Genomic DNA, 57,279 nt, shown 5'->3' on the forward strand with positions numbered 1-57,279 from the left:
GGGGCGCCCCACCCGATGGGGTGGGGCGCCCTCGCGCTCGTGGTCCGGTGCGTCAGCGGTTTCCGCCGCGGCCGTTGCCGCGTCCGTCTCCGCCGCCGAGCAGGTCCGTCGGGAGCGTCACTCCGGGGAACGGTTCCGTCGGGTTGGTGTCGCCGGGCTTGGCGTCACCGCGCTTGCGGGGCTTGTTCGGGCCCGCGTCGCCTTCCTTCTCCGGGTCCCTGGGCCTCTCGGCCCGCGGCACGGAGACGGGGCTGAAGCTCGGCGTCTCGTCGGAGTCGAGCGCTCCGGTCATCGCGATCCGCCAGATCGGGCCGGGCAGGCAGCCGCCGCAGACCTTGTCGTAGTAGACGCCGCCGATGGTGAGGTTGTACATCCCCTTCCGCTCGCCGACGTCGTCGCCGACCCAGACGGCGGTGGACAGGTTCGGGGTGTAGCCGACGAACCAGGCGTCCAAGCGGTCGCTGGTGGTTCCGGTCTTGCCCGCGTTGTCGCGGTCGCTGAGGCCGGCCCGGGTGCCGGTGCCGTCCTCGACGACGCCCTTCAGCATCTGGTTGATGGTGTCGGCGGTGCGGTCGCTCATCGCGCGCGTGCACTTGCTTTTCGGCACGTTCAGCTTGTCGCCGTTGGCCGCCTTGACCGACTCGATGGCGACCGGGGTGCAGTACAGGCCGCGGTTGGCGAAGGTCGCGTAGACGGACGCCATGTCGAGCGGGGTGCTCTCGACGCTGCCGAGGGTGACGGAGGGGCTCTGCTCGATGGGCTTGCCCAGTTCGCGCTCGTACCCGACCTTCTTCGCCATCGTCAGCGTCTCGCAGAGGCCGGCCATCTGCTCCAGCTTGGCGAAGTAGGTGTTGATGGACTTGCCGAGGGCGCTCGTCATGTCGAACATGCCCTTTTCGGACTTCAGCTCGTTGTTGACCTCCCAGTTCGCGTACCCCGAGGGCTTTCCGTCACAGCGGGTGTAGTCGCTCTCGGAGACGTTGATCTGCGCCGGGGTGTCGAAGCTCTGGGCCGGGCTGATGCCCTTCTCCAAGGCCGCCGCCGCCGTGATCGGCTTGAAGGTCGAGCCGACCTGGAAGCCGTAGGTGGTGCCGCCCATCTTGCTGCCGACGGCGAGGTTGAGCGTGGTCTGGTGCTGCTTCTGGTCCAGGCCGTACGGGCGGGACTGGCTCATCGACAGGATGCGGCCGGTCTTGGGCTGGACCTGCACCACCGAGGCGGCGACGGGGTCGTCCTTGTCGACCTTCGCGATGGCGGCCTCGTTGGCGGCGGCCTGTGCGCGCGGGTCGAGGGTGGTCTTGACGGTGAGGCCGCCCAGGTTCCAGAGCTTCTGCCGGTCCTCGACCGTCTTGCCGAAGACCGGGTCGTTGAGGATCGTCTTGCGGACGTAGTCGCAGAAGAAGCCGGCGCCGTTGACGGCGGTGATGCAGCCGTTCTTCGGGGTCTTGACCTTCAGCTTGATCGGCTGCGCCTTCGCCTCGTCCGCCTCGGCCTGGCTGATGTCCTTGACGTCGGCCATCCGCTGGAGGACCACGTTGCGGCGCTTGGTGGCTTCCTGGATGTCGTTGATCGGGTCGTAGCGGCTCGGCGACTGGACCAGACCGGCCATCATCGCGGCCTCGCCCAGGGTGAGGTCGGCGGCCGGCTTGGAGAAGTAGCGCTGGGAGGCGGCCTCGATGCCGTAGGCCTGCTGCCCGAAGAAGGTGATGTTGAGGTAGTTCTCCAGGATCTTTTTCTTGCCCAGTTCCTCTTCGACCTGGATCGCGAACTTCAGTTCGCGCACCTTGCGGCCGATGGTCTGCTGGGTTGCCTGGGCGACCTTCTCGGGGTCGTCACCGGCCTCCTCGACGAACACGTTCTTCACGTACTGCTGGGTCAGCGTGGACGCGCCCTGCGCGACCCCGCCCGACTGCGCGTTGCGGTTGATGGCGCGCAGTACGCCCTTGAGGTCGATCGCCCCGTGCTCGTAGAAGCGTCCGTCCTCGATCGCGACGATCGCCTTCTGCATGTACGGGGAGATCTTGTCCAGCGGGACGACCTTCCGGTCCCGCGAGTACACCGTGGCGATCAGGCCGCCCTTGGCGTCCAGGATGGTGGTGCGCTGACTCAAGGGCGGGGTCTTCAGGTTCGAGGGGATCTCGTCGAACCCCTCGACCGTGCCCTTCGCGGCCAGCCCGAGCGCGCCGGCCGCGGGCAGGGCGATGCCCGCCAGCACGGCTCCGGAGAGCACGCTGACACCGAGGAACTTTGCGGCTTGCTGGGTCCCGGTCAGACCGCCGCCCGAGCGCTTCTTTGCCATGGGGGCAGCCTAATCCGTGGGGATGAGCGTTCCGTAGGAGCGGGGGCCTCCCGGAGCGTTCGCGTACCAGACCGTGACATCCGGATGCCGCAGGTGCGGGTGCACGCCGTCCGACGGGCCCGGTGCGCGGAGGCGCGAGCCGTCCCCGGAGCGGCACGGCATCGCGGGCGGCGACGTCCTCATTCTCCGGACACGCGTATAGGCATTGGCCTAAGCTGCTCCCAACTGTCACAGCAACGCGGTCTCGCATCAAGACCCGGACGTGACGTCGACATGAATTTCCATGACCCCGAAGCATGGAGAATTCCTGTCCGATTCCGGTGCATGTGTCACACAGTGTCCGGAATGGCTGCGGTGAAGAAGGGTGCGTCCTGGCGATGTGTCCTTTAGTTCCCGTATGTCCTTCGATCACTCCCCTGGGTGATCTGACGCGCACGCATAGTCCGTTCGGGCCATTCAAGATTGGGCCCGAAGGGGGTGTTGCGCTGTGCCCACCTTCCGTAACGTCCCAACTGGCAGCGGTGAATATGCCGCTGCCGCCGTGGGGGAGCCTCGATTCGGGAGAGGACGGCGCCGGTATGGGCTGGGTAGCTGACTGGAGTGCGCAGGCGGCCTGCCGCACTACCGATCCAGACGAACTTTTCGTGCAGGGAGCGGCGCAGAACAGGGCGAAGGCGGTGTGTACCGGATGCCCGGTGCGTACCGAGTGCCTCGCTGACGCGCTCGACAACCGCGTGGAGTTCGGCGTGTGGGGTGGCATGACGGAGCGCGAGCGCCGTGCATTGCTGCGCCGGAGGCCGACCGTCACCTCGTGGCGCCGGCTCCTGGAGACCGCGCGCACGGAGTACGAGCGCGGAGCGGGCCTGCTGCCCGTGGCGATCGACGACGATGCGACGTACGAGGAGTACGCCGCGGTCGGCTAGGACCCCGACCCGTACGAGATCCGCGTACGGCAAAGGGAACGCGTACGGCAAAGGGAACGCGTACGGCAAAGGGAACGCGTACGGATTCGGGTACGAGTGCGGATACGGGTACTCGTACGCGAAGCGGCCTCAGGGCGAGGGTGTGTGTCCCCCCGTGAGCCGGTCACCGATGGCCCGCAGCCCGGCGAGGTCGTGCACATCGCCGGGCAGGGCAGCCACTTCGGCCACTGCCACTTCGGGGTGGAGCGCGGTGAAGCGGTCACGCGTGTGCTGCTCACGCGAGAGCACCTGCATGCGCTCGGCATGCAGGCGCAGGAGTCCCGCGGTCACATGACGCACGTCCACGTCTGTTTCGTCTGTCGATTCGGCTGTGGGGGCAGCCTGGGATACGGGCAGTACGGCGGCGGTGGCGAGTTCGGACGGCTCGGGGTCGGTGGCCGGGGAGCCACGAAGACCATCTTTCCCGCCTCCCTGATCCACAATGCGTCCCTCCTCAAGATTTTCCGCGGCAGCCCGTGCCCGCTCCGCCGACAAGCGGTCGGCACCGCTGCCGTGGACCCGGTTGAGGACGAGCCCGGCCAACGGCATCTCCTCGGCGGCCAGTCGCTCCACGAAGTACGCGGCCTCGCGCAGTGCGTCCCGCTCCGGCGTGGCCACCACGAGGAAGGCCGTGCCCGGAGCCTGGAGCAGTCGGTACGTGGCGTCCGCGCGGGTCCGGAACCCGCCGAACATGGTGTCCATGGCCACCACGAACGTCTGCACGTCCTTGAGGAACTGACCTCCCAACAGCTTCCCCAGGGTTCCCGTCATCATCGACATGCCGACGTTGAGGAACTTCATCCCGGCCCGGCCCCCGACCTTCGCGGGGGTCATCAGCAGCTTGATGAACCTCCCGTCGAGGAAGGAACCGAGCCGCTTCGGCGCGTCCAGGAAGTCCAGCGCGGACCGGGAGGGCGGGGTGTCGACGACGATCAGGTCCCATGCGTCACGAGCTCGGAGCTGGCCCAGCTTCTCCATCGCCATGTACTCCTGCGTGCCGGCGAATCCGGCGGACAGGGACTGGTAGAAGGGGTTCTCCAGGATCGCCCGGGCCCGTTCGGGGTCCGCGTGCGCCTCGACGATCTCGTCGAAGGTGCGCTTCATGTCGAGCATCATGGCGTGCAGTTCACCGCCGTCGGAGCCCTTGATGCCGTCCACCTTGCGCGGCGTGTTGTCGAGGGAATCGATGCCCATCGACTGGGCGAGCCGGCGCGCCGGGTCGATGGTGAGGACGACGACGCGCCGGCCCCGCTCCGCCGCCCGCACGCCGAGGGCCGCCGCCGTGGTCGTCTTGCCGACCCCGCCCGCGCCGCAGCAGACGATGATGCGGGTCCCCCGGTCGTCGAGGATCGGATCGAGCGCGAGGACGGGGGCACGGTCCAGCCCGCTTCCGGCAGGGTCGGTGGCGGCGTCCGCCCCGGCCGGGGAAGCGGCGACCCTTGTGGCACCCGTCCCTGCCGCGCCGGCACCCGTCCCCGCCGTGTCGGTGCCGTCCTCCGCGGTCGGCCGGGGGTCGGTTTCGGCAGCGGTCTTGCGCGTTCCGGTGCCTGCTTTCCCCGTCACGCGCCCACCCCTTGCTTCCGCAGTTCCTTCGCCAGTCGGTAGAGCCCCGCGATGTCCGCTCCGTCCCCGAGGAAGGGGAGTTCGTACGAGGGCACCCCGATGCCCTCCAGGGCCGCACGCTGCGTCCGTTCCAGCTCCACCCGTCGGGCGTGCTCGGCGGCCTGCTCGAGGAGCGGATCGACCAGGTCCGTACCGCCCGGGACGCCGACGGAGGCCAGGGCCCGCGCGACGGCCTCCCGATGGTTGCCGGAGGCGGCCCGTACCGCCGCTGCGTCGAGGACGTGCGGCCGGACCATGTTCACCACGACCCGGCCCACCGGCAGCTCGGCGTCCCTCAGCTCCGCGATGCCGTCCGCCGTCTCCTGGACCGGCATCTCCTCCAGGAGCGTCACCAGGTGGACCGCGGTCTCGGGGGACTTGAGGACCCGCATGACGGCCTGTGCCTGGTTGTGTATCGGACCTATCCTCGCCAGGCCCGCGACCTCGTCGTTCACGTTGAGGAAGCGGGTGATGCGGCCGGTCGGCGGTGCGTCCATCACCACGTGGTCGTAGGCGGGGCCGCCGTGCTTCTCGCGCCGCCGGACCGCTTCGCACGCCTTGCCGGTCAGCAGCACGTCCCGGACGCCCGGGGCGATCGTCGTCGCGAAGTCGATCGCGCCGAGCTTCTTCAGGGCTCGCCCGGCACCACCCAGTTTGTAGAACATCTGGAGGTAGTCGAGGAGCGCCCGCTCGGCGTCGATCGCCAGTGCGTACACCTCGCCGCCGCCCGGGGCGACGGCGATCTTGCGCTCCTCGTACGGAAGGGCTTCCGTCTCGAAGACCTGTGCGATGCCCTGCCTGCCTTCGACCTCGACGAGGAGGGTCCGCTTCCCCTCCGTCGCGAGGGCGAGCGCGAGGGCGGCGGCGACCGTCGTCTTACCGGTACCGCCCTTGCCGCTGACGACCTGGAGCCTGCTCACGCTGTCGAGCCTAACCACTGGCGGCTGCGCCCAATCAGCAGGCCGCCCCGGAGAAGTCACCTAGGGGGAGCCCCGGGGGCACGCCGGAGGGCGTCGCGGGCGTCCGTGACGGGCCACCTCGGGGGGCAGCCGGCCCGGCAACGGATACAGTCGGCCCCATGACCAAGTGGGAGTACGTCACGGTGCCGCTTCTGGTGCACGCGACCAAGCAGATTCTGGACACCTGGGGCGAGGACGGCTGGGAGCTCGTCCAGGTCGTGCCCGGGCCGAACAACCCCGAGCAGCTCGTGGCCTATCTGAAGCGGGCCAAGTCGTGAGCGGGGCCGTCGAGGCGCGGATCGCCGAGCTCGGCCTGAAGCTGCCCGAGGTCGTGCCGCCGCTCGCCGCCTACCAGCCGGCCGTGCAGTCCGGCGTGTACGTCTACACTTCGGGCCAGCTCCCGATGGTCGCGGGCAAGCTTACGATGGCGGGCAAGGTCGGCGCCGAGGTCACCCCCGAGGAGGCCAAGCAGCTCGCCGCCACCTGTGCGCTCAACGCCCTCGCGGCCGTGAAGTCGGTCGCCGGTGACCTGGACCGCATCAAGCGCGTCGTGAAGGTCGTCGGCTTCGTCGCCTCCGCCGCCGACTTCACCGGCCAGCCCGCCGTCATCAACGGCGCCAGCGAGCTGCTCGGCGAGATCCTCGGCGAGAAGGGCGTGCACGCGCGCAGTGCCGTCGGAGTGGCCGTGCTGCCGCTCGACGCGCCGGTCGAGGTCGAGGTCCAGGTCGAGCTGGTCGAAGCCTGATCACCGGTTCCCGAACGGAGGGCCGGTCGTCCCGTCAGGACGGCCGGCCCTCGTGCATTTCTGTGCTTCCGCATAGCATCCGGCCATGTCGAATGGTCAGTCGAATGGTCAGTGGTACCCGCCGGAATGGCCCGACCGCATCCGGGCCCTCGCCGCCGGAGAGATCACCCCGGTGACGCCGCGCCGCGCCGCCACCGTCCTGTTGCTGCGGGACGGGGACGCCGGCCCCGAGGTCCACATGCTGCGCCGGCGCACGTCGATGGCCTTCGCGGCCGGCGCGTACGCCTATCCCGGCGGCGGCGTCGACCCGAGGGACGAACAACCGGTGCGCTGGGCCGGCCCTTCGTTGGAGACGTGGGCGGACCGGCTCGGCCTCGACGATCCCGCGCAGGCACAGGCCGTGGTCTGCGCAGCCGTGCGCGAGACGTTCGAGGAGGCGGGCGTGCTGCTCGCCGGGGAGACCGCTGAGGGCGTCGTCGGCGACACCACCGGAGAGGACTGGGAGCGGGACCGGGTGGCCCTCGTCGCCCGGGAGCTGTCCTTCGCCGACTTCCTCGACCGGCGCGGGCTGGTGCTGCGCTCGGACCTGCTCGGTGCGTGGGCCCGCTGGATCACCCCGGAATTCGAGCAGCGCCGCTTCGACACCTGGTTCTTCGTGGCGGCGCTCCCGGCCGGCCAGCGCACCCGGGACGTCTCCGGCGAGGCCGACCGCACGGTGTGGATCCGCCCGGCCGATGCCGCTGCCGGTTACGACCGGGGCGAGCTGACGATGATGCCGCCGACGATCTCGACCCTGCGCACCCTGGAGCCGTACCGGACGGCCGCCGAGGTGCCCGCGGCAGCGGGGGAGCAGGACATGACCCCCGTCCTCGCCCAGGCCCGGCTGGAGAACGGCGGGTTGGTCCTGAGCTGGCCGGGGCACGAGGAGTTCACCAAGGTCATCCCCACCGGGGGCGCCTGATGAGCGACGCCGCCGCCCTGCCCGGCCAGCCGCGCGGACTCGTGGAGTCCGGACCCGCGACCGCCCGCGCGGTGAACGTCCTGGCGCCGAACCCGTCCGCGATGACCCTCGACGGAACCAACACCTGGCTGCTCTCCGAGCCCGACTCCGAACTCGCCGTCGTCGTCGACCCCGGCCCCCTCGACGAAGGTCACCTCCGGCACGTCGTCGACACCGCGGAGAAGCTCGGCAAGCGCATCGCGCTGACCCTGCTGACCCACGGCCACCCGGATCACGCGGAAGGCGCCGGCCGCTTCGCCGAGCTGACCGGTACGGCCGTGCGGGCCCTCGACCCGGCGCTGCGGCTCGGCGACGAAGGGCTCGGCACGGGCGACGTGGTGACGGTCGGCGGGCTGGAGCTGAGGATCGTTGCGACGCCCGGACACACCTCGGACTCGCTCTCCTTCCACCTGCCCGCCGATCAGGCGGTGCTGACGGGCGACACGATCCTGGGGCGCGGGACGACGATGGTCGCGCACCCGGACGGGCGGCTCGGCGACTATGTGGATTCGCTGCGGCGGTTGCGCTCGCTGACCGTCGACGACGGGGTGCACACGGTCCTGCCGGGACACGGGCCGGTCCTCAAGGACGCGCAGGGTGCCGTGGAGTTCTACCTCGCCCACCGCGCGAGTCGGCTCGCGCAGGTCGAGTCGGCGGTCCGGAGCGGCCACCGGACGGCGGCGGAAGTGGTGGCCCACGTCTATGCGGACGTGGACCGTTCCCTGTGGCCGGCGGCCGAGCTGTCCGTGCGGGCGCAGTTGGAGTACTTGGGGGAGCGCGGTTCGTCCTGAGGCCCTCGGTCGCCCCGACACCGGCACCGGGAGCCCCGTCTCCGGGAGCCCGTTTCCGGTCCGGGGAGTCTCCCGTCGGGTGCGAGCACCCCTGTGGTCGTGCCCCGGGAGTGTGCGGCGGCTTTCCCGTGTCTTAGGCTCCGCTGGCAATCGGTTCGTCGCTCCAGGGGGGAATGCTCGTGTTCGTCATAGCCGTGCTGCTGGTCATCGCCGCAGCGGTGTTGTTCTTCGTCGGTCGTGCCAGTGATTCGAGCGGGTTGAAGTTCGGGGCCCTCGGCGCGCTCCTGGTCGGTCTCTTCTCGTTCCTCGTGAGCATGACCTACGTGGTCAGCGCGTACGAGGTCGGCGTGCCGGTCGCATTCGGTCGGGTCGGCTCGCCCATGACCTCGGGACTGCACGTGAAGTCTCCGTTCACCGACGTCACGACCTTCTCCACCCGCCCGGTCGACCTCAACCTCTCGGACAAGGACGTGGTCGAGGTCCGTTCCTCGCAGGGCGGCGTCATGTACGTCGAGGTCACGGTGAAGTGGGCCGTGGTCCCGTCCAAGGCCGTCGAGCTCTACAAGCTGGCGGGCAGCGAGGACGCCATTCAGCAGCGGCTCGTCTACCCCGACAGCCGTGAGATCGTCCGCAACGTCTTCGCGCGCTACACCAGTGAGCAGGGCTACGCCTCCGGCCGCGAGAAGATCAACGCCGAGCTCGGCGTCCTGATCAAGGAGCGTCTGGCTCCGCGCGGCATCGACGTGACCACGGTCAACCTGCGCAACGTGAAGCCCTCGGACGCCCTCCAGGGCCAGATCGACCGCAAGATCCAGCAGGAGCAGGCGACCGAGCGGGCCACCGAGGCCGCCCGCACCGCCAAGGCCGAGGCCGACCGGCGCCGCATCGAGGCGGAGGGCATCGCCCGCGCCAACAAGATCCTCAACGACTCGCTGACGGACAAGGTCCTGATGAACCAGTGCATCGACGCGTACAAGGAGGCCGCGGCGAAGAACCCGGTCTACGCAGTGCCCTGTGGCAGCGGCGGCTCCGCCCCGGTGATCGTGGACGGCTCGAAGCGCTGAGCCCGGTTCCGTGGGCACGCGAAGGGCCGCCCCGGTCACATCGGATCGGGGCGGCCCTTCGGGTACTGCCTCGGAGTCAGCGGGAGCGCTTGGCGAGGCGCTCCACGTCGAGCAGGATCACGGCGCGCGCCTCCAGGCGCAGCCAGCCGCGCTGGGCGAAGTCGGCGAGCGCCTTGTTGACCGTCTCGCGGGAGGCGCCGACCAGCTGGGCCAGTTCCTCCTGGGTGAGGTCGTGGACGACGTGGATGCCTTCCTCGGACTGCACGCCGAAGCGGCGCGACAGGTCGAGAAGCGCACGGGCCACGCGGCCCGGGACGTCGGAGAAGACCAGGTCGGACATCTGGTCGTTGGTCTTGCGCAGTCGACGGGCGACGGCGCGCAGCAGCGCGGTGGCCACCTCGGGGCGGGCGTTCAGCCACGGCTGGAGGTCACCGTGGCCCAGGCCGAGCAGCTTGACCTCGGTCAGCGCGGTGGCGGTGGCGGTGCGCGGGCCCGGATCGAAGAGGGACAGCTCGCCGATGAGCTCGCCGGGGCCGAGGACCGCCAGCATGTTCTCGCGGCCGTCGGGGGAGGTGCGGTGCAGCTTCACCTTGCCCTCGGTGACCACGTACAGGCGGTCACCGGGGTCGCCCTCGTGGAAGAGCGCGTCGCCACGGGCGAGCGTCGCCTCACTCATCGAGGCGCGCAGCTCGGCAGCCTGCTCGTCATCGAGCGCCGCGAAGAGCGGGGCGCGCCGCAGAACGTCGTCCACGAGTTCTCTCCTACTGTCGACCTGCTCAAAGGACCTGGGTCCCATGATGCCGGACGCACAAAACAGTGCGATCAATCACAACAAGTTTGACGCACCGAGCCGCCCACCTGTACGTCAGGGGCCCGATTGGGCTCCGATCGGCCGTGCCCGGGGCGGATGTCGGTGTCGGCGCTTAGGCTGGCCGGGTGTCCAACTCGCCGGTGAGAGCGCAGGCCAAGGGGGCTGGAAGAGTGTCGGCCGAAGGTAATTCCGCCGTGGGCGAACGCGGCGCGTCGAAACGGGCAAAAGGTCTAAAAGGTGAGGTCGCGGGGCCTGCTGGAACTGCCGAGCCCGCCAAGGCCGCCGCACCCGTGAAGCCCGCCGGGACGTCGGCCGGGGGTGCCGCGCCCGCGAAGTCCACGCGGCCGGCGAAGCCCGCCGGGTCCCCGAGGCCCGCCAAGCCGGAGACGCGGCTCGCCATGGTCCGCCGGGCCCGGAAGATCAACCGGGAGCTCGCCGAGGTCTACCCGTACGCCCACCCGGAGCTCGACTTCCGTAACCCCTTCGAGCTGCTCGTCGCCACGGTCCTCTCGGCCCAGACCACCGATCTCCGGGTCAACCAGACCACCCCCGCCCTCTTCGCGATGTACCCCACCCCCGAGGACCTCGCCGCCGCGGTGCCGGAAGAGGTGGAGGAGTTGATCCGACCGACCGGCTTCTTCCGCGCCAAGACCAAGTCGATCATGGGGCTGGCCGCCGCCCTCCGGGACGACTTCGGAGGAGAGGTGCCCGGACGCCTCCAGGACCTCGTGAAGCTGCCCGGCGTGGGCCGCAAGACCGCCTTCGTCGTGCTGGGCAACGCCTTCGGCGTCCCCGGCATCACCGTCGACACCCACTTCATGCGTCTCGCCCGGCGCTGGGGGTGGACCGCCTCGGACGATCCGGTGAAGATCGAGGCCGAGGTCGCCGAGATCTTCCCGAAGAGCGAGTGGACGATGCTCTCGCACCGGGTGATCTTCCACGGCCGTCGCATCTGTCACGCCCGCAAGCCCGCCTGTGGCGCCTGCCCGATCACCCACCTCTGCCCCTCGTACGGCGAGGGGGAGACCGATCCCGAGAAGGCGAGGAAGCTGCTCAAGTACGAGAAGGGCGGCCTCCCCGGCCAGCGGCTGAACCCGCCGCCCGGCTACCCCGGCCGTCCGGCGCCCCCGCTGGGCTCCCCCACCTGAATCCGGCCCGGGACGCCTCCCCGGTCCCCCTCCGGGAACCACCCCGGAGGCGGCGGGATGTGCTCCTCCAGGAGGCCCACCGGGAACCTCGGGACCCCCGTCCCGAGCCCCTCGGGACGGGGCGGGAACGAACCCGTCCACCGATCGCGTTGAGAATCCACGGGGGTGCCCATGACGCGCACTGACGAAGAGATCCACGGCCCCACCGGCTCGGGCGGCCTGCTCAGCCGCCACGGGCTGCCCGACTGGCTCGGGCCCGTCGACCGGGCCGCCCGCACGGTCCGGCCCGAGCAGCTGAGCCGCTTCCTGCCGCCCGCGAGCGGCGCAGGGCGCCAGTCCGCCGTCCTCGTCCTGTTCGGCGAGGGCGAGCAGGGGCCCGAGCTGCTGCTCATGGAGCGGGCCGGCAGCCTGCGCTCGCACGCCGGACAGCCCTCCTTCCCCGGAGGCGCCCTCGACCCCGAGGACGGCGACCCGGCAGACGGCGGGTTGCTGCGCGCCGCCCTGCGCGAGGCCCGGGAGGAGACCGGACTCGACCCGGCGGGCGTCCAGCTCTTCGGTGTGCTGCCCCGGCTCTACATCCCGGTCAGCGGCTTCGTCGTCACACCGGTCCTCGGCTGGTGGCGCGCCCCCAGCCCGGTCGGCGTCGTGGACCCCGGCGAGACCGCACGCGTCTTCACCGTGCCCGTGGTGGATCTCACGAACCCCGCCAACCGGGCCACCACCGTCCACCCGAGCGGCCACGAGGGCCCCGCTTTCCTCGTGGCATCTGCCCTGGTCTGGGGTTTTACCGCCGGAGTCATCGACCGGCTGCTTCACTACGCGGGCTGGGAGCGCCCCTGGGACCGGTCCAAGCAGGTCCCGCTCGACTGGCGCTCATGACAGGCTGACCTTCGGGACGGGCCGGTTACGGGCCGAACGACCCGGGCGACCGGAAACGAATCTGCGAGGCTATTGACGGTGAACGTGCTGGACATCTTGTTGCTGCTCGCCGCCGTGTGGTTCGCAGTCATCGGTTATCGCCAGGGATTCGTGGTCGGTGTCCTCTCGGTGATCGGGTTCCTCGGCGGAGGCCTCGTCGCCGTACTGCTGCTCCCGGTCCTCTGGGACCAGCTGACGGACAACAGCGAGGTCTCGACCACCGCCACCGTGGTCTTCGTGATGGTGGTCATCGTCTGCGCCTCCATCGGCCAGGCCTTCACCACCCACCTCGGCAACAAGCTGCGCCGGCACATCACCTGGTCGCCCGCCCGCGCCCTCGACGCCACCGGCGGTGCCCTCGTCAACGTCGTGGCGATGCTGCTGGTGGCCTGGCTGCTCGGCTCCGCCGTCGCCCGCACCTCGCTGCCCACCCTGGGCAAGGAGGTGCGGAACTCCAAGGTGCTGCTCGGTGTGGAGCGGGTGATGCCGGATCAGGCGTCCGGGTGGTTCGACGACTTCAGCTCCACCCTTGCCCGCAGCGGCTTCCCCCAGGTCTTCAACTCGTTCGCCAACGAGCCCATCACCCCGGTCACGCCGCCCGATCCGGCGCTCGCCGACAGCCCGGTCGCAGCCCTGGCACAGCGCTCCATCGTCAAGGTCGTCGGCACCGCACAGAGCTGCGGAAAGGTCCTCGAAGGCACCGGCTTCGTCTTTGCCGACCGCCGCATCATGACCAATGCGCACGTCGTCGGCGGCGTCGACGAACCGACCGTCCAGATAGGCGGCGAAGGCAAGCTCTACGACGCCAAGGTCGTCCTCTACGACTGGCAGCGCGACATCGCCGTCCTGGACGTGCCCGGCCTCAAGGCCACCCCGCTGGCCTTCACCGAGGAGGACGCGCACAGCGGCGACGACGCAATCGTCGCCGGATTCCCGGAGAACGGCTCGTACGACGTGCGCTCGGCCCGCGTGCGGGGCCGCATCAGCGCCAAGGGCCCCGACATCTACCACCGCGACGAGGTGCGCAGGGACGTGTACTCGCTGTACGCAACGGTTCGCCAGGGAAATTCCGGGGGGCCGCTCCTCACCGAGGACGGCAAGGTGTACGGCGTGATCTTCGCCCGCTCCCTCGACGACGCGAACACCGGCTACGCGCTGACGGTCGACGAGATCCGCGAGGACATCGAACGCGGCCGGACCGCCTCCCAGCAGGTCGACACCCAGGCCTGCGCCCTCTAGGGGCCAGGCCCGGCGGACCCGGCCCCGGCGGACCTAGGCGGTGTCCCTGGGATGCCGAAGTCGTGCCGAGACCCATCGGGCCCTGCGGCGCAGGATGCGTGAGATCCCCACCCCTTGCCCCGCGCGCCCCTGCTCCTGAGGGCCGCCCCTCTCCCGGGAGGCCGGCCCCGTGGCCGAGCGGCGGTCGCGTGCTGTCGTGTCACCGTAGTCGTGCGTCCAGCCCATACTCCGACGTCTGCCCGGGGGCCAAGGTCGGTAACCTCCCTCGGGCCCGCCAATTGGAGTATGCGCCGGGCACATGGCCGTTCGACGGATGCCTGTGCGCCAAACGGTACGGACGGACCGTCAGCAGTCCTGCCGGGCGCCTTCAGCGACGTGCCCCGGAGCCCTTCAGCGGTCCGGCTCGGGGTCCTTCAGCCAGTTCACGAGCTCCGAGCTGAAGGCCACGGGGTCCTCCTCGTGGGGGAAGTGCCCGAGGCCGTCGAAGAGCCGCCAGCGGTACGGCGCCTCCACGTACTGACCGGACCCCGCGGCGCTGCGGGTGCGCATCACCGGGTCCAGCGAGCCGTGCAGATGGAGCGTGGGCACGCGCACCGGCCGCTTCATGCGCCGGTTGAACTGGAGGCCGTCCGGGCGGGCCAGGGACCGCACCATCCAGCGGTACGGCTCGATCGAGCAGTGTGCCGTCGACGGCACGCACATCGCCCGTCGGTACACCTCGACGGCGACCTCGTCGACCGGCTTCGGGCCCGTCCAGTCCCGGATCAGCTCGCCCACGAGCGCCCCGTCGTCCGCGACGAGCTGACGCTCCGGCAGCCACGGCCGCTGGAAGCCCCACACGTGCGAACCGGCCCGTGACTGCGCGAAGTCGGAGAGCATCGCCGAGCGCCAGCGGCGCGGGTGCGGCATCGAGGACACCGCGAGACGGCGCACCAGCTTCGGCCGCATGACGGCCGCCGTCCAGGCGAGGTAGCCACCCAGGTCGTGCCCGACGAGCGCCGCGTCCGGCTCGCCCAGGGAGCGGACGACGCCGGTGATGTCGAGGGCCAGGTTCGCGGGGTCGTACCCCCGGGGCGTGCGGTCGCTGCCGCCCACCCCGCGCAGGTCCATCGCCACGGCCCTGAAGCCCGCCTCGGCGAGTGCGGGCAGCTGATGGCGCCAGGTCCACCAGAACTGCGGGAATCCGTGCAGGAGCAGCACCAGCGGTCCGTCGCCCATCTCGGCGATGTGGAAACGGGCGCCGTTGGCGGCCACGTCGCGATGGGTCCACGGCCCGTCGAGCCGTACGGGCCCGCCGCTGCCGTTGCTGCTCTCGGGGAGGGTCATACGGACGAGCGTCCCACAACGGACGCCTTGTCCAGCGCCTTGTCCAGCTCCGGGCGCGGGTGCGGCTTCACGTTCTGCACGATCGCGGCCGTCTGCTTGGCGGAGGCGATGGACTTCTCCGGCGGCTTGACCTTCTTGAACTTGGCGGCGGCGATCAACCCGAGCAGGACCGCGAGCAGCACGTTGAAGGTGAAGGACAGCAGGAAGCACCAGGCCAGGTTCCAGCCCCCGTTGCCGTTGTGGCCGCCGGTCCAGGCGTTGATGGCGTAGGCGAGCGCGAAGCTCAGCATCGGCAAGGAGAACAGCAGTACCACGAGGGCGCCGATCCCCGTGATGCTGCCGAACAGGCCGCGTCGGACGTCCTGCCTCAGTTCGGCCTTGGCCAGGGCGATCTCGTCGTGCACCAGCGCGGACATCTCGGCGGTCGCCGAGGCGACCAGCTGTCCAAGGCTGCGCTCGGTTCCGTCGAACGGGTCGCTCATCGCTGCTCCCTCTTCTCTTCTGCGGTCCGAGGTCCTCTTCAACGGTCCCTCTTCTACAGTCCGCCTCAGATCATGCCGGACGGTCGGCCCCATCGCGCGATGCCCCCGCCAGTTCGGCGCGCTTGCGGTGCTCGGCGGCCTTCTTCTCGTAGATCTCGGCCATGCGAAGGTGGTACGCCGGGTCGTCCTGCTCGTAGATGTCGGGGATCCCGTCCTGGTCCTCGTCGCGCTCCTCCTCGGCGCACAGCGCCTGGTACTTGCGGACCCGCAGCTTCAGCAGGACGGAGGCGAAGACGGCCGCGATGAGCGAGCCGATCAGGACTGCGGCCTTCACCTCGTCGGTGAGGACGGCGTCCCCGGCGAAGGCGAGTTCTCCGATCAGGAGCGAGACGGTGAAGCCGATGCCGGCGAGGGAGGCGACGGCGAACACGTCCGGCCAGGCCAGCTCGGGGTTGAGCTCCGCCCGGGTGAAGCGGGCGGCGAGCCAGGTGCCGCCGAAGATGCCGATCGCCTTGCCGACGACGAGCCCCAGGACGACGCCGAGGGTGATCGGCTGGGTGAAGACGTCTCCGATCGCGCGGCTCGAAATGCTCACGCCGGCGGAGAACAGGGCGAAGAGGGGAACCGCGAAACCGGCTGAGAGCGGCCTGACCAGGTGCTCGATGTGCTCCCCCGGGGAGTGCTGCTCGCCCTCCCGGGTGCTGCAGCGAAGCATCAGGCCCATGGCGACGCCGGCGATGGTGGCGTGGACGCCGCTGTTGTACATGAGGCCCCAGATGACCAGGGCCAGCGGCACGTACACGTACCAGCCCCGGACGCCCTTGCGTAGCAGGAACCAGAAGACGAGGAGCCCTGCGGCGGCGCCGCCGAGCGCGAAGAAGTTGAGGTCGTTGGTGAAGAAGACCGCGATGATCAGGATCGCGAACAGGTCGTCGACGACCGCGAGGGTGAGCAGGAAGGCGCGCAGCGCGGACGGCAGGGACGTGCCGATGACGGCGAGGACGGCGAGCGCGAAGGCGATGTCGGTCGCGGTGGGCACCGCCCAGCCGTCCGTCGAGCCGTTGCCGATGACGTTCACCAGGACGTAGACGAGGGCGGGCGCCGCCATGCCGCAGATCGCGGCGACGACGGGGAGCATGGCCGCCTTGGGGTCGCGCAACTCGCCCGCGACCAGTTCGCGCTTGAGCTCGATGCCGGCGACGAAGAAGAAGATCGCGAGGAGGCCGTCGGCGGCCCAGTGCTGGATCGACAGGTCGAGACCGAGCGAGGCGGGACCGATGTGGAAGTCGCGCACGGACTCGTAGCTGTCGCGTATCGGAGTGTTCGCCCAGACGAGGGCGGCTACTGCGGCGACGAGCAGCAGGACGCCGCCGACCGTCTCGGTGCGGAGGGCGTCGGCGAGGTAGCGCCGCTCCGGTAGGGAGAGACGGCCGAGGAACTTGCGTTCAGTGGACGCGGACACGTGGGAGACCTCCGGCGGACAGGCAGGGCAAAGCACATGCCGACCAGACTTCCCGGCTCACCTAGGCATTGCTGTTGCGTCCTCGACGCGATCCTTACTTTACCTAACTTTACCTAACGAGCCCGAGCTGTGTCCGGCGGGGCTTACTTTAGGGAGATTATCCCTTTTCGTCCCCTCGGGGCCCGGTCGGGGGCGGGGCCGGGCATGCGTACGCCCGCCCCCAGGAGCTCGGGGCGGGCGTACGCGTCATCCGTGTGACGGCGGCTCAGTCCTCGCTGGAGGCGGTCGGAAGCTGGGTCTGGATGAGTGACATCACGGATGAATCGGTCAGCGTGGTGACGTCGCCCAGCTCGCGGTTCTCCGCGACGTCGCGGAGCAGACGGCGCATGATCTTGCCCGAGCGGGTCTTCGGGAGTTCCGCCACCGGCAGGATCCGCTTCGGCTTCGCGATGGGGCCGAGGGTCGCGCCGACGTGGTTGCGCAGCTCGGCGACGAGGGACTCGTCCTGGCTCGCAGTGCCGCGCAGGATCACGAAGGCGACGATCGCCTGGCCGGTGGTCTCGTCGGCGGCGCCGACGACGGCCGCCTCGGCCACGGCCGGGTGGGAGACGAGGGCCGACTCGACCTCGGTGGTCGAAATGTTGTGGCCCGAGACGAGCATGACGTCGTCGACCCGGCCGAGCAGCCAGATGTCCCCGTCCTCGTCCTTCTTGGCGCCGTCTCCGGCGAAGTACTTGCCCTCGAAGCGGGACCAGTAGGTGTCGATGTAGCGCTGGTCATCGCCCCAGATGGTGCGGAGCATCGACGGCCACGGCTCGGTGAGGACCAGGTAGCCGCCACCGCCGTTCGGCACCTCGTTGGCCTCGTCGTCGACGACGGTGGCGGAGATGCCCGGCAGCGCACGCTGTGCCGAGCCCGGCTTGGTCTCGGTGACCCCCGGCAGCGGCGACAGCATCATCGCCCCGGTCTCGGTCTGCCACCAGGTGTCCACGATCGGGCACTTGTCGGCCCCGATGTGCTTCCGGTACCACATCCAGGCCTCGGGGTTGATCGGCTCGCCGACCGAGCCGAGCACCCGCAGGCTGGAGAGGTCGAACTTCGCGGGGATGTCGTCGCCCCACTTCATGAACGTGCGGATCAGCGTCGGCGCCGTGTAGAGGATCGTCACGCCGTACTTCTGCACGATCTCGAAGACCCGGCCCTGGTGCGGGGTGTCCGGGGTGCCCTCGTACATGACCTGCGTCGCGCCGTTGGCCAGCGGGCCGTAGACGATGTACGAATGGCCGGTGACCCAGCCGATGTCGGCCGTGCACCAGTAGACGTCGGTCTCCGGCTTCAGGTCGAAGACGGCGTGGTGGGTGTACGCGGCCTGGGTGAGGTAGCCGCCGGAGGTGTGCAGGATGCCCTTCGGCTTCCCGGTGGTTCCCGAGGTGTAGAGGATGAAGAGCGGGTGCTCCGCGGGGAACGCCTCCGGGGTGTGCTCGCTGGACTGGCGGGCGACGATGTCGTCCCACCACACGTCGCGGCCTTCGGTGAAGGCGGTGTCCTGGCCGGTGCGGCGGACCACGAGGACGTGCTCCACCTGCGGGCACTTGGCGACCGCCTCGTCGATGGCGGGCTTGAGGGCGGACGGCTTGCCCCGGCGGTAGCCGCCGTCGGCGGTGACGACCACCTTGGCGTCCGCGTCCTGGATGCGGGAGGCGACGGCGTCGGCCGAGAACCCGCCGAAGACGACCGAGTGGGCGGCGCCGACGCGGGCGCAGGCCAGCATCGTGACGGCCGCCTCGGGGATCATCGGCAGGTAGACGGCGACCCGGTCGCCCTTGCGGACACCCAGTTCGGTCAGGGCGTTGGCGGCCCTGGAGACCTCGTCCTTGAGTTCGGCGTAGGTGATGGCGCGGCTGTCGCCGGGCTCGCCCTCGAAGTGGATGGCGACCCGGTCGCCGAGGCCGGCCTCGACGTGCCGGTCGACGCAGTTGTACGCGACGTTCAGCTCGCCGTCAGCGAACCACTTGGCGAACGGCGGGTTCGACCAGTCGAGGGTCTCGGTCGGCTCGGTGGCCCAGCTGAGGCGCTTGGCCTGCTCGGCCCAGAAGCCCAGCCGGTCCGCCTTGGCCTGCTCGTACGCCTCCGCCGTCACGTTGGCGTCCGCGGCCAGCTCGGCGGGCGGCGTGAACCGCCGCTCTTCCTTGAGCAGGTTGGCCAAGGATTCGTTGCTCACGAACATCTCCCTTTCCCAGGGCGTCCTCTGTGCGTATGTGTCCCGCGTCATAGCTCACCAGTCGGAGGCCCGGGTGACAAGAGCCTCCAAGAAATTGGTTTAGACCTGTGAGTGGCTTGACGTGAGGTGGCCCCTCCCTCCCGAGAGGGGAAAGGGGCCACACGGTCTCACGGTCGCGCGGGGGCAATGGTTCAGGACGCGCGGGGATTCGGACGCCTCGCTCCTCGATCCGCAGCGCGTTCCTGCCCGCGGGCGGCCCGTTTTCCGGACACGGCGGTGGGCGGGCGGCACTGGCCCGGGAGGCGAGGCCGCCCGCGGGCCCGCCTCAGGACGCGCGGGCCGCTTCGCGGTGCTCCGCGGGCATCACCTGGGTGAAGACGTCGTCATAGCTGTGCACCTCGTCCGTCTCGGCGAGCAGGTACGCCTGTGCCTCGCCCACGTGGAAGTACACACCGTGCAGGGTGAGGGTGCCCTCGGCCAGCCTGCGTGCGACCGACTCGTACGACCGCAGGTGCTCCAGTTGTTGGACCACGTTCGTCAGGCAGAGCTGCTCGATCGCATCGGCCGGAAGCCGCCCGGAGATCCTGGCCCAGGCGTGCCTCCTGCTCGCCATCCGCTCCAGGCTGGGCAGCCCGTGGCGCAGCCAGCGGCGCAGCGGGGTCTGGGGGTCGTTCGGTCTTCCGTTGAGCAGGGCCTGCATTGCGCCGCAGCCCGAGTGGCCGCAGACGGTGATCGATTCGACCTGCAGCACCTCTACTGCGTACTCGATGGCGGCTGCCACCGAGTCGTCCCCGTTCTCCTCGCCGGGGAGCGGGACGAGGTTGCCGACGTTGCGCACGGTGAAGAGGTCACCAGGACCGCTGGAGGTGATCATGCTGGTGACGAGACGGGAGTCGGCACAGGTCAAGAAGAGCTGGGAGGGACTCTGTCCTTCCCGTGCGAGCCGTGCGAGTTCGTCCCGTACGAGCGGGGCGGTGTTCTGTTGGAACTTGCCGATGCCGTTCGCCAGGCGGATTCCTGCCGTTCGTTCGGGTGCGTCCTTCTCGTCCTGCTCGGCCGGGGGTTCCCCGCACTGGTGGTTGTGCCAGGGGGTCCAGGGGCGGCAGCAGGAGTGCGAGCCGGCGGGGGACGCCGTGGCGGCGGAGGGGTCGGCGATCCGGGCGCCGGAGGGACCGGTCGTCTTGACCGTGCCGCCGTGGGCGAGGTGCCCTGCCGTCCAGTCGCTCAGGGTTTCGTAGGCCGCGTGGTCCATGAAGGAGCCGTCCAGCTCGACCACCACGTCGGAGCCCTGCGGGAGCTGGTGCAGCGCCCGGCTGAGTCGAGGCACGGCGAGGAAGGTCAGCTGGCCCCGGACGCGCAGCAGGTGGCCGCCGTCCCGCTCCTCGTGGGTGATCCGGGTGCGGGTGAGCCGGTGCAGGGCCACTGCGACGGCCACGGCGATGCCGAGGGCGACGCCCTCCAGGATCCCGATGAGCACGACTCCGGTCAGCGTCACCACGTAGACGATGACCTCGCGGTGCCGGGTGACGGTGCGGATGCGGGTGATGTTCACCATCTGGATGCCGACCACCATGACGAGCGCGGCGAGCGCCGGCAGCGGGATGAGGTCGAGTGCCGGCACCAGCAGCAGTGCCGCCAGCACGACCCACAAGCCGTGCAGCATGGTCGAGTTGCGGCTGACCGCACCGGCCGAGACATTGGCGACGCTGCGGACTGCGACCCCGGCGACCGGAAGGCCGCCGAGCGCACCGGAGACCATGTTGGCAGCCCCCTGACCGGCGAGTTCGCGGTCGAGGTCGGAGCGAGGGACGCCTCGACCGTGGTCTGCACGGGCGGCGACCAGCTTGTCGACCGCGACGGCCGACAGCAGCGATTGCACACTGGTCACGAGGGTGATCGTGAGCACCCCGGCCGCGATGCCGAGGACCGGTCCCTCCGGCAGGCCGGGCAGGGCGTGGCTGCTCCAGGACGGCAGGTCCACGCGGGGGACGGCGAGTCCGGCGAAGGTGGCTGCCGCCGTCGCCCCGGCCACCGCGACGAGTGCGGCGGGCACCTTCTTGGCGATCTGGCCCGTGCGGCCCGGCAGGTGCGGCCAGCACAGCAGCACTGTCACGGTGAGGGCGCTGATGGCGAGCGCGGCCGGGTGGACGCGAGCCAACTGGGCGGGCAGGCCGAGCGCGTTGTCGACGGCTGAGCTCTGTGGGGTGCCACCCAGCACGATGTGGAGTTGGGCGAGGGCGATGGTGACGCCGATTCCGGCCAGCATGCCGTGCACGATCGCGGGCGAGACGGCGAGTGCCGATCGCGCTACGCGCAGGGCGGACAGGGCGAGTTGGGTGAGGCCGGCGAGGAAGGTAATGGCGCAGGTGGTGCGCCAGCCGTAGCGCTGGATGAGCTCGGCGGTCACCACGGTGAGTCCGGCCGCGGGGCCGCTCACCTGGAGCGGGGAACCGCCGAACCGGCCTGCGACGAGGCCGCCGACGGCGGCGGCCACCAGACCGGCCTGGAGCGGGGCTCCGGTGGCGAGTGCGATGCCGAGCGAGAGCGGCAACGCGATCAAGAAGACGGCGATGGACGCGGAGAAGTCCGCGCCGGCGATGTGGAAGCGGCGCGGCCCCTCCGGTGGGCTGTGGGGCCGCTGGGTTCGGGGCCGGTTGGTCGTGCGGGCAGGGGTGCAGAGGGTCATGTTCCCGTCTCCTCCGGGGCAGCGCGGTCGCGGCTCGTGCGGGGTGTACGGCGGGGACACCGATGCGGTGCGGCAGGGCACCGATCAACGCTCGGTAAATGAAGAGTAATGGAGAGTAAAGACTGCGGCATTATTTTCGGGGCAAATAGGGCAATGATTCACCGGTTTCGGTGACAGAACGTGTGCGTACCGCTTGTCGTTGGCGTTCCCCGGTCCCGGCAATGCGACGTTGACGCCGCTTGTAAGGAAATCCGAGGATCCGAGGAGAGTGCGCGGATGTCAGTCGCCCGGAGAAAGAACACCGCCCGGAAGCAGGCGCTGGCTGTCGGCGCCCTCACCCTTGCCCTGGCCACCGGCCTCGCCGGCTGCTCCGGCTCCGACGACGCCGCCACGAAGGCGGCGCCGGGTGGTCCCGGAGTCAAGAAGGCTCCTGCTGCGGCCGCCCCGCAGACCGCACCTCGACTGATCGGTGACGGATCGACCGCCTTCACCGGAGCCCAACCCCATCAGCCGACCTGGCAGCGCCTCAAGCCGGGGGAGGCCCCGCCGCAGTTCGTGGTCTTCTCCTGGGACGGCGCGGGGGAGGACAGCCAGAAGCTGTTCTCCCACTTCCGCTCGGTGGGCAAGAAGTACGACGCCACCATGACGTACTTCCTCAGCGGCGTGTATCTGCTGCCCGAGGAGAAGCGGGAGCTCTACGACCCGCCGCGGCACAGCCCCGGCCGTTCCGACATCGGATTCAACGACGTCGAGGGCATCCGCGACACCGTCCGCGAACTGCGTGCCGCGTGGCAGGAGGGCAACGAGATCGGCACCCACTTCAACGGCCACTTCTGCGGGAAGGACGGTGGTGTCGGCACCTGGACCGTCGAGGAGTGGAAGAGCGAGATCAACCAGGCCAAGTCCTTCGTCAAGAACTGGAAGACCAATGCAGGACTGCGCACCGAGCAGTCCCTGCCCTTCGACTACGACAAGGAACTCGTCGGCGCCCGCACCCCCTGCCTGGAAGGCCGGAAGAACTTCGTCCAGGCAGCGGCACAGATGGGCTTCCGCTACGACACCAGCGGCGTCAACGACCAGATCTGGCCCAAGAAGGACTCGGGCCTGTGGGACTTGTCGATGCAGCTCGTGCCCGTCCCCGGCCGCGCCTTCCAGACCCTCTCCATGGACTACAACTTCCTGGTCAACCAGTCCGGCACCACTCAGGGCGACCCCTCCCAGCACCGCTACTGGGGCGACCAGATGCGCGACGGGCTGGTGCAGGCCTTCGAGCGCTCCTACCGGGGCAACCGGGCGCCGCTGGTCATCGGCAACCACTTCGAGTCCTGGAACGGCGGCACGTACATGCGCGCCGTCGAAGAGACCATCGCCACGGTCTGCGTGCAGAAGGACGTCAAGTGCGTCTCCTTCCGCCAGCTCGCCGACTGGCTCGACGCGCAGGACCCCGAGGTCATCGCCAAGATGCGCACGCTGAAGGTCGGCGAGGCCCCGCAGGGCGGCTGGCAGGCCTTCCTGGCGGCCCGGCCGTCCGCCGCCCCGGCGGGCGCGCCCGCGGCTAAGCAGGCTGCACGGCACTGAGCGCTTCGGACAGCATGAACCCGGGGTCGACCTGCGCCGCCAGGTCGACCCCGGTCTTGGCGTTGCCCCAGCTCTCCGCGTTGCGCAGGTGGAAGTGGACCATCTGGCGCGTGTAGCGCTCCCAGTCGCGGTGGGCGTACGAGTCGTCCGCCGCGTCCTGGAGGTGCTGGAGGGCCATGCGGTTCTCCGCCTCCAGGAGTTCGAAGCGCGGAGGACGTCCCTTCTCCATGGCACGGACCCAGTCCGAATGCCCCACCGTCACGAGCAGGTCCTCGCCGACCTCCTCGCGCAGGAAGTCCAGGTCGTCCCGGCCCTGCACCTTGTTGCCGACGACCCTGAGCGCCACGCCGAAGTCCCGGGCGTACTCCTTGTACTGGCGGTACACCGACACGCCCTTGCGCGTCGGTTCTGCCACCAGGAACGTCATGTCGAAACGGGTGAAGAGGCCCGAAGCGAAGGAGTCCGATCCCGCCGTCATGTCGACGACCACGTACTCGTCGACCCCGTCGACCAGATGGTTGAGGCACAGCTCCACCGCGCCGACCTTCGAGTGGTAGCAGGAGACGCCGAGGTCCGACTCCGTGAAGGGGCCGGTCGCCATCAGCCGGATCTCGCCGTCGTCGAGCTGGACCGGGCGCGCGCACGCGTCGTACACCGGGTTGTCCTCGCGGACCCGCAGCAGCCGCGAGCCCTCCCCCGGCGGCGTCGTCTTGATCATCGCGTCGGTTGAGTGGATCCGCGGATTGGAGCCCCGCAAGTACTCCTTGATGAGCGGCAGGTGGGCGCCCATCGCGGGCAGCGCTGCGGCCTCCGACTCGGACAGGCCGAGTGCGGCGCCCAAGTGCTGGTTGATGTCGGCGTCGACGGCGATGACCGGGGCTTCGTTGGCGGCCAGGTGGCGGATGAAGAGGGAGGACAGCGTGGTCTTGCCACTGCCGCCCTTCCCTACGAAAGCGATCTTCATGTTCACCTAGCGTAGCGTCATGAATGCGTCGCGTGGTCGGAGTGCGTGAAGAAGACCACTCCTTCGTGGGGTGGAGCCCTGGGGCGCGTAGCCTCCCTACTTATGAGTACGCACGCCTCTGACCCCTTGGCCGCCCTCGGCTCCCTGCCGGGCGTCGCCGATGCGGTGGACTCCGTACGCAAGGCCGTCGACCGGGTGTACGGCCACCGCGTGATGCGTCGCCGCAGCAACGAGATCTCCTCCGAGGCCGCGCTGCGCGGGGCACGCGGCTCGGCCGCTCTCTCGGGCGCCGACTGGGCCCTGGAAGAGGTCCGGCGGCGCACTGACTTCAGTGCCGACGCCGAGGCCAGGACCGTCGGCGCCGCCCTGCGCCTCGGGGCCGAGGCCGGACAGTTGCTCTCCATCTGGCGTCAGTCTCCGCTGCGCGTGCTGGCCCGCCTGCACCTGGTCGCCGTAGGCGATGAGGGTGTTGCAGGCGGCCCGGGGGCGGGCGGCGGTGGCGCCCGCGACTCCGTGGGGCGTCCCCGACTGGACGGCGAGTCGGTCGACGAACCGCTGATCGATGCTCCGCTTCCGGCGCCGGCCGAGGTCGCGGGGCGGCTGGACGGCCTTGCCGAGCTGATCGTCGCGGGCAGTGAGGCCCCGGCGCTGGTGACGGCCGCAGTGGTGCACGGCGAGCTCCTTGCGCTGCGCCCCTTCACCTCGCGCAACGGCTTGGTCGCACGGGCGGCGGAGCGGATCGCACTGGTCGGAAGCGGTCTCGACCCCAAGGCGATCTGTCCGGCAGAGGTCGGCCACGCAGAGCAGGGCAGGGCCGCTTACCTCGCCGCGTTCGAGGGGTACCTGTCAGGGACTCCGGAAGGCGTGGGCGCCTGGATCACGCACTGTGGCCGCTCGGTCGAACTGGGGGTCCGAGAGTCGACGGCGGTCTGCGAGGCGCTCCAGCGAGGCGCTGCCTGAGAGGTGCTTCCCTCGCGGTGAGCAGGGGAAGGCCGGAGGTCGGCCGCGCGGCCGACCTCGCGCCCCGGGGCCGGCCACGGACTCCACGGTGGGATGTGCTGGAACCATCCAGGTTCACGTGTGCCCCACAGCAGCGGGGGAGCGGCGGGAAGTTCCTTGGTGAAGCCATCGGCTCCCGGGCTCTGGGCGAGCGGTCGGGGCGGGACATGGGTTGCGGCGGTACCAGTCTCGGTACCGCCGCTGGCACGTCCACCCAGTTACCAAGCGTCCTCGATATGTGCCCATCAAGCCGGGAACTTTGCCCGTGGCCTGGTGCGGCTGGCCCGTAATCGACGGGTCGACGTCGCGTGGGTGCTCGGTTTCGGTGCTAGGTCCGTGGGGCCTTCATGCTCAACAGGTGATCCTCTCGGATGTCCTCGGTCTCGCGGGCCTGATTCCTTTCTACTCCTGTCCGGGGGGAAGCGAAAGTGCTGGCTCCACTTCTCTGTCGATTGCTCAAATTCGGGCAAAGTCGCCAGTGAGCCGTTGGGCAACCGCGGCCTGCCGGCGTCGGGCCGCGTACCAGACGAGCCCGGCGCCGATGGCCGCCGCTCCCACTGCCGCAGCGGCGACGAGCGTGGGGCGGGGCGGCATCCGGAATGCGGGCAGTCGCTGCTTGAGCCGCACCGGTTTGTCGAAGGAGAGCACCGGCCATTCCCGGGCGACGGCCTCGCGGCGCAGTGTCCGGTCGGGATTGACCGCACAGGGGTGGCCGACCGCCTCCAGCATGGGGATGTCGGTCGCTGAATCGCTGTACGCGTAGCACCGTGAGAGGTCGTAGCCTTCCGACTCCGCGAGCTCCCGTACGGCCTCCGCCTTCGTGGGCCCGTAGGCGTAGTACTCCACCTCCCCGGTGAAGCATCCGTCCTCGCCGACCACCATCCGGGTGGCGACGACCCGGTCGGCACCGAGCATCTCGCCGATCGGCTCGACCACCTCGGCGCCCGAAGTGGAGACGATCACGACGTCGCGCCCGGCGGCGTGGTGTTCCTCGATGAGAGAGGCCGCCTCGTCGTAGATGATCGGGTCGATGAGATCGTGAAGGGTCTCGGCGACGAGCTCCTTCACTTGGGCGACGTTCCATCCTTTGCAGAGCGCGGAAAGGTATTCACGCATCCGCTCCATCTGGTCGTGATCGGCTCCGCCTGCCAGGAAGACGAACTGGATGTAGGCCGTCCGCAGGGCGGCGCGGCGGCTGATCAGCCCGCCCCGGTAGAAGGACTTGCTGAAGGTCAGCGTCGAGGACTTCGCAATGACCGTCTTGTCCAGGTCAAAGAAGGCGGCTGTGCGCGGCAAGGAGTGGTTTTCCACAAGCCCGAGCATAGGTGCCCGCCATTCGGCGTACGCTGGGGCGCGTGGGTTTGCCTGAGAAGGCTCTCGGGTACACCATGGAAGTCACGGATCGTTCGCGACCGTGCTAACCCGGTCCGGCTCCTCCCCCCCCCGAGTCGGCCGGAGAGACGACCCCCGCTCTCCCCCCCGGCGGGGGTCGTCGCATGTCCGGAGCCGTTTTTCCTCTGCGTGTCATTGGCTTCTCCCCTCGGTCGATGCACGGGGTGGGGGGGGCGATCACGGCCCCGCCCCCCTCGATTCATCACACACAGTAATCATTGGGCTGCGCTCCGGACAGCTTCCGGAGGGGTGGCGAAGTTATTCACAGCTCCCTGCTTATCCACAGTTTCTCGGCAGGGCCGGCACGATTTCCGGAGTGGTCCCACGGTGATTCCTGACGCGAAGTTCGCGGACGGCAGGAATCACGAGAGGGGTGTGTCGTGGAGGTATCCATGACTTCAGGGACCGGGGGACCGGAGCCTCGGACGCAGGAACCGTGGGGGCCCGGACGGCGAGGAACGAACCCGTGGGAAGCAGGTGGGCAGGGAGCTGAGCCGTCGGGGGCGGCCGGGGCACACCGGACGGGTCCGCTGATCCTCACCGAGGACCTCGGCCTGCTCGATGACCTCCTCCGATTGTGCGCCGCGGCAGGAGCCCAACCCGAGGTGCACCACAGGGTCCCGGAGCGACGGGCGAGTTGGACCGATCCACCGCTCGTTCTGGTCGGGGACGACGTCGCGGCCCGTTGCCGAGGAGTGGCTCGCCGTCCAGGAATCCTCCTCGTCGGCCGTGGGCAAGACGATCCGGAGGCGTGGCGGCGGGCGGTCGAGCTTGGCGCGGAGGGCGTACTGAGGCTCCCGGAGGCGGAGGGAACCCTCGTCGATCGCCTTGCGGACGCGGCCGAGGGGGTGGACCGGCCGGCGTTGACCGTTGGCGTCATCGGCGGCCGGGGCGGTGCAGGAGCCTCCACCCTGGCCTGCGGCCTCGCGCTGGCCGCCGCGCGGGCCGGGCACCGGACCCTGCTCGTCGATGGCGACCCGTTGGGCGGGGGCCTCGACGTACTGCTCGGCTGTGAGCGTACCGAGGGCAGGCGGTGGCCCGATTTCGCGGCCTCGAAGGGGCGGCTCGCCAGCAGCGCCCTGGAGGAGTCCCTGCCTTCGGTGCGCGGGGTCCGGATGCTCAGCTGGGGCAGGGACGACTCGACACCGGTGCCTCCCGAAGCCGTACGCTCCGTACTCGCCGCCGCGCGGCGCAGGGGAGGGGCCGTCGTCGTCGACCTGTCGCGGATGGTCGACCCCTCGGCCGCCGAGGCCATGAGCCAGCTCGACCTCGGACTGCTCGTCGTCTCGGGAGAGTTGAGGGCTGTTGCAGCTGCCCAACGAATGGCATCGGTGATCAGCCCGGTCGTCCGAGACCTGCGGGCCGTCGTCCGTGGGCCGTACGCGGCGGGACTCGACGAGCAGTGGGTCGCCGACGCCCTGCGACTGCCCCTTGTCGGTGAGCTCCCTCATGACCCTGGGGTCATGGCGGACCAGGACACAGGTCTGCCGCCGGGAGCCGAGCCCCAAGGACTCCTCGGTCGGTTCTGTTCCGCTTTCTGGGGCCGCGTTCTCACGTCCGGGAGTGCGGTGTGACCGGAGTCGGGGGCGCCTTCCTGAACGCGGGTGGCGCTGCGGGTCTTCTCGACGCCGTGCGGCAGCGGCTTGCGGAGAGTGGAGCCGAACCCACCCCGGCGCGCGTGGCGGCGGCGCTGCGGGCGCAGGGACGACTGCTCGGCGATGCGGAAGTCCTTGGCACGGTCGAGGAGCTGAGGCGTGAGCTGATCGGCGCCGGTCCGCTGGAACCGCTGCTCGCGGACCCGGCGGTCACCGACGTCCTGGTCTCCGCGCCCGACCAGGTGTGGGTGGACCGGGGGGCTGGCCTCGAACGGGCGCCGGTGTCCTTCACCGACGCCAACGCCGTCCGCCGGCTTGCACAGAGGCTCGCAGCGGTTGCCGGGCGCAGGCTCGATGACGCCCGGCCCTGGGTCGATGCGCGGCTTCCCGACGGCACCCGGATGCACGCGGTGCTGCCACCGGTCGCCGTCGGGTCCACCTGTCTGTCGCTGAGGGTGGTTCGCCCGCGTGCCTTCTCCTTGGAGGAACTGGTCGCGGTGGGCACCGTACCCCCGGGCGGCGGCCCGATCCTGCGAGCCTTGATCGAAGCCCGTGTCTCCTACCTCGTGAGCGGTGGTACCGGCACGGGTAAGACCACCCTCCTTGCCTCCCTCCTCGGGCTCGTGGGGGAGCGGGAGCGGATCGTGATCGCGGAGGACTCGGCTGAGCTGAGGCCCGACCATCCCCATGTGGTGCGCCTGGAGGCGCGACCCGCGAATCAAGAGGGAGCCGGACTCGTCACCTTGCGGGACCTGGTCCGGCAGGCCTTGCGGATGCGCCCCGATCGTTTGGTGGTCGGTGAAGTCAGGGGCGCCGAGGCGGTGGACCTGCTCGCTGCTCTCAATACGGGGCACGAAGGCGGCTGCGGGACCGTCCATGCCAATACGGCGACGGACGTGCCGGCGCGGCTCGAAGCCCTGGGCACCGCAGCAGGCATTGACCGGGCTGCCCTGCACAGCCAGTTGGGCGCCGGGTTGTCAGTCGTGCTCCACGTCGTGCGGGACCGGGAGGGGCGGAGGCGGATCGCTGAGGTCCACGTCCTGGAGCGGGACCGGAACGGATTGGTCCGGACGGTGCCGGCGCTGAGGTGGGCCGCTCCGGAGTTCGAGCGCGATCAGGGCTGGAAGCGACTGGAGGCGTTGATCGGAGGGGGTTCGCCGTGATGCTGGAACTGTTGACGGTGTGGGGCGCGGTGAATGCTCTCGCTGCGTTCTGCACCGTGCTCGCCCTGCGCCGTGCGGTCGAACAACGATGTGGTGCAGGCCGGGCACAGGCATTGCTCTTGGGCGGGGCCTTCACACGACGCGAGGACAGTGCATGGCCCGCGATCATCAAGCGGTGGCGGTCCGTGCTGATGCGGCGACGGGCGTGGCTGTGCCTGCCGGCTGCGGGAGCTCTCGCTCTTCTCGGCCGGTCGCCGCTGCCGCTCGTCCTGGGCGCGCTCGCGGTGCCCCTGGTGGAGCGATGGTCGAGGTCCGCCACGCTCAAGAAGGAGCGAGCAGCGCGGGCTGAGCGGGTAACGGACCTTTGCGCAGCGGTGGTGGGTGAGTTGAGGGCCGGAAGTCAGCCCACGCAGGCGCTGTTCTTCGCGGCTCGGGAGACGGGTGCGCTCGGTGAGGTCGAGGCATCTGTGCTTGCGGCAGCCCGGTTCGGCGGGGACGTGCCCGAGGCGCTCCGCCGGGCGGGTCGGCAGGACGGTGCCGATGGACTCGCAGGGGTGGCGGCCTGTTGGCAAGTGGCCGTGGACGGAGGCGCGGGTCTCGTCACCGGGCTCGACCGTCTGGAGGTCGGCCTACGGGACCGGTGCGAGCAGCGCGAGCGCTTGCGTGCCGAACTGGCCGGTGCCTGGGCCACGGTGGTGGTCCTCGCCCTGCTGCCAGTGGGCGGTCTCGCCCTCGGAGCGGCGCTGGGGGTTGATCCGCTGCGGGTGCTGTTGCACACCCCCGCCGGCCTGGCCTGCCTGGTTGTGGGCGGGATGCTGGAGGCCGTCGGGCTCTGGTGGGCAGCGCGGATCGTACGGGGCGGTGAGCGTGCGTGATGCCAAACGTCTTCCCGACTACGGGCCTCGCGGTCCTGGTCGTTGCGTTGTGCGTGTGGGGAGCGGCGGAGGTGCTGAGCATCCTGCGGGCGCGTCGGACGCGACGGCGTGCGGGGAGGCTCCTTGCAAGACAGGAGCCGTCAGCCCGAAAGGTTCGAGTCCTGCTGTCTCCACGGGTGGGGCTCTGGGCGCAGTCCCTTGCGGGAGCCGTCGTCGGCTGGCTGTTGTTCGGCGTGATCGGTGGCCTGTGCGCGGGGGTTCTGACCGTCGGAGTGAAGCGGTGGCTCGTCGGACGGGCGAAAAAGCAGCGCGAGGGCACGGAGGGGGAGCAGCATCTGCCGCTCGCAGCAGACCTGTTGGCTGCCTGTGTTGCTTCCGGAGCAGGGCCGGCTGCGGCGGCTGAGGCGGTCGGTCGGTCATTGGGCGGGCCACTCGGAGCACGCCTGGCCCGCACGGCTGCTGAGCTCAGACTCGGCGGTGAACCAGCTGAGGTGTGGGGGAGGTTCGCCGTGATACCGGGTGCTGGGGGATTGGCCCGGTGCATGGAACGCGCCGGTTGCTCGGGGGCTCCAGCGGCGGAGGCCATCGCCCGGCACGCGACTGCGCTGCGTGCCGCTCGCGCCCGCTCGGCGGTTGCGCGGGCACGCCGGGCGCAAGTGCTGATCAGCGCGCCCGTGGCGCTCTGCTTCTTGCCCGCCTTCCTGGCGGTTGGGGTGGCCCCGGTGGTGATCGGTCTCATGGCGGGGCTGCTCGATGGATGAGCACGACGAAAACGAATACGCGACAGGGCAGGACGGAGAGTTCGAGATGACGTTCAAGGCACGGCTGAGCGGTTGGTGGCGGGCGCGGCAGACGGCGGCGGGTAGTGACGCGGGGATGACCACGTCCGAGTACGCGGTGGGGACGATCGCTGCGGCGGCGTTCGCTGCGGTGCTCTACAAGATCGTGACGAGCGGAGCGGTCTCGGGAGCGCTGGAGTCAATGATCGGGAAAGCCCTTGATGCGCCGTTCTGACCGGGGTTTCGTGACGGTGGAGGCGGCGATGGTCCTTCCCCTCCTCGCTCTCTTCACGGTCACTCTGCTCTGGGCGTTGGCCGCAGCAACCGCGCAGATCCGGTGCGTGGACGCGGCGCGGGCGGGAGCGAGGGCTGCAGCCCGATCGGAGCCGGTGGCGTCTGCTGAGGAAGTGGCCCGGGCAGCCGCACCCGAGGGGGCGCGGGTCTCGGTGGCACGGGAAGGCGAGCTGTGGCGCGTGGTCGTGGAAGCTGCTGCTCCGGGTCCCTGGGGCATGGGCTTGACCCTGCGGGCGGGCGCGGCGGCCCTCGCGGAGGACCTGATCGCGGAAGGAGCGTCATGACGGCCGACGAGGAACGGGGTGCGCCCATCGGGGCAAGGTCCGGGGCGGGGAAGGGGAGCGGAACCGTACCCCGGGTCGGGAGAACGCCCGGGGCCAGGACCGGAGCCGGTTTGTGGACCCAGGGCAGAAGCCGGACGTGGTACCCGTACGGGGTTCGGGGTCGGGGGATCCTTCGGCGGGAGGGTGGGGGACGGGCCCGACGGATGGTCCGGCCGTCGCTCTGTCGGGTGGGCCGCCGTTTGTTCCTCCGGGAGCTCGGGCGAGCAGCGCGCCGTACAGATCGCGGGGCGGCGACCGCATGGGCCGTGTTCGCAGCCTGCACCTTGTGTGTGGTGTTCGGGACCGTGCTTGCGCTGGGGCAGGCGGTGGTGGCCAGGCACCGGGCGGGCGGGGCCGCCGACCTGGCGGCTCTCGCCGCCGCGGACCGGGCCCTGTGGGGAGAGGCCGAGGCGTGCGCCGCCGCATCCAGGGTGGCCTCCGCACAGGGCGCCGAGCTGGTGCGGTGCTCGGTACGGGACGAAGTCGCAGAGGTGATCGCGAGGGGAGTGCACGGCCCGTACCGGCCGGAGGTCAGGTCCCGGGCAGGCCCTCCGGGGCCGTTTCCACCGCCGGCGAGGGTTCCGATGGCGGGGACGCCTCCCCCGTGGCCTCCCGGAGCGGTTCCGGGGCGGCCCTGAGGAGTTCCGCCAGGAGGCGGACGGCGCCGCGCTTGTGGAGCGGGTCGTTGCCGTTGCCGCACTTCGGGGATTGGACGCAGGAGGGGCAGCCCGCCTCGCACTCGCAGGAGGCGATGGCCTCCCGGGTGGCCGCCAGCCAGGCACGGGCGGTGCGGAAGGCGCGCTCGGCGAAGCCCGCGCCTCCTGGGTGGCCGTCGTACACGAAGACGGTGGGCAGCAGGGTGTCGGGGTGGAGCGGCACGGAGACGCCGCCGATGTCCCAGCGGTCGCAGGTGGCGAAGAGCGGCAGCATGCCGATGGAGGCGTGTTCGGCGGCGTGCAGGGCGCCGCCGAGGATCTCCGGGGTGATCCGGGCGGCGTCGAGCTGGTCCTCGGTGACCGTCCACCACACGGCCCGGGTGCGCAGGGTACGGGGTGGCAGGTCGAGCTTGGTCTCACCGAGCACCTCGCCGGTGATCAATCGGCGGCGCAGGAAGGAGACGACCTGGTGGGTGACCTCGACGGAGCCGTAGCAGAGGCGCCCGGCTCCCCAGGGAACCTGGGTGTCGGTGTCGAGGACGGTGATGGAGGTGGTGTCGCGGGCGGTGGTGGAGTACGGGGGGACGGCCTCTTCCACGAGGGCCACGGAGTCCTTGAGGTCGAGTTCTCGGACCAGGTAGGTGCGGCCCTGGTGGAGGTGGACGGCGCCCTCGTGGACGGTGGTGTGGGAGGCGGCCTCGTCGACGGTGCCGAGGAGACGGCCGGTGCCTGCCTCCACGATGCGGACCGGGCTGCCGCCGCCGCCCCTGATGTCGGTGAGGTCGGCGGCCCGCTCGCGCCGGGTCCAGTACCAGCCGGTGGCGCGGCGGCGCAGCAGGCCGGCGCCTTCGAGCTGCGGCAGCAGGTCCGGCACGGCCGGGCCGAAGAGGGCCAGGTCCGGCTCGGTCAGCGGGATCTCCGCAGCGGCTGCGCACAGGTGGGGGGCGAGGACGTACGGGTTGTCGGGGTCCAGGACGGTCGTCTCGACCGGCTGCTCGAAGATCGCTTCTGGATGGTGCACCAGGAAGGTGTCCAGCGGGTCGTCCCGGGCGACCAGGATCGCGAGGGCGCCCTCGCCCGAGCGGCCGGCGCGGCCCGCCTGCTGCCACAGGGAGGCGCGGGTGCCGGGGTAGCCCGCGATCACGACGGCGTCCAGGCCGGAGACGTCCACGCCCAGCTCCAGGGCGGTCGTGGCAGCCAGGCTGAGGAGTTCGCCCGAGTGGAGGGCCCGCTCCAGGGCGCGCCGCTCCTCGGGGAGGTAACCACCCCGGTAGGCGGCGACGCGCCGGGCCAGGGCACGGTCGGTCTCGGCCAGTCGCTCCTGGGCGATCACCGAGATCAGTTCGGCACCGCGCCGGGACCGGACGAAGGCGACCGAGCGTACGCCCTGGCGGGTCAGGTCGGTGAGGAGGTCGGCGGTCTCGGCGGTGGCGGTGCGGCGCACAGGCGCACCGCGCTCACCGTGCAGCTCGGTCAGTGGCGGCTCCCACAGGGCGAAGACCAGTTCGCCGCGCGGGGAGGCGTCGTCGGACACCTCGGTGACCGGGAGGCCGGTGAGGCGGCCGGCGGCCCGGGCGGGCTCGGCCGCGGTGGCAGAGGCGAGGAGGAAGACCGGGTCGGAACCGTACCGGGCGCAGATCCGTCGCAGGCGGCGCAGCACCTGGGCGACGTGGGAGCCGAAGACCCCCCGGTAGGTGTGGCACTCGTCGATCACGACGTAGCGCAGGGAGCGCAGGAAGGAGGACCACCTGGGGTGGGAGGGGAGCACGCCTCGGTGCAGCATGTCGGGATTGGTCAGGACGTAGTTCGCGTACTGGCGGACCCACTCGCGCTCTTCGACCGGCGTGTCCCCGTCGTAGACGGCGGGGCGGATTCGGTTGCCGAGTGGGGCGGCCAGTGCACGCACGGCGCGTCGCTGGTCGGCTGCGAGGGCTTTGGTGGGTGCGAGGTAGAGGGCGGTGGCACCGCGGCCGTTCGCGGCCTCGGAGCCGTCCAGGAGGGCGCTGAGGACCGGGGCGAGGTAGGCGAGCGACTTGCCCGAGGCGGTGCCGGTGGCGATCACCACGGACTCGCCGTCCAGGGCGTGCTCGGCGGCCTCGGCCTGGTGGGCCCAGGGGTGCTCGATGCCGGCCTCCTGGATCGCCGCGATCACTTCCGGTCGGATGCGGTGCGGCCAGACGGCATGACGGCCTTCTCGGGCGGGCATGTGCTCCGTATGAGTGATGCGCGCGGACCGGCTCTCGCCCGAGGAGAGCCGGTCGAGGACCGTGCCGGGAGAAGGGCGACTGCCCGTTTCCCCGGCCGGACGACGGGGCTGGTGATTCTTGGCCATCGGCATCGAGTGTGTCACTGCCATGACGGACAATGCTTCTAAGGCGTCGTGCATGGTTGCTGGTAAATGATTGAATGCCATCGCGGCTGGCGTTCCGTTCCTCGGCTTCGCCCCGGAGTCCCGAGAGAACGATCGCTCGATAGCAAGGTGCTGGAGGATCCGTGGACCTGTCCCTGTCGACTCGCAATGTGTCCGGTGCTGGTGGTGACCGTACGGTCGTCGAGGTCGGTGGCGAGATTGATGTGTATACCGCGCCCAAGCTGCGCGAGCAGTTGGTCGAGTTGGTGAACGACGGCAGCTATCACCTGGTCGTCGACATGGAGGGCGTGGACTTCCTCGACTCCACCGGCCTCGGCGTGCTCGTCGGCGGCCTGAAGCGCGTGCGCGCCCATGAGGGCTCGTTGCGCCTGGTCTGCAACCAGGAGCGCATTCTGAAGATTTTCCGGATCACGGGTCTCACCAAGGTGTTCCCGATCCACACCTCGGTCGACGAGGCCGTCAACGCCGTCGACTGAGCCCAGGGGGTTCGTATGGCCACCGTTGAACTCCGCTTCACCGCCCAGCCCGAGCACGTCCGCACGGCCCGCTTGGTGGCAGCTGCGGTCGCGCGCCGGGCGGGCGTGGACGAGGCGGTCCTCGACGAGGTGCGTCTCGCTGTGGGTGAGGCCTGTTCCCGTGCGGTCGGGCTGCATCGCAGCAATGACGTCATGACCCCCATTCGGGTCGTCCTGACCGAGGAGGAGAAGACGTTCTCCATCGAGGTCGGTGACGAAGTGCCGGGTGCGGGGGTCGCGGCGGCCGATGCCGCTGGTGTCCCCGGTGCCCGGGCCGCGGCCCCGGCCGAGGACTTCGACGACGCTGACGGCGAGGACGAGATGGGGCTCGCGGTGATCCGCGGGCTGGTCGACGACGTCGAAGTCAGCGCTGGCGAGGACGGCGGCACGATCCGGATGAGTTGGCCGGTGAGTTCGGCGGACGTCCTGTCCTGACCCGTTCGCGTGCACGTACGTGGAGCAACAGAAGGGGTCCCGCAGCCGCGGGGCCCCTTCTGCGTGGCCGGCTTCCGGGCTCGACCGCGTCGGCGTCGAGCCCGTTCGTCCTGCCGGCCCTGACCGTGCGCCTTCCGAGTCTCCGCACGTCCGGGCGAGGTCGACGTGCCGGTGCAGGTCGATTGGTGCATCCGCGTGGCAGCCGTCCGGCATCCCCGTTTGTTACGGTTCGCCTCCCTATGATCCGTCTCCATGGACCCCATTTCCCTCGCCGCGGCGGTGCTCACGAGCGGGAACCGGACGATCGTGGTCGTCGTCGCGGCCGTCGCCCTGGCCGCGCTGGTCGTCGCACGGCTCCTCGTCCGCCAGGTCCTCGCGGCCGGTGAGGGCACCGAGCGGATGAAGGAGATCGCCGCCGCCGTGCAGGAGGGGGCCAACGCCTACCTCGCGCGGCAGCTGCGGACCCTGGCCGTCTTCGCTGCGGCCGTGTTCTTCCTGTTGATGCTGCTCCCGGCGGACAACTGGTCGCAGCGTGCCGGGCGTTCCCTGTTCTTCCTGGTCGGCGCGCTCTTCTCGGCGGTCACCGGATACATCGGCATGCGGCTCGCCGTACGGACCAACGTGCGGGTCGCCGCCGCGGCCAGGGAGGCCACTCCGGCACCCGGCGAACCCGAGAAGGATCCCAGCGAGGTCGCGCACCGGGCCACGCGGATCGCGTTCCGCACGGGCGGGGTCGTCGGCATGTGCACCGTCGGCCTCGGACTGCTCGGGGTCGCCTGCGTGGTCCTCGTCTACGCGGCCGATGCGCCCAAGGTGCTGGAGGGCTTCGGATTGGGTGCCGCGCTCATCGCCATGTTCATGCGCGTGGGCGGCGGCATCTTCACCAAGGCCGCCGACGTCGGCGCCGACCTGGTCGGCAAGGTCGAGCAGGGCATCCCCGAGGACGACCCGCGCAACGCCGCCACCATTGCCGACAACGTCGGCGACAACGTCGGCGACTGCGCAGGCATGGCGGCCGACCTCTTCGAGTCGTATGCCGTGACCCTGGTCGCCGCGCTCATCCTCGGCAAGGCGGCGTTCGGGGACCACGGCCTCGCGTTCCCCCTGATCGTTCCGGCGATCGGCGTGGTCACCGCCGTGATCGGCATCCTGACGGTTGCCCCGCGGCGTGCCGACCGGGGCGGAATGAGCGCGATCAACCGCGGCTTCCTCGTTTCGGCGGTCATCTCGCTGGTGCTCGTCGCGATTGCCGCCTTCGTCTACTTGCCGTCCTCGTACGCCGACCTGGAGGGCGTCACCGAGCCGGGCATCCGCGACCACGGTGGTGATCCTCGGGTCCTGGCCCTGGTCGCGGTCGCGCTCGGCATCGTCCTGGCAGCGCTCATCCAGCAGCTCACCGGCTACTTCACCGAGACGAACCGGCGACCGGTCCGGGACATCGGGAAGTCCTCGCTGACCGGCCCCGCGACGGTCGTCCTCGCGGGGGTGGCGCTCGGGCTGGAATCCGCCGTCTACACGGCCCTGTTGATCGGCCTGACCGTCTACGGGGCGTTCCTACTGGGTGGCGCCTCGATCATGCTGGCGCTGTTCGCGGTGGCCCTCGCCGGGACGGGACTGCTCACCACGGTCGGAGTGATCGTCGCCATGGACACGTTCGGCCCGGTCGCCGACAACGCCCAGGGCATCGCGGAGATGTCCGGGGACGTCACGGGTGCCGGCGCCCAGGTCCTCACCGATCTCGACGCCGTCGGCAACACCACGAAGGCCATCACCAAGGGCATCGCCATCGCCACCGCCGTCCTGGCGGCTTCGGCGCTCTTCGGCTCGTACCGGGACGCGATCGCGACCTCGGTCGCCGATGTCGGCGAGTTCGGCGGCTTCGACGGCTTCGGGGAACTTGGAGTGAAGACCGGTGAACTGACGCTCTCCATGGACATCTCGCAGCCCAACAACCTGTTCGGCCTGATCCTCGGTGCGGCGGTGGTGTTCCTCTTCTCCGGACTTGCGATCAACGCGGTGTCCCGCTCGGCCGGATCCGTCGTCTACGAGGTGCGACGACAGTTCCGTGAGCATCCCGGGATCATGGGCTTCACCGAGAAGCCGGAGTACGGGCGGGTCGTTGACATCTGCACCAAGGACGCACTGCGCGAGCTCGCCACTCCGGGGCTGCTCGCCGTGATGGCTCCGATCGCCGTCGGCTTCTCGCTCGGCGTCGGGGCCCTCGGGGCGTACCTCGCCGGGGCGATCGGCACGGGGGCGCTGATGGCGGTCTTCCTCGCCAACTCGGGTGGTGCTTGGGACAACGCGAAGAAATTGGTCGAGGACGGAAACCACGGAGGCAAGGGCAGCGAGGCCCACGAGGCGACCGTGATCGGGGACACGGTCGGCGATCCCTTCAAGGACACGGCAGGTCCGGCGATCAACCCGCTGCTGAAGGTGATGAACCTGGTGGCGCTGCTGATCGCGCCGGCGATCGTGCGGTTCAGCTACGGCGGTGACGCGAGCGCCGGAGTGCGGGCGGTGGTCGCGGTGATTGCGCTCCTCGTCGTCATCAGTGCCGTTCGGGTCTCCAAGAGGCGTTCGGTGGAAGTGTCCTGAGGTGGCGTCGGCCATGAAGCCCGTCCGACGGAGGTCGCTGCGGGGCGGAGGTCGGTGCGGGGCGCCCGTGTCGCCGTCCGTACGTGGCGTCCGTCTCATTCCCGTGTGTTCCCGGCGTGTTCGAGAGGCACGTCCCTTGGTTCAAAAGGCTTCAATCTGGGAGGAATCCGTCGCACGAAAGGTGGAAGTAGCCCGTTCGGCGTGTATGTTCCGGGGCCGAGAGCCTTCGAAGGGACCGATCCGTTGAACAAGAAGCTTGCGGCCGCACTGTCCGGCGGCGCGGTACTGGTGCTCGCGCTGTCCGGTTGCAGCGACGACGAGGGTGACAAGGTGGGTGACTGGGCGAAGACCTTCTGCGACCAGGCGAAGCCTCAGATCCAGAAGCGGGCCGACGCCCACCAGATCATCATTTCGACGGCGGCCGACAGCAAGCCCGCCGAGATCCAGGCCGCCGATTCGAAGGCGTTCCAGGACATCGCCAATGCCGACCGGGCCCTCGCCAAGGCCGTTGAGGCGGCTGGGGCCCCGCCCGTCGAGAACGGCGAGAAGGTCCAGCAGGACGCGATCAAGGAGCTCAATGCCACCGCCCTCGCCTACGAGGGGCTGAAGAAGCAGGTCGACGCACTGGACCCGACGAACCAGCAGAAGTTCGCGGACGGCCTCCAAGGCGTTGCCGACGGTCTGAGCAAGATCGAGAAGATGGACCAGAACGCCCTGTCCAAGCTGGAGGAGGGCGAGCTCGGCCAGGCGATGGCCAAGCAGCCCGGCTGCCAGAAGCCCACGGCCTCGGTTCCGCCGAAGACGTCCGCCTCCCCGAAGGCCGGCTCGACCGCCGATGCGGACCCCGGTGCCGCGGAGCCGACGCAGAAGGCGACGACCCAGCCGTCGACCGCGAAGCCCTCGGCGAGCAAGGACGCAGAGGAGTAGGACCCGGGCCGACCGGCCGGGCGGCGCCCCGACACGGGCCCTCGGTCGGTCGCCGTGGTCCGGCCCACCGTCTTCGTCCCCCGTTCGGCCGGCAGTCCGACCGGCCCGGGAAGGACGTCCGACCGGCCCGGGAAGGACGTCCGACCGGCCCGGGAAGGACGTCGGGCCGGTTCGGCGGGGGGCGATCGGACGGCCGTCGCCGGGTCGGCCGCCCCGATGTCGGTGGCGGCCGTCACAATGGAGCGGTGAGTACGACCAGCCTGCCCCCCCGCCTCCCGGTGCCCACGCACGCCGTCCGTCTGCGCGAGGCCCTGCTCGCCGCCGACTTCACCGCCGACGGACTGCTCGACCTGCTCGGCGCCCCGGCCTACGCGGCGCTTGCCCGCAGCGAGACCGTGCCCGCCCTGCGCGCCACCCGTGGTGACTCCCCGCTGGCGACGCTCGTCCGGCTCTTCCTGCTCCAGGAGCCGGTGGCGGACGACCGGGCCGCCGCTGCGCTTCCCCTGGACGAGGCCCTCGCCGACGGCTGGGTGGTCCGTGCGGACGGCACGGTGTCCGCCACCGTTGACGTCCGGCCGTACGGCGGGCCGGACGGTGAGGACTGGTTCATCGTCTCCGACCTGGGCTGTGCCGTCGGTGGTGCCGGCGGCATCGGCACCAAGGACGAGGGCGTCGTCCTCGGCGTCGGTGGAGCCTCCACCACGCTCGCCGGCATCACGGTCCGTACGCCGGTCTCCTCCGCGCTCGACCTCGGAACCGGTTCCGGCATCCAGGCGCTGCACGCCGCCCAGCACGCCACCCTGGTCACCGCCACCGACCTCAACCCCCGCGCCCTGGAGTTCACCCGGCTCACCCTGGCCCTCTCCGGGGCCCGGGAGGCCGAGCTGTTGACGGGCTCGCTCTTCGAGCCCGTCCGGGGCGCCACCTATGACCTGATCGTTTCCAATCCGCCGTTCGTGATCTCACCCGGCGCCGGGCTGACCTACCGGGACGGCGGGATGAGCGGCGACGACCTGTGCCGCACGCTCGTGCAGCAGGCCGGGGAGCGGCTGAACGACGGCGGTTACGCCCAGTTCCTCGCCAACTGGCAGCACGTCGAGGGAGAAGAGTGGCAGGACCGGCTGCGCTCCTGGGTGCCGCGCGGCTGCGACGCCTGGATCGTGCAGCGCGAAGTCCAGGACGTCACCCAGTACGCGGAGCTCTGGCTGCGGGACAGCGGTGAGCACCGGGGGGACCCGGAGGCCTATCGGGCGGCGTACGACCGCTGGCTCGACTCCTTCGAGGCGAGCAGGACCCGCGCCATCGGCTTCGGCTGGATCACGATCCGGCGGAGCGAGGCGGTGGCCTCCGGTGCCGTCGAGCCCTCGATCCTCATCGAGGAGTGGCCGCACCCGGTCGAGCAGCCCCTCGGCCCCGCCGTCCGCGCCCACTTCGAGCGCCAGGACTACCTGCGCGACCGCGATGACGCCGCGCTGCTCGCCGACCGGTTCGTGCTCGCTCCCGAGGTGGTGCAGGAGCAGGTGGGGCTGCCGGGTGCCGAGGACCCCGAGCACGTGGTGCTCCGGCAGAACCGGGGCATGCGCCGCGCCACCAAGGTCGACCACGTGGGCGCCGGGTTCGCCGGGGTGTGCGACGGCACGCTCAGCGCGGGTCGCATCCTGGACGCGATCGGCCAGTTGACGGGCGAGGACCCGGTCATGTTGCGGGACCGCACGCCCCGGGCGATCCGACTGCTCGTCGAGGAGGGCTTCCTGGTTCCCGTCAGCGGGGAGGAGCACGCCGCTTGATACGGATCGAGCTGAACGAGGCTTCGCTCGGGGCGACCCGGATCGCGATCAGCCCGCTGCGCGACGCGTTCTGCGCGATGCACCTCGCGCTGCCGAACCGCCACCCGTCCTGGCCCTACCAGGGGTGGCTGGGACGGGCGCGTGAGGTGTGGCGCGAGGACGATCGGCTCCGCCCGCTGTGGGACCTGTTCACCCAAGGCCCGACGGACGTCTCCGATTTCCTGCTGCCCCGGCCGTTCGGCACGGTCCACGTCCGGGAGGAGCTCGCCGCGCTGCGGGACACCGACCCGGAGTTCGTCCGCGCCCAAGTGGCTTTCTGCTACCCCGGTATGGCCGATGCTCCTTTCGTGCGGCCGTACCTGAAGGACCCGGAGGCGGCCTGCGCGGCGCTCGCCGACGCGTACGAGGCCTACTGGGAGGGGGCGGTCGAGCCGTACTGGCCGACGATGCGGCGACTGGTCGAGGACGAAGTGCTGGTCCGGGCGAGGACGTTCGCGACCGAGGGCGTCGACGCGTTGTTCGCAGGCCTGGAGACGAGGGGCCGCTGGAATCCTCCGGTCCTCGAACTGACCAAGCACATCGACGTGGAGTACGCGCCCGGGGAGCGCCGACTCGTCCTGGTGCCGCTGGTCTTCGCGGAGGGCTGCCGGCTGTACTCGATGGACGACCCCGAGGTGTTCGCGCTCAGTTTCCAGGCTCGGGGCGCCGCCGCGCTGCGCGAACCGCCCGAGCCCGTCGCCGAGGACCGGCTCGGGCTGATGCTCGGCCGGGGCAGGGCCGCGGTGCTGCGGGAACTGGGCGGGCCCCTGACCACGGCCGGACTCGCCGATCGCCTCGGGCTCGCGCCCAGCACGGTCTCCGAGCACTTGTCGGTGCTTGCGGAGGCCGGGGTGGTCACCCGTCACCGCGTCGGGCGTTCCGTCTACTACCAGTTGACGGATACCGGCCGTTCGCTGCTCGCGCTCCTCGCGGGGGAGGGCGTTCTCACGGCCGTCGCCTGAGGCCGGGCCGCGGGGTCGGTGGCGGGGGCGGGACCGGCCCCGCGGCCGACGATTCGGGCGCGCCCGAATCGATGGTCCGGTCCTCCCGTCCGCTCCTACCGTCCGGCGCATGCTCGCAATCGAGGCGGACGCGCTGCGCCGCACCTTCACCAGCAGGACCGGATGGCCGCGGCCCCGTCGCACCGAGACCGAAGCCGTGCGAGGGGTCACCTTCGAGGTGGCGCCGGGGGAACTGTTCGGCCTGCTCGGCCCCAATGGCGCCGGGAAGACCACCACCATCAAGATGCTCAACACCCTGCTCCTGCCGACTTCCGGCACGGCCCGGGTGTTCGGCCACGACGTGGCCCGCGACCCCGTCGCGGTGCGCCGCAGGATCGGCTACGTCTTCGGCGGCGACCGGGGGCTCTACGACCGGCTTTCCGCGCTCGACAACCTCCGCTACTTCGCCGAGCTCTACGGTGTCCCCGCCCGCGGCCAGAAGCGGCGCATCGACGAACTCCTCGACCTGGTCGGCCTCGCGGGCCGGGAGCGGGAACGAGTCGAGGGGTACTCGCGCGGCATGCGACAGCGCCTCCACATCGCCCGCGGCCTGCTCCACCGCCCCGACGTCCTCTTCCTCGACGAGCCGTCCATCGGGGTCGACCCGGTCGCCGCCCGCGATCTGCGCCGTACGGTCGCCGACCTGGCCGACACCGGCACCACCGTCCTGCTCACCACGCACCACATGGCCGAGGCCGACGAGCTCTGCGACCGGATCGCCGTGATCGCGGGTGGTCGGATCCGTGCCCTCGACGCTCCCGACGCCCTCAAGGGGCGGGTACGGGGGCGGGACGTGCTGGAGGTCGAGGCGTACGGCGTCGATGACGCGCGGCTCGACCTGCTGCGGCGCGTCCCCGGGGTGCGGGGGGTGTCCGTGGAGGACCGCGGCGCCCTGCAGACCGTGGCCGTGCAGACCGGTCGTGGCGCCTCCGAGCTGCACGGACCCGTCCTGGCCGTGCTCGACGGGGTACGGATCGGCAGGGTCACCAGCCGCGAACCGTCCCTGGAGGACGCCTACATCGCGATCGTGGAGGAGGGGGTGCGGCAGGAGGCGACGACTGCGGGTGCGGAGGGTGCCGCAGGAGGGGGCCCGGGCGGAGAGGGGGCCTTCTGCGAGGGGGCCCTCCCCACGCCCGGGGGCGGGACCGCTGGCCTGCCCGGGGGCGTGACCGAGGAGGCGTCCGCATGAGGCGCCTGCCACGGCTGTTCCTTGTCGGGATGCGCATCCACGTCTCCTCCATGTCGCGCTCCCCGATCGAGATCACCTTCGCCGTCCTCGTGCCGCTCGTCTACGCCACCCTCGCCGTCTACCTGTTCCGCGCCGCCGGCGATCCCGACCGGCTGCTCACCGCCTCCGTCGGCGCCGGACTCATGGGCATCTGGGGCTCCGTGCTCTTCGGCTCGGGCGGCGCCGTGCAGAACCAGCGCTGGCTGGGCACCCTGGAGACCCTCGTCGTGGCGCCGACGCCGCTCGCCCTCGTGCTGCTCCCGATCACCCTCGCGACCGCCGTCATCGGCACGTACGCGATGGGCGCCACGATCCTCTGGGGCGTCCTGCTCTTCGACGTGCCGCTCGACTTCGCGCACCCGCTGCTCTTCCTGCTCGCCGTTCCGGTGTGCGTCCTGGTCCTCGGGATGACGGGGCTGCTGCTCGCCGCCACCTTCGTCCTGCTGCGCAACGCCAATGCCCTCGCCAACCCGCTCGACACCCCCGTCTGGCTGCTGTCCGGGCTGCTCGTGCCGATCACCGTGCTGCCCGCCTGGACCCGTCCGGTCTCCTGGGTGCTGCCCACGACCTGGGGAGCGCGGGCCGTGCACGCGGCGACCTCCGGCGGGGACGTGATCACGCCGCTGCTCACCGCCGCTGCGCTCGGGACCGGATGCGCACTCGTCGCCGTCCTCGTCCTCGGGCGCGTGGAGCGCCGGGCCCGTGCCGCCGCCACCCTCGCCCTCACCTGAAAGGCCAGCAGTGATCTTCCGTTTTCTTGCCACGGCCAGGCTCGTCATCGTCGGCGGGGCGATGTCCTACCGGGCGCTCTTCAACTGGACCACTCCTCCGATGTTCATTGGAACGCTGCTGGTCGGCCCGCTCCTCCAAGTGTTCTTCTTCGTCTTCCTGGGCAGGGAACTGGGTGTCGCCGACGATCGTTTCCACCTCGTCGGCAATGCCGTCCTCGCAGCTTCCGCCTCCTGCGTGTACGGCGGCACGATGGCCATCGCCAACGAGCGTCGGTACGGAACCCTCGGGGCCGTTCTGCTCTCGCCGCGGCGCCGGGTTCCGCTGTGGCTCGGACGTGCCGTCCCGTACGTCCTCAACGGGCTGTTCACCAGCGCCTTCGTGCTCACCGCAGCCGTGCTCCTGTTGGGCCTGCCCGTGCCTGCCGGGTCAGTGCCTGCGCTGGGGCTGGTGCTCCTCGTCGCTGCGGGTGGCTGTTCCGCCTTCGGGCTCGCGCTCGGGGCGCTCGGGTTGCGCTTCCGCGACGTGTTCCTGGTGTCGAACGTGGCCAGCTCGGGGCTGCTGCTCCTGACCGGTGCCGCCGTGCCCCAAGAGACGCTGCCGCAGTGGATGCGGATCGCCGGGGAGCTGCTGCCGCTCACCCACGCGGCGGACGCGGCACGCGGGCTGACCGGGGGCGATGCCCTGGAAGGGCGTCTTCTCGGTGCCGAGCTTGCGGTCGGCCTCGGATGGGGGCTGCTCGCCGTCGTGCTCCTCGCCGTCTTCGAGCGGGGCAGTCGGCGCCGGGCCACGCTCGACGTCATGTGACGCACGCCTCCCTCCGTCGGCGAGTGCTGCCGGGCACCGGGGTCGGTACGGAACGGAAGGATCCGCACAAAGATTTTCGCCCAAAAATGAACGAACTGTTGTGCAAGGTACTTTTCGCTCGATGCCCGCGGTGCGGTGGCGCCACCAGAGGGGGGCGGGGAGACAAGGGGTGGGGAAGGCCACTTGCCGGCGGATCACTACCGGCCATCTTCGTGAAACCGTAGGGGGCGGCCCGCGTCGTTCACCCGGAATTCGTGCCCCCGACGCCCAGAGCTGTCAGCCTCGGCTGCGGGAGACGAAGACCGCAGGCGAACGGAACGGGGTACGGGCATGGAGAGCGGGCCGGCGATCTTCGCGGGGGCGGCGTTCACGCTGTTCGGAGGCGCGCTGCTGCTGTGGACGACCGTGCGGTCACTGCACCGTGAGCCCGTCGTCCACGGGGTCGCTCCGGGCGCGGCGGTCGCGCTGACGAGCCTCGCCGGCTCCGTGTTCCTCCTCCTCGGCGTCTGGTGCTTCGGCCGGATCTGATCCCGCCCCGCGCCAGCCCCCGACCTCCTTCTGACCTCGCCGGCCCGTCCGCGCGCCCCGCCCGACCGGGAGTCCGGGCGGCAGGAATGCCAAGACTCGGGTTACCGTTCGAGTGGCCGTTGCGGGCTTTCGCCGTTTGACACGGGGGCGGGTTGTACCGTCACACTCCGCAGCGACGGGAGCGTCACCGTCCGTGCCGCTGCCGTGCGTGCCCACGTGCCGTGCGTGCCCGCACGGGCCAGAGAGTGTCGACCGGAGAGAAGAGCCAAGTTGTCCCCGACCAGCGAGACCGCACACGGCGGCCGCCGACTCGTCATCGTCGAGTCGCCCGCCAAGGCGAAGACGATCAAGGGCTACCTCGGCCCGGGTTACGTCGTCGAGGCGAGCGTCGGGCACATCCGTGACCTCCCCTCCGGCGCCGCCGAGGTGCCGGAGAAGTACACCGGCGAGGTGCGCCGCCTCGGGGTCGACGTCGAGCACGACTTCCAGCCCATCTATGTCGTCAACGCCGACAAGAAGGCGCAGGTCAGGAAGCTCAAGGAGCTGCTCGCCGAATCCGACGAGCTCTTCCTCGCCACCGATGAGGACCGCGAGGGCGAGGCCATCGCGTGGCACCTCCAGGAAGTGCTGAAGCCCAAGGTCCCGGTCCACCGGATGGTCTTCCACGAGATCACCAAGGACGCGATCCAGCAGGCGGTCCGCAATCCGCGCGAGCTGAACAAGCGGATGGTCGACGCCCAGGAGACCCGACGCATCCTCGACCGGCTGTACGGCTACGAGGTCTCGCCGGTCCTGTGGAAGAAGGTCATGCCCCGGCTGTCCGCCGGCCGCGTGCAGTCCGTCGCCACCCGTCTCGTCGTCGAGCGGGAGCGCGAGCGCATCGCCTTCCGCTCGGCCGAGTACTGGGACCTCACGGGCACCTTCGGCACCGGTCTCGCCGGTGACCCCTCGGGCCCCTCCTCGCTGGTCGCCCGCCTCGCGACGGTCGACGGCAAGCGCGTCGCACAGGGCCGTGACTTCGGCTCCGACGGCCAGCTGAAGACCGCGAACGTGCTCCACCTCGACGAGCAGGGGGCCCGTGCCCTCGCCGCCGCCCTCGCCGGTGCCCACTTCGCCGTCCGCTCGGTCGAGTCGAAGCCGTACCGCCGCTCCCCGTACGCCCCCTTCCGCACCACGACCCTCCAGCAGGAGGCGAGCCGCAAGCTGGGCTTCGGTGCGAAGGCGACCATGCAGGTGGCGCAGAAGCTGTACGAGAACGGCTTCATCACCTACATGCGTACGGACTCCACGATCCTGTCCGACACCGCGGTGACGGCGGCCCGTGCGCAGGTCACCCAGCTCTACGGTGCCGACTACCTTCCGGAGAAGCCGCGCGTCTACGCGGGCAAGGTCAAGAACGCCCAGGAGGCGCACGAGGCGATCCGACCTTCGGGTGATCGTTTCCGCACCCCGGCGGAGACCGGTCTGACCGGCGACCAGTTCAAGCTGTACGAGCTGATCTGGAAGCGGACCGTTGCCTCCCAGATGAAGGACGCGACCGGCAACTCGGTCACCGTGAAGATCGGCGGCCGGGCGGCGGACGGTCGTGACGCCGAGTTCAGCGCCTCGGGCAAGACGATCACCTTCCACGGCTTCATGAAGGCGTACGTGGAGGGGGCCGACGACCCGAACGCCGAGCTCGATGACCGCGAGCGGCGCCTGCCGCAGGTCGTCGAGGGCGATGCGCTGACCGCCGAGGAGATCACCGCGGACGGCCACGCGACCAAGCCGCCGGCCCGCTACACCGAGGCCTCGCTGGTCAAGGAGCTCGAAGAGCGGGAGATCGGCCGCCCGTCGACGTACGCCTCGATCATCGGCACCATCCTCGACCGCGGCTACGTCTTCAAGAAGGGCACGGCCCTCGTGCCGTCCTTCCTCTCCTTCGCCGTGGTCAACCTCCTGGAGAAGCACTTCGGGCGGCTGGTCGACTACGACTTCACCGCACGGATGGAGGACGACCTCGACCGCATCGCCCGTGGCGAGGCCCAGGCCGTGCCGTGGCTGAAGCGCTTCTACTTCGGTGAGGGCGGTGCCTCCGGCGAGGGCGGTGCGGCGGACGCCGGGAACGGCGACGGCGACCACCTCGGCGGTCTCAAGGAGCTCGTCACCGACCTCGGTGCGATCGACGCCCGGGAGATCTCCTCCTTCCCCGTCGGCAACGGCATCGTGCTGCGCGTCGGCAAGTTCGGCCCCTACGTCGAGCGCGGCGAGAAGGGACAGGACGGCCACCAGAGCGCCGACGTGCCGGGCGACATGGCACCGGACGAGCTGACCGTCGAGCTCGCCGAGGAACTGCTCGCCAAGCCGAGCGGCGACTTCGAGCTGGGAACCGACCCGGTCAGCGGCCGCCAGATCGTCGCCAAGGACGGCCGCTACGGCCCGTACGTGACCGAGGTCCTACCCGAGGGCACCCCGAAGACCGGCAAGAACGCGGTGAAGCCGCGCACGGCCTCCCTCTTCAAGTCGATGTCCCTCGACACCGTCACCCTGGAGGACGCGCTCCGGCTGATGTCGCTGCCGCGGACCGTCGGCGTGGACGCCGAGGGCGTCGAGATCACCGCGCAGAACGGCCGCTACGGCCCGTACCTGAAGAAGGGCACGGACTCGCGGTCGCTCACCGACGAGGAGCAGCTCTTCACCATCACCCTCGAAGAGGCGCTCGCGATCTACGCACAGCCGAAGCAGCGGGGGCGGGCCGCGGCCAAGCCGCCGCTGAAGGAGCTGGGCACCGATCCGGTCAGCGAGAAGCCCGTGGTCGTCAAGGACGGGCGCTTCGGCCCGTACGTGACGGACGGCGAGACCAACGCCACCCTGCGCACCGGCGACAGCGTGGAGACGATCACCCCGGAGCGCGGCTACGAGCTGCTCGCCGAGAAGCGGGCCAAGGCCCCGGCGAAGAAGGCTGCCAAGAAGGCCCCGGCGAAGAAGACCGCGGCCAAGAAGACGGCCAAGAAGACGGCGGCGAAGAAGACCACCACGGCCAAGAAGACCGCGGCGAAGAAGACCACGGCGGCCAAGAAGACCACGGCCAAGAAGACCGCCGCGAAGAAGACCGCGGCGGCCCAGCCGGAGTAGTCCGCCGAGCCGTGTCGTGCGGGGGAGAGCGGGGGTTTCCCGCTTTTCCCCGCACGTCCGGAACCACCCCCTGGAGTGCCCGTTTCCGTCCCTCTTCCCGTGGTCGGCCCTCTGCCCGGGAGGAGGCCGCTCGGGCAAGTCTGGCCGGATAGGGTGGACGAATGACGCGAGCAGAGCAGCCAGACCGCTTGGGCGCTTCCGACGCCGCACTTGTCGCGGACTCCCGTGAGCGTGCCGTACATGCCCTGTTGCGCCATCAACCGCTGCGCAGGTTGTGGAGCGCCCATGCGCTCGGCAGCACCGGTGACGCCCTCGCCCTCCTCGTCCTCGTCCTCCTCGGCCTCCAGGCGGCCGTCACGGAGGGCGCGCTCGGAGGCGGCGAGCGGGGTGCGGCCTTCGCCGTGGCCGCCGTCGTCGGCGCCCGACTGCTGGCCGCGGTCCTCTTCGGGGCCGTCCTCCTCGGTCCGCTGACCGTGCTCACCGGGCCGACCGGCCCGTTCGACCGCCGCTGGACCATGATCGGCGCCGATGTCCTGCGCATCGCGCTGCTCGTGATCGCCCCGCTCTGGATCGACTGGACCCCCGGCAGCGCCCTCTGGTACCTGCTCGGCACCGTCTTCGTCACCGGCGCGGCCGAGCGGCTCTGGACCGTCGCGCGCGAGGGCGCCGCGCCCGCACTGCTGCCCGCCCCGCCGGTGGAGGGCAGCGCCGTGCGGCCGCTGCCCGACCACCTCGGTGCGCTGCGCCGACTGTCCCAGCGCACCGCCTTCCTCGCCGTACCCGCGGCAGCGGCGGTGCTGCTGGTCGCCACGCTGGTCGGAAACCTGCTCGGCCTCGGGATCGACTGGTTCTCGCTGCACCAGGCGGCCCTCGGCTCCTACGTGGCGGCCGGACTGTTCGCCGCCACCGTCACCGTCCTCTACGCGGTGCTGCTGCCCACCGGTGCGACGCCCCGCCCCCGCTCGCCCCTGGAGGGCCTGCGACGGCCCTCGACGCCCAAGGGCAACTCCGAGGAGGACAAGGGACGGACGCCGGAGAAGGGCCGCACCGGAGCCCTGCCGCTGCTCGTCCTGACCTGTGCCGCGGTCGCCGGGGCGATCGCCGCAGCAGCGTCCCTCGCCGTGCTCCACGCGTACGACCTGGACGGCGGACCCGTCACCTATGCGCTCCTGGTGCTGGCGCTCAGCGGCGCCACCGCCGTCGGCATCCGCACGGCGGACTCCGTCCTGCCCGTTCTCTCGCGGCGCCGACTGCTCGCCCTCGCGACCGCCGTCACCGGTGTCGCCCTGATCGCGACGGGCCTGGTGCCGGACACGGCGACCGTGCTGTTGCTCGCCGCCCTCGCCGGCTACGCGGCCGGGGTCGCCGCGCACACCGGTCACACCCTCGTCGACCAGGAGGTCGAGGAGTCCCGCCGGGCCAGGACCACCGAACACCTCCAGGCCAATGCGCGCCTCGCCGTGGGCCTCGGCGCGGTCGCGGCCCCGCTCCTCGCCGCCGCGATCGGACCGCACCGACTGGCGTCAGGGGACTTCGTCTTCGCACACGGCGGCGCGGCCTTCACGCTCGCCCTCGTCGGCGCCCTGCTGCTCCCGGTCTCCGCGCTCGTCCTCGGAAAGACCGACGATCGGGCGGGAGTCCCGCTCCGCCGTGACCTGCGCGACGCGCTGCGCGGCTCCGACCCGGCCCAGGCGCCCTTCCCGACCGGCTTCTTCATCGCCCTGGAGGGTGGTGACGGTGCCGGCAAGTCGACCCAGGTCCGGGCGCTCGCCGAGTGGATCCGCGCCAAGGGACACGAGGTCGTCGTCACCCGCGAGCCCGGTGCCACCCCGATCGGAAAGCGGCTCCGTTCGATCCTGCTCGACGTGTCGTCAGCGGGGCTGTCGAACCGTGCCGAGGCCCTGTTGTACGCGGCCGACCGGGCGGAGCACGTCGATTCCCTCGTCCGGCCGGCCCTGGAGCGGGGCGCGGTCGTCATCTCCGACCGCTACATCGACTCCTCCGTGGCCTACCAGGGCGCGGGCCGTGACCTGTCCCCGACCGAGATCGCCCGCATCTCCCGCTGGGCCACCGACGGCCTCGTCCCCCACCTGACCGTGGTCCTCGACGTCTCCCCGGAGACCGCGAGGGAACGGTTCACCGAGGCGCCCGACCGGTTGGAGTCCGAGCCGCCGGAGTTCCACGCACGCGTACGGGCCGGATTCCTCGCCCTCGCAGCCGCCGACCCCAGCCGCTACCTCGTCGTCGACGCCGGCCAGGAGCCGGAGGCCGTCACCACCGTCGTGCGCCATCGACTCGACCGGGTGCTACCGCTCTCCGAGGCCGAGGTGAAGGCCGTGGCGGAGGCCCGTCGCAAGGTGGAGGAAGAGGCCCGGCGGCTGGCGGAAGAAGAAGCCGCCCGCAAGGCGGAGGAGGAGCGTCTGGAGCGCGAGCGCCAGGCGCAGCTCGCCAAGCTCCGTGCCGAGGAGGCGGAACGCAAGCGGCGCGAGGAGGAAGAGGCGCGCCGCCTGGAGGCCGAACGGCAGGCGGAGGAGGAACGCAGGAAGGCGGAGGAGGCCAGGCTGGCCGCCGAGGAGGAGCGCAAGCGACTCGCCGCCGAGGAGAAGGCCCGCCAGGAGGAGCAGGAGCGGCTCCGCAAGGAGGCGGAGGAGGAGGCCCGACTGCGGGCCGAGGCCGAGGCGCTCCGTCTGGAGAAGCAGCGCAAGGCCGAGGAGGCCCTGCTCCGTGCCGAGGAGGCCCGCCGGATGGCCGAGGCCGCCGCGGCGGCGAAGGCGGCGGAGGAAGCGGCGGCGAAGGCAGCCGCGGAGAAGCTCGCGGCCGAGGCCGCGGCGAAGGCTGCCGCCGAGCGCGCTGCCGCCGAGCGCGCTGCCGCCGAGCGGGCAGCCGCCCAGCGGGCGGCGGAGGCGGAGGCGGCCCGCGAGCGGGAGGCCCGGGAGCGGGAGGCCGCCGAGCGCGCCGCGGCCGAGCGGGCGGCTCGCTCCGTCGAGGAGTCGGCGAACGAGGTCACCGTGGTGACCCCGGTCGTGCGGCCGGAACCAGACGCGCCGACGGTGTCCCCGGACGAGGTCACCGTGGCCACTCCGATCGTGCGGCCGACGTCCTTCGAGAAGACGGAGCCCACACGGGCGGGTGACCCGCGGACGGCAGGGAAGTCCGAGCCCTCCGGGAAGCCCGAGGCCGAGACCGCCGTCCTGCCGCAGGTCCGGGACGCCGGGGACGGTCGGGGCGTCGACGAGACCGCCGTCCTGCCGACCGTACGGGACCCCCGGGTGCCCGCCCCGACCGACCGGGTGCCGCAGGGCTTCTTCCGCAAGGAGCCCGTCGAGCGGGAGGAGCCCCACGGGGCGAACGACCGGACGCGGGAACTGCCGCAGCTCGACGAGAACGGCCGGCCGCGCCGCCGCTCCGACTGGGCGGAGGAGACCCCGCTCGACGATCTGCCGACCCTCGCGGACGAGTTGTTCGGCTCGCACGAGGACGAGGACGAAGACCCGCGCCGACGCCGCTGAGGCGGAGAACCGCCCGTCGCGTCGGGCCGGCGGAGCAGCGCTGCGACATCGGCCGGGGCGCAGCAGCGCTCCGCCAACCCGGGAACGCGGCATTGCGGCATCGGCCGGGGGACGCGGCGGTGACCCGGGCCGGGGCGCGGCCTCCGGAGCACTCGGTCCCTCCGCTCCTCGGCGGGGGATGTCGGAGGGCTGCCCCACAATGGAGGACGTACCTGAGGAGGGGCAGACATGGCCGTATGGGACGACCTGGTCGGACAGACCCGGGTCGAGGAGCAGCTCGCCGCCGCCGCGCGCGACGCCGACGCCTTCGTGACCGCCCACGCCGCCGGAGAGCCGGGCCCCGAGGCCTCGAAGATGACCCATGCCTGGCTCTTCATCGGCCCGCCGGGGTCCGGCCGGGCGACGGCGGCCCGCGCCTTCGCCGCCGCACTGCAGTGCGTGAGTCCGGACCGGGCGCTCGGCGGGACCCCGGGCTGCGGCTTCTGCGACGGTTGCCACACGGCGCTCGTCGGTACGCACGCGGACGTGGAGGTGGTCCGCACGGACCTGCTGTCCATCGGCGTGAAGGAGACCCGCGACCTCGTCCGGCGCGCCCAGCTCTCCCCGGCGGGAGGCCGTTGGCAGGTCATCGTCCTGGAGGACGCCGACCGCCTCACAGAAGGCGCCGGAAACGTGCTCCTCAAGGCCGTCGAGGAGCCCGCACCGCGCACGGTCTGGCTGCTCTGTGCGCCCTCCCTGGAGGACGTGCTGCCCACGATCCGCTCCCGTTGCCGCCACCTGACGCTGCGCACCCCGCCGGTGGACGCGGTCGCCGACGTGTTGATCCGACGCGACGGCATCGAGCCGGAGGCGGCGCACGCCGCCGCCCGCGCCACCCAGGGGCACATCGACCGGGCCCGGCGGCTCGCCACCGACGAACGCGCCCGCTCCCGCCGCTCCGTCGTCCTGAAGCTGCCGCTGCGGGTCGAAGACATCGGCGGTTGCCTCAGGGCCGCGCAGGAGCTGGTCGACGCGGCGTCGGAGGACGCGAAGCAGGTCGCGGAGGAGATCGACGCCAAGGAGACCGAGGAACTGAAGGCAGCCCTCGGCGCGGTGCAGGGCGGACGGATGCCGCGGGGCACGGCCGGGGCGATGAAGGAGTTGGAGGAGCGGCAGAAGCGGCGCAGGACGCGCACCCAGCGCGACAGCCTGGACCTCGCGCTGACCGACCTGACCGGTTTCTACCGGGACGTGTTGGCCCTCCAGCTTCACTCGCGCACCGCCCTCGCCAACACGGACGTACGGGACGCGCTCGAACGGATCGCCCGCGACACCACCCCCGAGCGGACCCTTCGACGGATCGAAGCGGTCCTCGCCTGTCGCAAGGCCCTCGACCGGAACGTGGCACCGCTGCTTGCGGTGGAAGCGATGACGATGGCCCTGCGCGACTGAGCCGACCGCCGGCGGAGACGCTCCGGTCCCCACCGCGGCGGTCGCGGGCCGGAACCCCGAGGCCCTCACCCACCGCGCCCCGGTCCACCGGTCAACGGCCGTGCCGCGTCCGATCGCCGCAGGAGGCGCCGGGAACGATTGGACACATTCCGTACCTTGCCGGATACCCTCCGGCAATGGACTCCAGGCGTTTGCTCCGCACGTCCGCCACGGCCCTCGCCGCCGCCGGACTGATCCTCTCCGGCTGCTCGGGCGGAAGCGGCGCCGCCGCGTCCCGCAATGCCGAGGGCCAGAGCCCCGCAGCGGGTCTCTCCGCGCCCTCGTCCGGGGCGCTGAAGAAGTACTACGGCCAGACCCTGAAGTGGCGCGACTGCGGAGTCGAGGGCTTCCAGTGCGCCACGCTGCGCGCCCCGCTCGACTACGCGAAGCCGGACGGGGAGGAGATCGAGCTCGCGGTCTCCCGGGTCCGGGCCACCGGCCCCGGCAAGCGCCTCGGCTCGCTCCTGGTCAACCCGGGCGGTCCCGGCGGCTCCGCCGTCGGCTACCTCCAAGGGTACGCGGGCATCGGCTACCCGGCACCGGTCCGCGCCCGCTACGACATGGTGGCCGTCGACCCGCGCGGCGTCGCCCGCAGCGCGCCCGTCGAGTGCCTGACGGGCGCCCAGATGGACGCGTACACCCAGGTCGACCAGACGCCCGACGACCCGGCGGAGGTCGACGCGCTGGGCACCGCCTTCAAGGAGTTCGCGGCAGGCTGCGAGAAGCGCTCGGGAAAGGTGCTCCCGCACGTCTCCACCGTCGACGCGGCCCGTGACATGGACGTCCTGCGGGCGGTGCTCGGCGATGCGAAGCTCACCTATGTGGGGGCCTCGTACGGCACCTTCCTCGGTGCCACCTACGCCGAGCTCTTCCCCGACCGCGTCGGCCGGCTCGTCCTGGACGGGGCGATGGACCCGTCACTCTCCGCGCTCGACCTCAACCGGGACCAGACCGGTGGCTTCGAGACCGCCTTCCGTGCCTTCGCGGCCGACTGCATCCGCCAGCCGGACTGCCCCCTCGGCACCGAGTCCGTCGCCGCTGCCGGGGAAGCGCTGAAGAAGTTCTTCCGTGACGTGGACGCCGAGCCCGTGCCCACGGGGGAGAGCCGTGAGCTCGGCGAGTCCCTCGCGACCATCGGGGTGATCGCCGCCATGTACGACGAGGGCGCCTGGCCCCAGCTGCGGGAGGCCCTCACCCGGGCGATGAACGGCGAGGGCTCCGGCCTCCTCGCCCTGGCCGACAGCTACTACGAGCGCGAGGCGGACGGCACGTACGCCAACCTCATGTCCGCCAACGCCGCGGTCAACTGCCTGGACCTGCCGCCCGCCTTCTCCAGTGCCGCCGAGGCCGCGAAGGCCGTCCCGTCCTTCGAGAAGGCCTCCCCGGTCTTCGGCGAAGGGCTCGCCTGGGCCGCCCTCAACTGCACCTACTGGCCCGCCCCGGCCACCGGCCGGCCGCACCGCATCACCGCGGAGGGCGCCGCCCCGATCCTCGTCGTCGGGACCACCCGCGACCCGGCCACCCCGTACCGCTGGGCCCGGTCCCTGGCCGAGCAGCTCTCCTCCGGCACCCTGCTGACGTACGAGGGCGACGGCCACACCGCCTACGGCCGGGGCAGCGACTGCATCGACACCGCGATCAACGCCTACCTCCTCGAAGGCACCCCGCCGGAGGACGGAAAGCGCTGCTCGTAGGCCTCATCCGGGGGTGGTCGGAGCACCTCCGGAAACTGTGTAGACTTGGCGACGCTGCTGCACCCACGATGGGTCTGCACGGTGTGCCGCCTTAGCTCAGTTGGCCAGAGCAACGCACTCGTAATGCGTAGGTCTCGGGTTCGAATCCCGAAGGCGGCTCAAGAAGAGGGGCCAGGTCACATTGCCCGTGACCTGGCCCTTTGTCATTTCCTGATCTTCGGATTGGTAGAGACCACTTGGCGTGTAGGTCTCGTTCCCACCCTCCATGGGAACGGAATGGGAACATGCCGGTTCCCGGGCGTTCCCACAGCCTGATTAGGTGGGGCCGAGCTTCTTCCCGGCGGCCTTGCCCTTGGGGCTCTTCTCCGGCCCCTTCTTGTCCTTCTTCGGCTTCCTGGCGGCCTTCGCCGCCTTCTTGCGCGCCTTCTCCACCAGGACGACCGCAGCTTCGGCGGCGGCGTCTTCCAGGGTGGGCATGATCGAGGTGTAGGTGTCCATCGTCATGCGCAGCGACGAGTGGCCGAGCATCTGCTGAATGACCTTCGGGGCCACGCCGGCGGCGAACGCCTGAGATCCGGCGCCGTGGCGGGCGTCGTGCAGACGGATGGGCGGGAGGCCGGACAACTCAACCAGCCGGTCCCAGCGGTCGGTGAACACCTGGGGGTGGTACTCCTTGCCGTTCTCGTGAGTGAAGACCCGGCCGCCGGAGTCGATCCAGGCGTTCTCCTTCTCCCATGTCTCGCGCTCGGCCTGCTGTGCCTTCCGCCATGCCTTCAACAGGGCCACGGCCTGGGAGTCGAGCTTGATGTCGCGGACGGAGTCCGCCTTCGGGGTGGCGTCGTGGACCTCGTACGAGACGGTGACCAGCTGCTCGGTGACGTGCAGCACGCTCTTCTTGAGGTCGATCTCGTGCCAGGTGATCGCGGCAGCCTCACCGCGGCGCAGGCCCCGGAAGACAACGAGGTGCCACAGAGGGAACAACCTGTCGCTGGACGCGAAGTCGAGGAACTGGGCGGTCTGCTCTGTCGTCCAGACCATGACAGGACTGGGCTTCTTCCCGGTGCGCTTCCAGCGGGCTACCCGCTCGTCCGTCCAGACCAGACCCTTGGGTTTGGTGACCTTGGGCAGGCTGACCATCGTGGCGTAGTTCTTCGCGATCAGCTCCTCGTCCACGGCGTCGGCGAGGGCCGAGGATAGAGTCGCGTTGATCGAGCGCATGGTCGCCGGTCCGGTGACCCGCTGGACCTTCTTGCGGGCTTCGGTGTGCTGTCGGCGAAGGTCCCACCAGCGGGCGCGCAGCTCGGTGCGCAGCTCCTTCTGGTCCTGTGGCGTGGCCATCCATGTCTCGTAGGCGGTGCGGGCCTCTTCGCCGAGTTTGTCAGTCTTGGCGCGGTGCTCCTCCCGGCGCTCGTTATCCTCCACGATCCAGTCGTACATGGCCTGGATGCTGCGCGTGTGCAGGTGGCGCATCTGCAGCTTGCCCAGGTGCGGGATGAAGTACAGCTCCGCGTCCCTGGTGTACTCGTGGTGGGTGGTGACGGCCAGGTCGTGCTTCTTCTTCTTGAGCCAGCGGCGCAGGTACTCCTCGACGGTCTCCTTGGATAGGACGTTGATGCCGTTCTGGGCGGCCTTCCAGACCTTCTCGGCGGCGTTGGCCGCGTCCTCCTGGGTGCGGAAGCCGCCCTTCTTCGCCCGAGGCCGGCGGGAGCCGTCCGGGTTGGGCGGCAGCTCTATGGAGTAGTACCAGGAGCCGTGAGCGCGCTGGGTGAGCTTTGGGCAGGTCTTCTCCAAGCCCCCGATCTTCGGGGACCCGTCAGGGTTGTAGAGGAGCTTGCCCTCCTTGTCGGAGAGCTGCCCCTTGCAGGAGCACCGCTTATAGGTCTTGTCCTCGAACATGTTCTCGATTACCCCCCTGGGCTGATCGTTCCCTTTGGATCACCGTACGCATACAGTCTTCATCGGGAAGACCTGTATCACCTGGAGATCTCCTCTCTAGCCTGTAAAGTGATCGCGAGTTGGCGCGGGGGAGAAACGCGGCAACGAGATGACGACATCGAGCACAACCGCAAATGCCGACCAGCCCGGGATGAGCTTGAGCGAGGTCTTGGCGCTGCCCGCGACGGTCAACGTCGTGACGGCTGCCCGCGCGCTGGGCATCGGTCACAACAAGGCGTACGACCTGATCCGGGAGGGC

The 57,279-nt window shown here is 70.7% G+C and carries 47 protein-coding genes and 1 tRNA gene (1 of these 48 only partly in view); 34 read left to right on the top strand and 14 right to left on the bottom strand.

The window, feature by feature from the left end; all coding sequences use genetic code 11:
- Positions 1 to 52 precede the first annotated feature (52 nt).
- A complete protein-coding gene (locus ACFW2Y_RS06415) occupies positions 53 to 2,299 on the bottom strand; it encodes a transglycosylase domain-containing protein (protein WP_384874382.1) in 2,247 nt (748 codons plus the stop codon).
- 578 nt (positions 2,300 to 2,877) lie between these two features.
- On the opposite strand from ACFW2Y_RS06415, the gene ACFW2Y_RS06420 reads away from it, so the two are divergent.
- Positions 2,878 to 3,222 carry a WhiB family transcriptional regulator gene (locus ACFW2Y_RS06420; RefSeq protein ID WP_384874385.1) on the top strand — a complete coding sequence of 115 codons (345 nt, stop codon included), beginning with the start codon at positions 2,878 to 2,880 and terminating at the stop codon, positions 3,220 to 3,222.
- 129 nt (positions 3,223 to 3,351) lie between these two features.
- On the opposite strand, the gene ACFW2Y_RS06425 is transcribed toward ACFW2Y_RS06420, so the two are convergent.
- The gene (locus ACFW2Y_RS06425) at positions 3,352 to 4,644 is read right to left on the bottom strand and encodes an ArsA family ATPase (protein WP_384874503.1); all 1,293 of its coding nucleotides are present in this window, start codon (positions 4,642 to 4,644) and stop codon (positions 3,352 to 3,354) included.
- Positions 4,645 to 4,820: 176 nt separating this feature from the next.
- Complete coding sequence (locus tag ACFW2Y_RS06430; RefSeq protein ID WP_384874387.1) at positions 4,821 to 5,783, bottom strand: ArsA family ATPase; 963 nt, start codon at positions 5,781 to 5,783, stop codon at positions 4,821 to 4,823.
- 158 nt (positions 5,784 to 5,941) lie between these two features.
- Between ACFW2Y_RS06430 and ACFW2Y_RS06435 the strand changes: the two genes are divergently transcribed.
- The 5 genes from ACFW2Y_RS06435 to ACFW2Y_RS06455 all read left to right on the top strand — a co-directional run bounded on the left by ACFW2Y_RS06435 (position 5,942) and on the right by ACFW2Y_RS06455 (position 9,422).
- Positions 5,942 to 6,100: a DUF4177 domain-containing protein gene (locus ACFW2Y_RS06435; RefSeq protein WP_015034547.1), complete on the top strand. Its 159-nt coding sequence runs from the start codon at positions 5,942 to 5,944 to the stop codon at positions 6,098 to 6,100.
- Positions 6,097 to 6,567: a RidA family protein gene (locus ACFW2Y_RS06440; protein WP_384874390.1), complete on the top strand. Its 471-nt coding sequence runs from the start codon at positions 6,097 to 6,099 to the stop codon at positions 6,565 to 6,567. Before ACFW2Y_RS06435 ends, ACFW2Y_RS06440 begins: the two co-directional genes overlap by 4 nt.
- Positions 6,568 to 6,652: 85 nt before the next feature.
- A complete protein-coding gene (locus ACFW2Y_RS06445) occupies positions 6,653 to 7,528 on the top strand; it encodes an NUDIX hydrolase (protein ID WP_384874393.1) in 876 nt (291 codons plus the stop codon).
- Entirely contained in the window at positions 7,528 to 8,358 is an 831-nt protein-coding gene (locus ACFW2Y_RS06450; RefSeq protein WP_384874396.1) for an MBL fold metallo-hydrolase, read from the top strand. The genes ACFW2Y_RS06445 and ACFW2Y_RS06450 overlap by 1 nt, the downstream gene beginning before the upstream one ends.
- 179 nt (positions 8,359 to 8,537) lie before the next feature.
- Positions 8,538 to 9,422, top strand: a complete 885-nt coding sequence (locus ACFW2Y_RS06455; RefSeq protein WP_384874399.1) for a prohibitin family protein — start codon at positions 8,538 to 8,540, stop codon at positions 9,420 to 9,422.
- Positions 9,423 to 9,498: 76 nt separating this feature from the next.
- Here the strand turns inward: ACFW2Y_RS06455 and ACFW2Y_RS06460 are convergent, their stop codons facing one another.
- Entirely contained in the window at positions 9,499 to 10,173 is a 675-nt protein-coding gene (locus tag ACFW2Y_RS06460) for a Crp/Fnr family transcriptional regulator (RefSeq protein ID WP_015034542.1), read from the bottom strand.
- A gap of 185 nt (positions 10,174 to 10,358) precedes the next feature.
- Between ACFW2Y_RS06460 and nth the strand changes: the two genes are divergently transcribed.
- From nth to ACFW2Y_RS06475, 3 genes are all read left to right on the top strand, one after another.
- Positions 10,359 to 11,381 (top strand): endonuclease III, encoded by a 1,023-nt coding sequence (gene nth / locus ACFW2Y_RS06465; RefSeq protein ID WP_384874402.1) that lies wholly within the window; start codon positions 10,359 to 10,361, stop codon positions 11,379 to 11,381.
- A 171-nt stretch (positions 11,382 to 11,552) separates the two neighbouring features.
- Positions 11,553 to 12,260, top strand: a complete 708-nt coding sequence (locus ACFW2Y_RS06470) for an NUDIX hydrolase (RefSeq protein WP_384874405.1) — start codon at positions 11,553 to 11,555, stop codon at positions 12,258 to 12,260.
- A gap of 78 nt (positions 12,261 to 12,338) precedes the next feature.
- On the top strand, positions 12,339 to 13,538 hold the full coding sequence (locus ACFW2Y_RS06475; protein WP_384874408.1) for a MarP family serine protease: 1,200 nt from the start codon (positions 12,339 to 12,341) through the stop codon (positions 13,536 to 13,538).
- 33 nt (positions 13,539 to 13,571) lie between these two features.
- Here ACFW2Y_RS06475 and ACFW2Y_RS06480 read toward each other — a convergent pair whose 3' ends face one another.
- The 6 genes from ACFW2Y_RS06480 to ACFW2Y_RS06505 all read right to left on the bottom strand — a co-directional run bounded on the left by ACFW2Y_RS06480 (position 13,572) and on the right by ACFW2Y_RS06505 (position 21,715).
- Positions 13,572 to 13,763, bottom strand: a complete 192-nt coding sequence (locus tag ACFW2Y_RS06480) for a hypothetical protein (protein ID WP_384874411.1) — start codon at positions 13,761 to 13,763, stop codon at positions 13,572 to 13,574.
- A gap of 165 nt (positions 13,764 to 13,928) precedes the next feature.
- Positions 13,929 to 14,864 carry an alpha/beta fold hydrolase gene (locus tag ACFW2Y_RS06485; RefSeq protein ID WP_384874414.1) on the bottom strand — a complete coding sequence of 312 codons (936 nt, stop codon included), beginning with the start codon at positions 14,862 to 14,864 and terminating at the stop codon, positions 13,929 to 13,931.
- Entirely contained in the window at positions 14,861 to 15,346 is a 486-nt protein-coding gene (locus tag ACFW2Y_RS06490) for a phage holin family protein (protein ID WP_384874416.1), read from the bottom strand. Before ACFW2Y_RS06490 ends, ACFW2Y_RS06485 begins: the two co-directional genes overlap by 4 nt.
- A gap of 70 nt (positions 15,347 to 15,416) precedes the next feature.
- Complete coding sequence (nhaA, locus tag ACFW2Y_RS06495; protein WP_384874419.1) at positions 15,417 to 16,808, bottom strand: Na+/H+ antiporter NhaA; 1,392 nt, start codon at positions 16,806 to 16,808, stop codon at positions 15,417 to 15,419.
- A 265-nt stretch (positions 16,809 to 17,073) separates the two neighbouring features.
- Positions 17,074 to 19,029 carry an acetate--CoA ligase gene (gene acs / locus ACFW2Y_RS06500; RefSeq protein WP_384874422.1) on the bottom strand — a complete coding sequence of 652 codons (1,956 nt, stop codon included), beginning with the start codon at positions 19,027 to 19,029 and terminating at the stop codon, positions 17,074 to 17,076.
- 325 nt (positions 19,030 to 19,354) lie between these two features.
- Positions 19,355 to 21,715 carry a bifunctional SulP family inorganic anion transporter/carbonic anhydrase gene (locus ACFW2Y_RS06505; protein WP_384874425.1) on the bottom strand — a complete coding sequence of 787 codons (2,361 nt, stop codon included), beginning with the start codon at positions 21,713 to 21,715 and terminating at the stop codon, positions 19,355 to 19,357.
- Positions 21,716 to 21,991: 276 nt separating this feature from the next.
- Here ACFW2Y_RS06505 and ACFW2Y_RS06510 point away from each other — a divergent pair, with 276 nt between their 5' ends.
- Positions 21,992 to 23,293 (top strand): hypothetical protein, encoded by a 1,302-nt coding sequence (locus ACFW2Y_RS06510; RefSeq protein WP_384874428.1) that lies wholly within the window; start codon positions 21,992 to 21,994, stop codon positions 23,291 to 23,293.
- On the opposite strand, the gene ACFW2Y_RS06515 is transcribed toward ACFW2Y_RS06510, so the two are convergent.
- On the bottom strand, positions 23,271 to 24,257 hold the full coding sequence (locus ACFW2Y_RS06515; protein ID WP_384874431.1) for an ATP-binding protein: 987 nt from the start codon (positions 24,255 to 24,257) through the stop codon (positions 23,271 to 23,273). The genes ACFW2Y_RS06510 and ACFW2Y_RS06515 overlap by 23 nt on opposite strands.
- Positions 24,258 to 24,359: 102 nt before the next feature.
- Between ACFW2Y_RS06515 and ACFW2Y_RS06520 the strand changes: the two genes are divergently transcribed.
- Complete coding sequence (locus ACFW2Y_RS06520) at positions 24,360 to 25,217, top strand: oxidoreductase (RefSeq protein ID WP_384874434.1); 858 nt, start codon at positions 24,360 to 24,362, stop codon at positions 25,215 to 25,217.
- Positions 25,218 to 25,712: 495 nt separating this feature from the next.
- Here the strand turns inward: ACFW2Y_RS06520 and ACFW2Y_RS06525 are convergent, their stop codons facing one another.
- Entirely contained in the window at positions 25,713 to 26,579 is an 867-nt protein-coding gene (locus tag ACFW2Y_RS06525) for an HAD family hydrolase (protein ID WP_384874437.1), read from the bottom strand.
- Between the two features lie 599 nt (positions 26,580 to 27,178).
- Here ACFW2Y_RS06525 and ssd point away from each other — a divergent pair.
- The 7 genes from ssd (at position 27,179) to ACFW2Y_RS06560 (ending at position 32,315) form a co-directional block, all read left to right on the top strand.
- Positions 27,179 to 28,222 carry a septum site-determining protein Ssd gene (gene ssd / locus ACFW2Y_RS06530; protein ID WP_384874505.1) on the top strand — a complete coding sequence of 348 codons (1,044 nt, stop codon included), beginning with the start codon at positions 27,179 to 27,181 and terminating at the stop codon, positions 28,220 to 28,222.
- A complete protein-coding gene (locus ACFW2Y_RS06535) occupies positions 28,219 to 29,406 on the top strand; it encodes a TadA family conjugal transfer-associated ATPase (RefSeq protein WP_384874440.1) in 1,188 nt (395 codons plus the stop codon). Before ssd ends, ACFW2Y_RS06535 begins: the two co-directional genes overlap by 4 nt.
- On the top strand, positions 29,406 to 30,281 hold the full coding sequence (locus ACFW2Y_RS06540) for a type II secretion system F family protein (protein ID WP_384874443.1): 876 nt from the start codon (positions 29,406 to 29,408) through the stop codon (positions 30,279 to 30,281). Before ACFW2Y_RS06535 ends, ACFW2Y_RS06540 begins: the two co-directional genes overlap by 1 nt.
- Positions 30,281 to 31,042: a type II secretion system F family protein gene (locus tag ACFW2Y_RS06545; protein ID WP_384874445.1), complete on the top strand. Its 762-nt coding sequence runs from the start codon at positions 30,281 to 30,283 to the stop codon at positions 31,040 to 31,042. The genes ACFW2Y_RS06540 and ACFW2Y_RS06545 overlap by 1 nt, the downstream gene beginning before the upstream one ends.
- 46 nt (positions 31,043 to 31,088) lie before the next feature.
- Positions 31,089 to 31,295, top strand: coding sequence for a DUF4244 domain-containing protein (locus tag ACFW2Y_RS06550; protein WP_384874508.1), 207 nt, complete (start codon positions 31,089 to 31,091; stop codon positions 31,293 to 31,295).
- Positions 31,282 to 31,638: a TadE family type IV pilus minor pilin gene (locus ACFW2Y_RS06555; protein ID WP_384874448.1), complete on the top strand. Its 357-nt coding sequence runs from the start codon at positions 31,282 to 31,284 to the stop codon at positions 31,636 to 31,638. The genes ACFW2Y_RS06550 and ACFW2Y_RS06555 overlap by 14 nt, the downstream gene beginning before the upstream one ends.
- A 203-nt stretch (positions 31,639 to 31,841) precedes the next feature.
- On the top strand, positions 31,842 to 32,315 hold the full coding sequence (locus tag ACFW2Y_RS06560) for an Rv3654c family TadE-like protein (protein WP_384874450.1): 474 nt from the start codon (positions 31,842 to 31,844) through the stop codon (positions 32,313 to 32,315).
- Here ACFW2Y_RS06560 and ACFW2Y_RS06565 read toward each other — a convergent pair.
- The gene (locus tag ACFW2Y_RS06565; RefSeq protein WP_384874451.1) at positions 32,209 to 34,746 is read right to left on the bottom strand and encodes a DEAD/DEAH box helicase; all 2,538 of its coding nucleotides are present in this window, start codon (positions 34,744 to 34,746) and stop codon (positions 32,209 to 32,211) included. The genes ACFW2Y_RS06560 and ACFW2Y_RS06565 overlap by 107 nt on opposite strands.
- Before the next feature lie 80 nt (positions 34,747 to 34,826).
- On the opposite strand from ACFW2Y_RS06565, the gene ACFW2Y_RS06570 reads away from it, so the two are divergent.
- The 15 genes from ACFW2Y_RS06570 to ACFW2Y_RS06640 all read left to right on the top strand — a co-directional run bounded on the left by ACFW2Y_RS06570 (position 34,827) and on the right by ACFW2Y_RS06640 (position 55,244).
- Positions 34,827 to 35,180 carry an STAS domain-containing protein gene (locus ACFW2Y_RS06570; protein WP_015034520.1) on the top strand — a complete coding sequence of 118 codons (354 nt, stop codon included), beginning with the start codon at positions 34,827 to 34,829 and terminating at the stop codon, positions 35,178 to 35,180.
- Positions 35,181 to 35,195: 15 nt separating this feature from the next.
- The gene (locus ACFW2Y_RS06575) at positions 35,196 to 35,654 is read left to right on the top strand and encodes an ATP-binding protein (protein WP_384874453.1); all 459 of its coding nucleotides are present in this window, start codon (positions 35,196 to 35,198) and stop codon (positions 35,652 to 35,654) included.
- A 252-nt stretch (positions 35,655 to 35,906) separates the two neighbouring features.
- Positions 35,907 to 38,252 (top strand): sodium-translocating pyrophosphatase, encoded by a 2,346-nt coding sequence (locus ACFW2Y_RS06580; RefSeq protein ID WP_384874455.1) that lies wholly within the window; start codon positions 35,907 to 35,909, stop codon positions 38,250 to 38,252.
- A gap of 243 nt (positions 38,253 to 38,495) precedes the next feature.
- A complete protein-coding gene (locus ACFW2Y_RS06585; RefSeq protein WP_384874457.1) occupies positions 38,496 to 39,179 on the top strand; it encodes a small secreted protein in 684 nt (227 codons plus the stop codon).
- 245 nt (positions 39,180 to 39,424) lie between these two features.
- Positions 39,425 to 40,966 (top strand): methyltransferase, encoded by a 1,542-nt coding sequence (locus ACFW2Y_RS06590; RefSeq protein WP_384874460.1) that lies wholly within the window; start codon positions 39,425 to 39,427, stop codon positions 40,964 to 40,966.
- Positions 40,963 to 41,967, top strand: a complete 1,005-nt coding sequence (locus tag ACFW2Y_RS06595) for an ArsR/SmtB family transcription factor (RefSeq protein WP_384874463.1) — start codon at positions 40,963 to 40,965, stop codon at positions 41,965 to 41,967. Before ACFW2Y_RS06590 ends, ACFW2Y_RS06595 begins: the two co-directional genes overlap by 4 nt.
- A gap of 109 nt (positions 41,968 to 42,076) precedes the next feature.
- A complete protein-coding gene (locus ACFW2Y_RS06600; RefSeq protein ID WP_384874465.1) occupies positions 42,077 to 43,195 on the top strand; it encodes an ATP-binding cassette domain-containing protein in 1,119 nt (372 codons plus the stop codon).
- Positions 43,192 to 43,965: an ABC transporter permease gene (locus ACFW2Y_RS06605; protein ID WP_384874467.1), complete on the top strand. Its 774-nt coding sequence runs from the start codon at positions 43,192 to 43,194 to the stop codon at positions 43,963 to 43,965. The genes ACFW2Y_RS06600 and ACFW2Y_RS06605 overlap by 4 nt, the downstream gene beginning before the upstream one ends.
- A 10-nt stretch (positions 43,966 to 43,975) precedes the next feature.
- A complete protein-coding gene (locus ACFW2Y_RS06610) occupies positions 43,976 to 44,770 on the top strand; it encodes an ABC transporter permease (RefSeq protein WP_384874470.1) in 795 nt (264 codons plus the stop codon).
- Positions 44,771 to 45,100: 330 nt separating this feature from the next.
- A complete protein-coding gene (locus ACFW2Y_RS06615; protein ID WP_384874473.1) occupies positions 45,101 to 45,298 on the top strand; it encodes a hypothetical protein in 198 nt (65 codons plus the stop codon).
- 270 nt (positions 45,299 to 45,568) lie between these two features.
- The gene (gene topA, locus ACFW2Y_RS06620; protein WP_384874476.1) at positions 45,569 to 48,412 is read left to right on the top strand and encodes a type I DNA topoisomerase; all 2,844 of its coding nucleotides are present in this window, start codon (positions 45,569 to 45,571) and stop codon (positions 48,410 to 48,412) included.
- Between the two features lie 161 nt (positions 48,413 to 48,573).
- On the top strand, positions 48,574 to 51,921 hold the full coding sequence (gene tmk, locus ACFW2Y_RS06625) for a dTMP kinase (RefSeq protein WP_384874479.1): 3,348 nt from the start codon (positions 48,574 to 48,576) through the stop codon (positions 51,919 to 51,921).
- Positions 51,922 to 52,149: 228 nt separating this feature from the next.
- Complete coding sequence (locus tag ACFW2Y_RS06630; RefSeq protein ID WP_384874482.1) at positions 52,150 to 53,352, top strand: DNA polymerase III subunit delta'; 1,203 nt, start codon at positions 52,150 to 52,152, stop codon at positions 53,350 to 53,352.
- Between the two features lie 176 nt (positions 53,353 to 53,528).
- Positions 53,529 to 55,085 carry an alpha/beta hydrolase gene (locus tag ACFW2Y_RS06635; protein WP_384874484.1) on the top strand — a complete coding sequence of 519 codons (1,557 nt, stop codon included), beginning with the start codon at positions 53,529 to 53,531 and terminating at the stop codon, positions 55,083 to 55,085.
- A gap of 85 nt (positions 55,086 to 55,170) precedes the next feature.
- Positions 55,171 to 55,244, top strand: a tRNA-Thr gene (locus ACFW2Y_RS06640).
- Between the two features lie 156 nt (positions 55,245 to 55,400).
- Here the strand turns inward: ACFW2Y_RS06640 and ACFW2Y_RS06645 are convergent.
- Positions 55,401 to 56,981: a tyrosine-type recombinase/integrase gene (locus ACFW2Y_RS06645; protein WP_384874487.1), complete on the bottom strand. Its 1,581-nt coding sequence runs from the start codon at positions 56,979 to 56,981 to the stop codon at positions 55,401 to 55,403.
- Between the two features lie 190 nt (positions 56,982 to 57,171).
- On the opposite strand from ACFW2Y_RS06645, the gene ACFW2Y_RS06650 reads away from it, so the two are divergent.
- Positions 57,172 to 57,279: the 5' end (the start) of a DNA-binding protein gene (locus ACFW2Y_RS06650; protein WP_384874490.1), read on the top strand. Its footprint extends 114 nt past the window's final position; the window shows 108 of its 222 coding nt (coding positions 1-108); it begins with the start codon at positions 57,172 to 57,174; the stop codon falls past the right edge of the window.

It is taken from the genome of Streptomyces sp. NPDC058877 (genome assembly GCF_042742855.1).
Classification (GTDB): domain Bacteria; phylum Actinomycetota; class Actinomycetes; order Streptomycetales; family Streptomycetaceae; genus Streptomyces.

What these genes read in the sequence shown, in the direction of transcription:
- ACFW2Y_RS06415 (WP_384874382.1), bottom strand. Translation starts at nt 2,299, where the DNA reads ATGGCAAAGAAGCGCTCGGGCGGCGGTCTGACCGGGACCCAGCAAGCC.
- ACFW2Y_RS06420 (WP_384874385.1), top strand. Translation starts at nt 2,878, where the DNA reads ATGGGCTGGGTAGCTGACTGGAGTGCGCAGGCGGCCTGCCGCACTACC.
- ACFW2Y_RS06435 (WP_015034547.1), top strand. Translation starts at nt 5,942, where the DNA reads ATGACCAAGTGGGAGTACGTCACGGTGCCGCTTCTGGTGCACGCGACC.
- ACFW2Y_RS06445 (WP_384874393.1), top strand. Translation starts at nt 6,653, where the DNA reads ATGTCGAATGGTCAGTCGAATGGTCAGTGGTACCCGCCGGAATGGCCC.
- ACFW2Y_RS06450 (WP_384874396.1), top strand. Translation starts at nt 7,528, where the DNA reads ATGAGCGACGCCGCCGCCCTGCCCGGCCAGCCGCGCGGACTCGTGGAG.
- ACFW2Y_RS06470 (WP_384874405.1), top strand. Translation starts at nt 11,553, where the DNA reads ATGACGCGCACTGACGAAGAGATCCACGGCCCCACCGGCTCGGGCGGC.
- ACFW2Y_RS06480 (WP_384874411.1), bottom strand. Translation starts at nt 13,763, where the DNA reads ATGGGCTGGACGCACGACTACGGTGACACGACAGCACGCGACCGCCGC.
- ACFW2Y_RS06485 (WP_384874414.1), bottom strand. Translation starts at nt 14,864, where the DNA reads ATGACCCTCCCCGAGAGCAGCAACGGCAGCGGCGGGCCCGTACGGCTC.
- ACFW2Y_RS06490 (WP_384874416.1), bottom strand. Translation starts at nt 15,346, where the DNA reads ATGAGCGACCCGTTCGACGGAACCGAGCGCAGCCTTGGACAGCTGGTC.
- ACFW2Y_RS06505 (WP_384874425.1), bottom strand. Translation starts at nt 21,715, where the DNA reads ATGACCCTCTGCACCCCTGCCCGCACGACCAACCGGCCCCGAACCCAG.
- ACFW2Y_RS06510 (WP_384874428.1), top strand. Translation starts at nt 21,992, where the DNA reads ATGTCAGTCGCCCGGAGAAAGAACACCGCCCGGAAGCAGGCGCTGGCT.
- ACFW2Y_RS06515 (WP_384874431.1), bottom strand. Translation starts at nt 24,257, where the DNA reads ATGAAGATCGCTTTCGTAGGGAAGGGCGGCAGTGGCAAGACCACGCTG.
- ACFW2Y_RS06520 (WP_384874434.1), top strand. Translation starts at nt 24,360, where the DNA reads ATGAGTACGCACGCCTCTGACCCCTTGGCCGCCCTCGGCTCCCTGCCG.
- ACFW2Y_RS06525 (WP_384874437.1), bottom strand. Translation starts at nt 26,579, where the DNA reads ATGCTCGGGCTTGTGGAAAACCACTCCTTGCCGCGCACAGCCGCCTTC.
- ACFW2Y_RS06540 (WP_384874443.1), top strand. Translation starts at nt 29,406, where the DNA reads ATGCTGGAACTGTTGACGGTGTGGGGCGCGGTGAATGCTCTCGCTGCG.
- ACFW2Y_RS06545 (WP_384874445.1), top strand. Translation starts at nt 30,281, where the DNA reads ATGCCAAACGTCTTCCCGACTACGGGCCTCGCGGTCCTGGTCGTTGCG.
- ACFW2Y_RS06550 (WP_384874508.1), top strand. Translation starts at nt 31,089, where the DNA reads ATGACGTTCAAGGCACGGCTGAGCGGTTGGTGGCGGGCGCGGCAGACG.
- ACFW2Y_RS06555 (WP_384874448.1), top strand. Translation starts at nt 31,282, where the DNA reads ATGCGCCGTTCTGACCGGGGTTTCGTGACGGTGGAGGCGGCGATGGTC.
- ACFW2Y_RS06560 (WP_384874450.1), top strand. Translation starts at nt 31,842, where the DNA reads ATGGTCCGGCCGTCGCTCTGTCGGGTGGGCCGCCGTTTGTTCCTCCGG.
- ACFW2Y_RS06565 (WP_384874451.1), bottom strand. Translation starts at nt 34,746, where the DNA reads ATGGCATTCAATCATTTACCAGCAACCATGCACGACGCCTTAGAAGCA.
- ACFW2Y_RS06575 (WP_384874453.1), top strand. Translation starts at nt 35,196, where the DNA reads ATGGCCACCGTTGAACTCCGCTTCACCGCCCAGCCCGAGCACGTCCGC.
- ACFW2Y_RS06580 (WP_384874455.1), top strand. Translation starts at nt 35,907, where the DNA reads ATGGACCCCATTTCCCTCGCCGCGGCGGTGCTCACGAGCGGGAACCGG.
- ACFW2Y_RS06600 (WP_384874465.1), top strand. Translation starts at nt 42,077, where the DNA reads ATGCTCGCAATCGAGGCGGACGCGCTGCGCCGCACCTTCACCAGCAGG.
- ACFW2Y_RS06605 (WP_384874467.1), top strand. Translation starts at nt 43,192, where the DNA reads ATGAGGCGCCTGCCACGGCTGTTCCTTGTCGGGATGCGCATCCACGTC.
- ACFW2Y_RS06615 (WP_384874473.1), top strand. Translation starts at nt 45,101, where the DNA reads ATGGAGAGCGGGCCGGCGATCTTCGCGGGGGCGGCGTTCACGCTGTTC.
- tmk (WP_384874479.1), top strand. Translation starts at nt 48,574, where the DNA reads ATGACGCGAGCAGAGCAGCCAGACCGCTTGGGCGCTTCCGACGCCGCA.
- ACFW2Y_RS06630 (WP_384874482.1), top strand. Translation starts at nt 52,150, where the DNA reads ATGGCCGTATGGGACGACCTGGTCGGACAGACCCGGGTCGAGGAGCAG.
- ACFW2Y_RS06635 (WP_384874484.1), top strand. Translation starts at nt 53,529, where the DNA reads ATGGACTCCAGGCGTTTGCTCCGCACGTCCGCCACGGCCCTCGCCGCC.
- ACFW2Y_RS06645 (WP_384874487.1), bottom strand. Translation starts at nt 56,981, where the DNA reads ATGTTCGAGGACAAGACCTATAAGCGGTGCTCCTGCAAGGGGCAGCTC.